Source organism: Mesorhizobium sp. CA16, from assembly GCF_020165175.1.
Lineage (GTDB): Bacteria > Pseudomonadota > Alphaproteobacteria > Rhizobiales > Rhizobiaceae > Mesorhizobium.
This window is the reverse complement of record NZ_JAIUHP010000003.1, coordinates 269337-325181: the sequence shown is the minus strand read 5'-3', so window position 1 is coordinate 325181 and position 55845 is coordinate 269337. Positions and strand designations below refer to the sequence as shown.

Genomic DNA, 55845 nt, shown 5'->3' with positions numbered 1-55845 from the left:
CCAAAGCCGGCCTCACTGTCCTCTCGACAGTTTCGGCGAAGGGTGAAATTGTCCCGGCTCTGTGGAAGAAGCGCGGCCGGATCGGCACGCGCAAGTGGAGGAGTTCTTATAGTCATGAAAAAATTGGGTATTTTGAGCGCGGCCGCTTTTGGCCTGATGATGAGCGCCCCGGTTGCCTTCGCCGACGACATCACCATTTCGGTGGTCGGCCCCATGACCGGCCAGCTCGCCACCATCGGTGACCAGTTCAAGCAGGGCGCGCAGGCCGCCGCCGACGCGATCAATGCGGCTGGCGGCGTCAACGGCTCCCAGATAAAGCTCGACATCGAGGACGACCAGTGCGATCCCAAGCAGGCGGTCTCGGTCGCCAACCGCATCGTCGCCAACGGCGTCAAATTCGTCGACGGCCATGCCTGCTCGGGCTCCAGCATTCCGGCCTCGGCCGTCTATGCCGAAGCCGGCACGCTGATGATGAGCCCCGCCTCGTCCAACCCGGTGCTGACCGACGCCGCCGCCAAGGCCGGCTGGCCGACCATCATGCGCCTCTACACGCGTGACGACGCGCAGGGCGCCTTCATCGGCCCCTGGATCGCCAAGAAATACGCCGGCAAGAACGTTGTCGTCCTGCACGACAAGAGCGCCTACGGCCAGGGCGTTGCCGACGCCGTGAAGGCGACGATGAATGCCGGCGGTCTCAAGGAAGTCGACTACGAAGGCATCAATGCCGGTGAGAAGGACTATTCGGCCCTCGTCACCAAGCTGAAGGAACTGAAGGCCGACGTCGTCTATTTCGGCGGCTATCACCCCGAGGCGGGTCTGATCCTGCGTCAGGCGGCCGAGCAGAACGTCAAGTTCCAGCTGATCATGCCGGACTCGATCGCTTCGCCGGAATTCTGGCAGGTTGCCGGCCCGGCCGGTGAAGGCACCATGTTCGTCTTCCCGTCGGACCCGCAGGCCAAGCCTGAAGCGAAGGACGCGGTCGCCAAGATCAAGGCCGGCGGCTTCACGCCCGAGGGCTTCACGCTGTTCTCCTATGCCGTGATCCAGGCTGTGGCCGAAGGCGTCAAGCGCGCCGGCACCGACGATCCGGCCAAGGTCGCGGAGGCGCTCAAGGACGGCAAACCGATCAGCACCGTGGTCGGCGACGTCATCTTCGACGAGAAGGGCGATCTGAAGAACGCCAGCTACGACATCAACCAATGGCACGACGGCAAATACGCGCCGATCAAGCCGTAATCGGTTCTGCAAGAATCAAGGAAATGGCCGGGACGAGCCCGGCCATTTCCGTTTGTGCTGCGGCATTGACGTGCAGGGGAGGCTGTCCCGCCATATCTAATTATTTTGTCTCGTTAACGAGACAACTCGAACAGCCGCTTCAGCCCTGCCCATTCTCCGCGAACCGCACCAGCACAGTGCCGTCGCTGACCTGAGCGCCCTCGGCCGCGATCTCGGCGATCACGCCGTCATGCGGGGCGGCGATCATGTGCTCCATCTTCATCGCTTCGAGGATCAGAAGCGGCTGGCCCTTGATCACGGCATCGCCCGTTGCGGCGCGCACCAGCTTGACCAGCCCCGGCATCGGCGCGCGCAGGCTGCCTGAGGCAGCTCCCGCCTCGTCGGCCTTGGCGAGCGGATCGGGGACCGTGAACGTATAGCCGACCGCGCCCTCGAAGACGGTGACATGGCCTGGCCAGCGGGCCGCATGCGGCATGGTCCTCAAATCATGCGTGTTCACCGCATCGTGCGGTGCCTCCAGCGCCACCTGGAAGCGGCCGTCCGAGCGTGCCGAAACCCGCGCCAGGATGTTCTCCTCGCCATAGCGCAAGCGGGTGCGGCGCGAGAGCGGGTGGAAATGGGCATAGCTGGAAAGCGTGGACCAGGGATCGGCGGCGGAAGCGGGCACGGCGGTATCCGCCGCCGCCAGCGCCGCGGCTGCGATCGTCTCGTCGCTCGGCGGGGGAATGGCGGTGAGCGCCGCCTGGTGCCGGCCGATCAGCCCGGTATCGAGATCGCCGGCAGCGAAATCGGCGTCGGCAGCGAGCGCCGCCAGGAAGGCGGTGTTGACGGTCGAGCCGGCCACTTCCGTCCGCGCCAGCATCTCGCGCAGCGTGCCGAGCGCCGACGCCCGATCCTTGCCGTGCGCTACCAGCTTCGCGATCATCGGATCATAGAAGGGAGAGATCGCATCCCCGGCGCGCACGCCGGTCTCGATGCGTATCGCGGCACCTTCCGGCGCCGCGTCGGGGAATTTGAGATGATGCAGCGTGCCGGTCGCCGGCAGGAACCCTCTCGCGGCGTCCTCGGCATAGAGGCGGGCCTCGAAAGCGTGGCCGGACAAAGCGATCTCATTCTGCATCTTCGGCAGCGTTTCGCCGGACGCGACGCGAAGCTGCCATTCGACGAGATCGACGCCGGTGACCATCTCGGTGACGGGATGCTCGACCTGCAGTCGGGTATTCATCTCCATGAACCAGAAGCGGTCGGCCTTGAGCCCCTGGGAGGCATCGACGATGAACTCGATCGTGCCGGCGCCCGAATAATTGATCGCCTTGGCAGCCTTCATGGCCGCCTCCGTCATTGCCTTGCGCAGCGCCGGCGTCATGCCGGGGGCGGGCGCCTCCTCGATCACCTTCTGATGGCGGCGTTGCGCCGAGCAATCGCGTTCGAAAAGATGCACGGCGTTGCCGAAATTATCGCCGAACACCTGCACTTCGATGTGACGCGGCTTGTCGACATATTTTTCCACCAGCACGCGATCGTCGCCGAACGCCGCCTTCGCCTCGCGACGCGCGCTGGAAAGCGCCTCCGAGAAATCGTCGGGGTGCTCGACGCGCCGCATGCCCTTGCCGCCGCCGCCGGCGCGCGCCTTGATCAGCACCGGGTAGCCGATCTCGCGCGCCTTGGACGCAAGCAGCACAATTTCCTGCGCTTCGCCGTGATAACCCGGCACCACCGGCACGCCGGCCTTTTCCATCAGCCGCTTGGCGGCGTCCTTCAATCCCATGGCGCGGATCGAGGCGGCGGAAGGACCGATGAAGACAAGGCCTGCCGCCGTCGCCTGATCGACGAAATCGGGGTTTTCCGACAGGAAGCCGTAGCCGGGATGGATGGCCTCGGCGCCGGTGGCGAGCGCCGCCGCCACGATCCTGTCGCCGCGCAGATAGCTTTCGCCGACGGGCGAGGGGCCGATATGCACGGCCTCGTCGGCCATCTCGACATGGAGCGCGCGGGCATCCGCGTCCGAATAGACGGCGACGGTGCGCACACCGAGCCTGCGGGCGGTTCGGATGACGCGGCAGGCGATCTCGCCGCGATTGGCGATCAGGATCTTGCCGAACATGGAACCTCCGCAGCCAGGGTGTGTCTCGGGCGACGACGGCATACCTTCGCGCCCCTCCAGCTGATCATCTGAATTTGCCTGTACTGAGCCTTTTGCTCCAAGATCAGCTCTCCCCAATGGCCGCAACGGCCTGCCGATATAACTCCGCCGTCTGCTCGTCGAAGCAGCAGAAAGTAACCGTATCCGGCAGCGCATTTTGCCTCAGGAAGGCGCTTACGGCACCAACAGCGATCTCCGTCGCCTGGTCTTTCGGATAGCCATAGATGCCGGTCGAGATCGCCGGGAAAGCGATGGTTCGACAATCATGGCCGAGCGCGATTTCGAGCGAGCGCCGGTAGCAGGAGGCGAGCAGCTCGGCTTCGCCCTGGCCGCCGCCTCGCCAGACCGGACCGACCGTGTGGATGACATAGCGCGCCGGCAGCCGATAGCCCTTGGTCAGCTTGGCGTCGCCGGTCTTGCAGCCGTGAAGCGTGCGGCACTCGGCAAGCAGCTCCGGCCCGGCCGCGCGATGGATGGCGCCGTCGACGCCGCCGCCGCCCAGCAGCGAGGAATTGGCGGCATTGACGATCGCGTCGACCGCGAGCATGGTTATGTCGCCGGTGTGGATACGGATCCTGTCGCCGAGAGCGCTCATCGTCACATCCTGAACACGCCGAATTTCGTCGCCTCTGTCTCCGCATTGAGCGCTGCCGAGAGGCTCAGCGCCAGCACGTCGCGGGTCTTGGCCGGATCGATGATACCGTCGTCCCAGAGCCTGGCCGAGGAATAGAGCGGATGACCCTCATGCTCGTATTTCATCAGGATCGGCTTCCTGAACTTCGCCTCCTCCTCGGCGCTCCATTCACCGCCCTTGCGCTCGATGCCCTCGCGCTTGACCATGGCAAGCACCGTCGCCGCCTGCTCGCCACCCATCACCGAGATGCGCGCGTTCGGCCACATCCATAGGAAGCGAGGCGAATAGGCGCGGCCGCACATGCCGTAATTGCCGGCGCCGAACGAGCCGCCGATGATCACCGTGAGCTTCGGCACCTTTGCGGTGGCGACCGCCATCACCAGCTTGGCGCCGTCCTTGGCGATGCCGCCGGCCTCGTATTTTCGCCCGACCATGAAGCCGGTGATGTTCTGCAGGAAGACCAACGGAATGCCGCGCTGGCAGCAAAGCTCGATGAAATGCGCCCCCTTCAGCGCGCTTTCGGAAAACAGCACGCCGTTGTTGCCGATGATGCCGACCAGCATGCCGTGCAGATGGGCAAAACCAGTAACCAACGTGGTGCCATAGTTTTGCTTGAACTCGTCGAACTCCGAGCCGTCAACGAGTCGGGCAATCACCTCGCGCACGTCATAAGGCTGGCGCAGGTCCGTCGGCACGATGCCGTAAAGTTCGCTCGGGTCATGACGCGGCGGCACCGGTTTCTGCAGATTGAGCTTTAGAGCCTTGTTCCGATTCAGGTTCTTGACGATGCGCCGGCAAATGGCCAAGGCGTGTTCATCGTCCATCGCATAGTGGTCGGCCACCCCGGAGAGCCTGGTGTGGACATCGGCGCCGCCGAGCTCCTCGGCGCTGACATCTTCTCCGGTGGCGGCCTTCACCAGCGGCGGGCCGCCGAGAAAAATGGTCGCCTGGTTGCGCACCATGATCGTCTCGTCCGACATCGCCGGCACATAGGCGCCGCCCGCCGTGCAGGAACCCATGACGCAGGCGATCTGCGGGATGCCGGCGGCCGACATGTTGGCTTGGTTGTAGAAGATGCGGCCGAAATGCTCGCGGTCGGGAAACACCTCGTCCTGGTTGGGCAGGTTGGCGCCGCCGCTGTCGACCAGATAGACGCAAGGCAGGTTGTTCTGCAGCGCGATCTCCTGCGCCCTGAGATGCTTCTTCACCGTCAGCGGATAATAGGTGCCGCCCTTCACAGTGGCGTCGTTGACGACGACCATGACTTCGGTGCCCTCGACGCGGCCGACGCCGGTGATGATGCCGGCCGAGGAAATGTCCTCGCCATACATCGACCATGCCGCGAACTGCCCGACCTCGAGGAAGGGCGAGCCGGTGTCGAGCAGTTGCGCCAGCCGCTCGCGCGGCAACAGCTTGCCGCGTGAGACGTGGCGTTCGCGGGCTTCGTCCGAGCCGCCGCGCTCGACGCTTGCCGCCTTCTCGGCGATGTCGGCGACCAGTGCGCGCATGCGCTCCGCATTGGCGCGAAACGTGTCGGAGGAGGGGGAAATTTGAGTTTGCAGTGTGGCCACGTTAAACCCCCTCCGCCATGATCTCGCGACCGATTAGCCAGCGGCGGATCTCGCTGGTGCCGGCGCCGATCTCGTAGAGCTTGGCGTCGCGCAGCAGCCGGCCCGTCGGATAGTCGTTAATGTAGCCGTTGCCGCCGAGCAGCTGGATAGCGTCGAGCGCCATCTGCGTCGCTTTCTCGGCGGCGAACAGCACGCAGCCGGCGGCGTCCTTGCGCGAGGTCTCGCCGCGGTCGCAGGCGGCCGCCACCGCGTACACGTAGGCCCGCGCGGCGTTCATCGTCGAGTACATGTCGGCAAGCTTGCCCTGCACCAGCTGGAACGTGCCGATCGGCTGGCCGAACTGCTTGCGCTCATGCACGTAAGGCACAGCGACGTCGAGGCAGGCCGCCATCAGCCCGATCGGGCCCCCGGACAGCACCGCGCGCTCGTAGTCGAGCCCCGACATCAGCACCTCGACGCCGCGCCCTTCCTCATGCAGCACGTTCTCGAACGGCACCTCGACATCCTCGAACACGAGCTCGCCGGTGTTGGAACCGCGCATGCCGAGCTTGTCGAGTTTTTGCGCCACCGAAAAGCCGGCCATCGTCTTCTCGACGATGAAAGCCGTGATGCCGCGCGCATGGCGTTCCGGATCGGTCTTGGCATAGACCACCATCGTCCCGGCGTCAGGACCGTTGGTGATCCACATTTTCGAGCCGTTGAGCACGTAGCGGTCGTTGCGGTTTTCGGCGCGCAACCGGAGCGACACCACGTCCGAGCCGGCGCCTGGTTCCGACATCGCCAGCGCGCCCACAGTTTCGCCCGAGCAAAGGGCAGGCAGGTACTTCTCTTTCTGCGCCGGGGTGGCCCAGCGGTTGATCTGGTTGACGCAGAGGTTCGAGTGCGCGCCGTAGGAGAGGCCGACCGAGGCGGACGCGCGCGAAATCTCCTCCATCGCGACGACATGCGCGAGATAGCCCATGCCGCTGCCGCCGAAGTCCGGATCGGCGGTGATGCCGAGCAGGCCGAGCGCGCCGAGCTCGCCCCAAAGATGCGCGGGAAATTCGTTGCAACGGTCGATCTCGGCCGCGATCGGCGCGATCCTGTCCTGGGCGAAGCGCCTCACCGTGTCGCGCAGCGCCTCGATGTCGGGATCCAGTCCGAAGTTCAGCGTATTCGTGTACATGCCGTTCCTCCCTGCGCGGGTCTTCGCGGAGATCGCGCCGTATCAGAGTGCCACGGCGTCCCTGGCGCGCGCCGAGGGACGCGCGGTGCCATGGCTGATTGTCGCGCCGACCAGGCGCATTGTCATCGAAAGATATGATGCCGTGACTTCGGCGATCGACAGCCGCTCGCCCGGCCGGAACCAGACGATGACGCCGGTCATCATCTGGATCAGCGCCATGGCAGTGAGCCCGGTGTCGTCGACCTGAAAGACACCAACCTCGGCGCCGTCGCGCAGGATCGTGCGCAGTTCCTTCTCATAGGCCGTGCGCATTTTGAGGATCTGCGTCAGCCTTTCATGCGAAAGGCTGCGCAATTCCATGTTGGAGACATGGGTGGCGTGACGCCGCCCGATGTGGAAAGCGATGTGGTTTTCGACATAGGCGGTGAGCCGGTCCACCGGATCGACGCTCGCCGGTCGCGCCGCTTCCCAAGCCTCGAGCAGGCCTTCCATATGCTCTCGCATCAAGGTGAAAAGCAGATCTTCCTTGGTCGGGAAGTAGCGATAGAGCGCTGCCGCCTGCACGCCGACCTCGGCCGCCAGCTGCCGCATCGACATCGCCTCGTAGCCGAGACGCGCGATCAGGCTGACCGCCGCCTCGCGAACGGCCGCTTCGGTTTTCTCCCCGTCGGAACCTGTGGTGCGTGCCATATTTGCCTCTGGCAGCAATAATAAAACGAACGTTCAATTAATTCAAGCCTTTCCCTTCGAGGGTACGGCTGTCCAAAGCCATATGCGATTGCCCTTCCCTTCAGGGAAGGATACCTGGCCTACACGATAATCCTGAAATCCACGGGCGCCGCTTCGGCCGCCTCCTCGACCTCGACATTCGAGACGAGCGCGCCCCGCGGCCCTTGCCACAGGCGTTCGATCATCGCCGTGACAGCACCATCGTCGCCGGCGATCAGCGCGGTGACCGAGCCGTCACGCTCGTTGCGCACCCAACCCGTCAGCCCGAGACGCATCGCTTCTACGCGCGCCCAGACGCGGTAACTCACACCTTGAACCGTACCGGAAACGCGCGCCCGAACGATTCTATGTTCGCCTTGCATTGCCTGTGCTCCGCGTTGCGCTTGGCGGAATCTGGCACAGCAAAGGGCAAAGGCAACAGGGGCTTGGGGTAGGGTGTGTTGAGATTCAGGTCAGGCCAAGCCGAAAATGGCGGCTTTCGAGAACCGGAGCGGAGCGGACATTCGGGTCCGTGAGCACCGGAAGCGCAGAAAGCCAGCATTTGCAGGCTGGCATCACCTGAATATCAACACATCCTAGTTCCCTCGCGCCGACGCCAAGGCGCCCGGCAGCTCCTCGGCGAAGATGTCGAGCTCATGGTCGAGCCCGACGCTGACCCTGATGCAGCGGTCGAGCACCGGCACCATCGGCTTGCGGATGAACACGTCGCGCGACAGGAGGCCCTGCATCACCTTCAGCGCGAAGGCGCCGTCGCGGCCGCAGTCGATGGTGACGAAATTGGTTGCAGACAGCAACGGTTTCAGGCCGTTCTGCCTGGCAATGGCTGAAATACGCTCACGGCCTGCCGCAACGCGCGCCACCACCGAGCGCAGATAGTCCTGGTCGGCAAGCGCCTCGAGGCCGGCGACCTGCGCCATGCGGCTGACGCCGTAATGGTTGCGGATCTTCTCGAAATCGCGGATCACCTCCGCCTCCGCCACGGCGTAGCCGCAGCGTATGCCGGCCAGGCCGTAAGCCTTGGAGAAAGTGCGCATGCGGATGACGTTCGGCCGTGCGACATCGATCGCCGGCAGCGCCGAGGCCGGTCCCAGCTCGCCATAGGCCTCGTCGAGCACCAGCATGGTGGTTTCCGGCAGCGCTTCGATGAAGCGGACGACATCCGGCGCCTCCCACCAGCTTCCCATCGGATTGTCGGGGTTCGAAAGATAGACCAGCGGCGCCTTTTCGCTCGCGACCTTGGCGAGAAGGCCGTCCAGGTCTTCCTTGTCATTGGCATAGGGCACCGTCACCAAGCGGCCGCCGACGCCGGCGATATGGAAATTGAAGGTGGGATAGGCGCCAAGCGAGGTGACCACCGCATCGCCGGGGCCGACATACATGCGCGCCACCAGCCCGAGCAGGCCGTCGATGCCTTCGCCGACGACCACGTTTTCGACGGCCACGCCGTGATGCGCGGCAGCCGCCACTTTCAATTCGTAATTGTCGGGATCGCAATACATCCACTGGTCGCGGGCAACGCTTTCCATGCGGGCGATGACGTGCGGCGAAGGCCCGAAGCTGCTTTCATTGGCGCCGATGCGGGCGCGGAACGGCCGCCCGCGCTCGCGCTCCTGGGCCTCCGGGCCAACGAACGGCACCGTGGTGGGAAGCGCGCCGATGATCGGCGTGAGGGAAGGGCGACGAAGCATGGCACAGGCTCGCGTGGAAATGGCGTTCTTGCTAGCGTGAGCGGGGGAAGGGTGCAAGTTGGATGGCAAGCTGAAATTGACTGGCTTGACCGGCAGCCGGCGTCAGCTCTTGCGAGGTTTGCCGCTTGCATGGGGCTGGTGGACGCAGCGGCAGGCGCTGCTGTTGGCCTCGAGTTCGATGCGGACGACGTATCGCTGGATTCTGCCTGCCGCTTTTGCTAGCGAGGCAGGATGAGCAACCGATTGCCGCCCGCTTGGGCAAAGCATCTCAAGACGCAACCCTCGGCTAAAGCGCTGCCGCCGAACGCTGCGCTGCCGAAAGCCAAGACGCAGGCCGGTCCATCGCGAGCGCATGCGGACGATATGCTGTTGCGGCGGGCGCTCGAGCTACAAAAAGCCGAGCAATTGCCGGAGGCCGAGGAACTCTGTCTCAAGGTTCTGGCAAGAACGCCAAACCATCCGCTGGCATTCTATATCCTGGGAACTCTCGGACTCGGATACGACAACGAGAAGGCCTTGCGGTATTTCGCGCGGGCGGTCGCAGAGGAGCCACGGAATCCCTACTACCACCTTAGCCTTGGCGAAAACTATCTGAAGCTCAGCGAATTTACGCCGGCAATCAGGCACATTCAGCAGGCCTTGGCGTTGAAGCCTGACCTGGTGGAAGCGCTTTGCGCCTTGGGCGTTGCCTACAACTCATTTGACAAGGGAGAAATGGCGCTGCCGCTCTTTGAGAAGGCGCTCAAGATCGACCGGGATCATCCTCTGGCCCGGTTGGGGTTGCCCCGCGCGCTCGCAAGCCTCGGCCGTATGGACGAAGCCGCGGTTCATTTGAAAGAGGCGATAGAGCGGCGGATCGCGGTACCGGCTGCCTACAGTGCATTGGTGCAGACGCGTAAATTCACGGAAGAGCCGCCGGAGCTCGCGGCAATTCTAGCGGAGCTTCGAGACCCGGCCCATGGAGCGGAAGGAGCGGCGGCACTCCATCACGCTGCAGGGAAGCTGCTTAACGACCTCCGACGCTACAGGGAGGCGATGGATCACTTCAAGAAGGGAAATCAAGCCGGGGGCCATAAATTCGATCTGGAAAACTACCGTCGCTGGGTCGATGTCATGATCGAAACCTTCACACCGGAGCTGGTTGCTTCAATGGCCGCTCATGGCAATCCCTCGGAGGTGCCTGTATTCGTTGTCGGCATGCCTCGCTCGGGTACGACGCTGACCGAGCAGATCTGTGCCAGCCATCCTGGTGTTCACGGTGCCGGCGAGCTCAGCAAGCTCAGCCGAATGGCCAATGGGATCGGTCTCAAAGGCAACTCCGACATAGACCTCGGTAAATCGATCGCGACGATTACCCCCGAACTGACCAAGACGCTAGCAGTAGAGCATCTTGCCTATCTGCGCGAGCGGGCTCCCGATTCGCTTCGAATCGTCGACAAGATGCCCCAAAATTTCGAACTGATCGGGCTGATCGGCATCCTCTTTCCGAACGCGCGCATCATTCATTGCCGGCGCGATGCCATCGACAATTGCGTCTCATGCTTTGTCCTGCAGTTCAATGAAGCGCACAGCTACAGCGCTGATCTTCGGACATTAGGACTTTACTACAGAGAGTATGACCGCCTGATGCGGCATTGGAACAAGGTTTTTCCGGGTCGCATATTCGAGAACCGTTACGAGACTTTGATTGAAAACCAAGAGGCGCAGTCGCGACGCCTCATCGATTATCTCGGGCTGCCTTGGGACGATGCCTGCCTGCGCTTTTTTGACAAGGATCGCTCGGTAAATACTTACAGCCTTTGGCAGGTTCGCCAGCCGATTTATAAGTCATCCGTCAAGCGATGGAAGAACTACGAGAGCGAGATCCAGCCGCTGATCGACGCGTTGGGAGACCTAGCTGAGGTTTGATCAGTAGCAATTCGCGTCGAGCCATAGCACTCCATCCGCTGATTACTCGGGCCCAAGCCTCCTAATAGCGCGTGCAATTCCGGCGATCGCGCCGAATGCAGCGCTTTGTGCAAACGGTGCCGGGGTGCTGGAAGGGAGAAATAAGAACCCGGCGGTTGCCCGCCGGGTTATCGATTTCGATCAGGCAATGCCTGTTAGAACGAACGCTGGAAGCGGAGCAGGCCGCCGACGCTGTTCTTCTTGTCCGCACCGGTGAAGTTGACGGTCGATGTGGGATCGGCGTTCCACTGGTCAAACTTGCCAAAGTGATCATAGTCGACTTCGGCGGTGACCGTGAAGCCAGGAACGATGTCGTAGGCGACGTTCGCCGCCACGCCGTAGTTCTTGTCCTCGTCACCCGACACCTGGAGGTTGAACGAGGTCTTCTCGTTGAACTTGTAGGTGCCGCCGGCCCAGAATGCCCAGTTGCCGCCCCAGATCTTGTAGAAGCCGCGACCACGGGCGTCGATGACATTGGTCGGGTCGCTCAGATTGTTGTCGCTGCCGTAGCCGAACATGCCGAATAGCGAGAGTTCATTGGTGACGTTGACGTCCAAGCGGACCTTGCCGGCGACTTCCTCGTAGTTGCTGTCGTAGGCCACGACGCCGGTGATGGCGCCCCAGCCCTGCGTCCACTTCAGACCGCCGACGACATGCGGAACATAGCTGTCGATGGTGCCGACAGTGCCTTCGCCTTCTTCCAGCGAGACCACGGCCGAGAAGCCGTTGCCGGCGTCGAAGTAATACTGGACGACGTTGGTGTCGAAGTCGCCATAGGGGACAAGCGTATCCTGGATGACATTGCCGGCATAGCCGATGAACGTGTCGAAGGCCGATTCGTCCTTACCGACGCGCAGACCACCGAGCTGGATCCAGGCGAAGTTCAGCGTGACGCCTTTGTTGCCCGCAGGATTGTCGGTGAAGCCGGTGATGGCGCCACCACCGGTGCGTGAAACGGAGGCGCCGCGATTGTTGTTGCCGAAGTTGAAGCGGGTCTCGGTGTAGGTCTTCAACGTGCCGAGCTCGGTCTCCTGGCCCGTCCACGTCTTCAGCGTGAAGCGGGCGTTCTTGTACCAGGTGCTGTGGATGTCGCCGTCCTGGTGATCGACGTTCTTCGCTCCGTCGAATGAACCGACGTCGCCGAGGCCGATGTCGTAACGGACATAGCCGCCGATGCGCAGGCAGGTCTCGGTGCCGGGGATGTAGAAGTAGCCCGAGCCGTACACGTCGCAGATCTTGACGTATTCAGCCGGTTCCGGCTCGGCGACGGTCACCGCGTCGGCGGCGCGGGCGCCCGAAACTGCGATCAGGGCCGCAGCTGAGCCGAGAAGAAGGCTCTTGATGTTCATTTTCTGACCTCCAGTCAGAATCGAACGGAAGAGTCGACTTCATTCGACCGCCATCAACGCCAGTGCTTTGTTATTGCTACTTTTTTGCTCTGGTGAATTCTACCAAAGGCGTTTGCTGGCGAACGCGTGGCCGGATCCGGATTTGAGATAGCGCTCCGCCTTCGCCTGGCTCGAAAAGGCCAAGTAGGTCACGATTCGCCACGGGAGAAATTTGGAAGCGTGACTGGACTTCCCAGCATTGTGCTCGGCCATCCGTCGCTTCAGGTCGGATGTCACGCCGATATAGCGCTCGCCTTCCGAAGCCTCGCTTTCCAGAAGATACACGTACCACAGAGCTCGGCCCCTTTCACTGCGGCTTCGGAGGACATCCTGCTTCGCGCCTGGGGTACTGCCAATCCTATATTTGCGCGGGATTCGTTGGATGGTGCGTAGCGCGTAGCGCATGCCGAACGAACCGGCCCTCCTACGCCAAGGCTTCGGAGGGCATCCTCTCCGCCATCCTGCTTCGCGCGAACTGTTGGGGCTGTCCTGCGAAGCGCGTAGCGCGAAGCAGGATGGCGGAGAGGATGGGATTCGAACCCACGAGAAGCTTTTGACCTCTACTCCCTTAGCAGGGGAGCGCCTTCGACCACTCGGCCACCTCTCCGTCGCGCCGCTGGATAAAGAAAAGCGCCGGCACAATCAACAAGCCGGCGCCATAATCGCCGAAAATTCGGCATGGTGCAGCTCGGCGGGCGGAGCCATGCGGCGATTCCATGGCGATTCCCTGCCCGGCGACTCGGGACTGGCGCCGCAATTTCGGCCGTCCATCGCCGGATTCGACCGGCTGCAAGGCCTTATTGGTTAATGAGAACTTTCGGAGTGAGGCCAAATCGTGTCATTTGTGCAACAACGTCCGGGGATAGAGTCCGGATAGGGCTTTCGCCGATACGATCGTGGTTGAACCCCGCCGCCGCCTGGGTAAAGGTCACGTTCGAAGGAGCGGCGCGGTGCGCATCTTTTTCGGTAAGTGGGGATGGGGCAGGGAACGCTGTCCTTCAGCAAAAAATACCCAGACCCGTTTTTTAACTTTTGACTGGAGGTCAGAAAATGAACATCAAGAGCCTTCTTCTCGGCTCAGCTGCGGCCCTGATCGCAGTTTCGGGCGCCCGCGCCGCCGACGCGGTGACCGTCGCCGAGCCGGAACCGGCTGAATACGTCAAGATCTGCGACGTCTACGGCTCGGGCTACTTCTACATCCCCGGCACCGAAACCTGCCTGCGCATCGGCGGCTACGTCCGCTACGACATCGGCGTCGGCGACGTCGGCTCGTTCGACGGCGCGCGGTCTTTCGACCATGAGGATGGCGACGACCAAGCCACATTCTACAAGAACGCCCGCTTCACGCTGAAGACCTGGACCGGCCAGGAGACCGAGCTCGGCACGTTGAAGACCTACACCGAGACCCGCTTCAACTTCGGCAACCGCAACAACTACGGCCAGGTCAGTGTTACTGGTCCTACCACTGCCCCCGTTACGACCCTGCTCGGCAACCCCGCCGCCAATAAGGCCGTCTCGCTGAACTTCGCCTGGATCCAGCTCGGTGGCCTCCGCGTCGGTAAGGACGAATCGGCCTTCAACACGTTCATCGGCTACGCCGGCAACGTCATCCAGGATACGCTCGTCCCGTACGGCGACTTCGACACCAACGTCGTCCAGTACTACTTCGACGCCGGCAACGGCTTCTCCGCCGTCCTCTCGCTTGAAGAAGGTTCGGGCGTTGTCGGCACCATCGACAGCTATGTTCCGCATGTTGTCGGCGGTCTGAAGTGGACGCAGGGCTGGGGCGCCATCAGCGGCGTCGTCGCCTATGACAGCAACTACGAAGAAGTGGCTGGCAAGGTTCGCTTGGACGTGAATGCGACCGACGCCCTGTCGCTGTTCATCATGGCTGGCTACGGCACCGACGACAATCTCACGGACGGGACCTGGGCAATTCCGGCCGGTGGCCGCGGCTTCTACAAGCAGTGGAGCGGCAACTGGGCAGTGTGGGGCGGCGGCACCTACAAGTTCAACGAGAAGACCTCGTTCAACCTCCAGGTGTCTGCTGACGATGGCAAGAACGTCGGCGTCGCTGCGAACGTCGCCTACGACATCGTTCCCGGCTTCACGGTCACCGCCGAAGTTGACTACCTCCACCTTGGCGACGACTCCGTCTCCAACTGGACCAACGCCAACAAGGAAAACAGCGTCGGCGGCATGCTCCGCTTCCAGCGCTCCTTCTAAGGGCCGGACTGCAACAACTGAAATCCGGCCCGGGCGTCAAATGCCCGGGCCGTTTTGTTTTCGCGATTGGTCGAAGCAAACGAAAGGATGGGGGTGAAACGGTAAGCTGATCGAGCCTGTGGAGCGACTTTGTGGGATCCGCCACCGGCGGATGTGGTCGGCCGCCAGACTCGAAAACTCTTGAAAGGACATCTCCGAACGGTTAGGGCTGAACGCTTAACCACAGGGGGTGTGGCTAAAAATGTCGAACGAAGCGATTCAAGAGGGGGAGCCCTCTGGTCATTTTGCGGTATTTTCTTCTCAGAACTCGAAGTTTAGGTACACCTACAACAAGATCCGGGAAGTAAAATCGTATAGGATCGGGGAACTCTTTGCAGCATACCGGGATATACTCTGGGATGATGGGCGGCATAAATACAATGTCAGCTCATTCATTGGTGAAATAGACGAGATCCTTCTGGGAGAGCGTTTCAGCACCTTTGACCAGAACACCCTGGACAATCTTATCGGTACCTTGCGCCAGCGCGGGAACAGCAACGCAACCATCAATCGCAAGATGGCTGCACTCAGCAAGCTGCTGCGCAAGGCTCATAAGATGGGAGATATCCACAGCCTGCCCGAGTTTCGCCGCCAGAAGGAGCGTGCGGGACGGATTCGTTTCCTCGAACGGGACGAAGAGGCAAGGCTGTTCGCCGCGATCAAGAGCCGCAGCGAGGATGCTTACCGGCTTTCCGTTTTCCTGGTCGACACCGGCTGCCGTCTCGGCGAGGCGCTCGGCCTGATCTGGAACGACATCCAGGAGCACCGCGTCTCATTTTGGATCACGAAATCCGGCCGCAGCCGCACCATCCCGATGACCGAACGGGTCAAGGAGGTGATCAAGCTGCCGCCGACCACCGAGGGTCGCCGGCCGAAGGGTCCGTTCAGCAAGCTCAGCCAGGCGCAGTACCGCGCCATCTGGAACGAAGCGAAAGCGGAAGTCGGTCTTGGCGCCGATGAACAGGTGGTACCGCATATCCTGCGCCACACCTGCGCTTCGCGCCTTGTCCAGGGCGGTATCGACATAAGGCGCGTGCAGATGTGGCTCGGCCACCAGACGCTGTCGATGACCATGCGTTACGCGCACCTCGCCACCAACGATCTCGATGGCTGCGTCGTCGTTCTCGAGAAGCCACGCGGCGACCAGGCGCCGAGCGCCGCGGAGAATTCCGTCTTTGCCTCCCCCTTGACCGCGCCGTCACCTGGCAAAGCCGCTCGCAAGGAGAGCGGACTGGAGCCGGCAAAGGCGCGGCGCAAGAGCTCCAAAGGCAAGTAGGCACGCGCCGCGTGCCGGAGAATCTATATTTCATCGAGAAGGCCTGAGACTGAGTTAGTCTCGGGCTTTACTTTATTTTGATTTGCGCTCTGCCCGATCGAGGAAATCCGCAGTCTCCCGCGGCAGAGTGCCGGTTTCCAGAAAGGGCGCGTGTCCCTGACCTTCGACGGTGATCGTCTCCATGCCGGGATGCCGCCTTCCCATCTCCTCGACGGTCGCAGCGGATAATAGTTTTGAATTGCCGCCGCGAATGGCAAGCAGCGGCACGGTGGCTAAAGCGTCGAACTGCGGCCACAGATCCGGCAACGGCTTGCTGAAATCGACGCCGGCCAGCGTCCCGACCAGCGCCGGATCGAAATCCGGCAGCCAGCCGGCCTCCGTCTCGCGGCAGATTGCCCGGACCATCCGCGCCCAGTCGGCGTCGGTGAGCGCCGGGAAATCGGCGCCATGCACGCGCCGCTGAGCATCCACCGCCTCGGCGAATGTCTTCGGTTTCGGCGCGCGGTCGAGATAGGAGCGGATATGGGCAAGGCCCTCGACCTCGATCACCGGGCCGATGTCGTTCAGCACGATGGCCTTCAGCACGGCCGGCTTCAATGCCCCGAGCACATGGATGATCAGGCCACCGCGCGAGGTGCCGATGAAAGCAGCCTGCTCGATGCCGAGCGCCGACAGCCCCGCAAGCACATCCCCGGCTTCGACGCCGACATTATAATGGCTGATATCGGGGTCGTGGTCGGATTGGCCGCGACCGCGATAGTCAAAGGCGAGGACTTTTCGCGGCCTTGCCGCCTTGGTTGAAAGGTAAAGCGCCAGTTCATGGAAGTCGCGGGCGTTGCGGGTGAGTCCGGGAAGGCAGACGACCGGCCAACTGCCGGCGTTCGCCTCGCCGTAGATACGAGCATGGAGCTTCAGGCCGTCTGGCGCGGCGTAGAAAAAGTCGGAAAAGCCTTCGTCGCTCGCCATCGGAACGCTGCTCCTCGTTGAGGTGACCGACAGCTACAGACGAGGGCAAGGGTCGTCAAACACTCTTCCTTCTCCCCTTGTGGGAGAAGGTGGATCGGCGCGTAGCGCCGAGACGGATGAGGGGTGTTCCAGGGAACGCCGTCGTCTCACTCCGCTGGAACACCCCTCATCCGGCCGCTTCGCGGCCACCTTCTCCCACAAGGGGAGAAGGAAGAGACGCCCCATCAGCTTCGTCCGTTCACGAGATCCCCCACGATGTCGTATTTGCCTGAAATACGCATCTTGTAGACCTCGTAATTCTCCATCACGCGCTGCACGTAACTTCTTGTTTCCGTGTAGGGAATCCGCTCGATCCAGTCGATGACGGCGTCCACGTCCTTGCCGCGCGGGTCGCCGTATTTCGCCACCCATTGGGCGGCGCGGTTCGGGCCGGCATTGTAGCCGGCGAAGGTCAGCACATAGGAGCCGCCGAAACGGTCGAGTTGCTCGCCGAGGAAGGCCGAGCCCAGCGTCGCGTTATAGCCGGCATCCGTCGTCAGCCGCGCCTGCGAGAAATTCATGCCGGCCTTTTTTGCCAACTGCTTGGCGGTGCCCGGCATCAACTGCAGCAGGCCGCGCGCGCCGGCGCTGGAAACGGCGCCGATATTGAACTCGCTTTCCTGGCGGGCGATGGCATAGGCGAGCGCCTTGCCGGATCCGGAAATGTTGGCCGAATCGGGAATGACGCCCAGCGGATGCGAAAGCGCGCCGACATCGATGCCGCGCTGGGCGGCGATCTTGCCGACCTTCAGCGCCATGAAATGGTTGCCCTGCTTTTCGGCCAGCACCGCTAGCAGCGCCAGCTCGCCCGGGCTGGTCAGCTGGCCGGCAAGGTCGCGGTAGAGCGTCTCGGCGTAGCGGTCATAGCTCGCTTCCTGCAGCCGTTTGATCGCGCTCACTGCTTCGCGGCCGTCGAAACTCTGGCGGTCGGCCGCGCTCGGCTTCGGGTAGGCGATGTTGAGGGTCCTCAAGCCCACGCGCTCGCCGGCGAGCTGGCCATAGAAGGTCGTGCCGTAGCTGGCCGCGCGGGTGAAATAATCCTTGGCGCTGCCCGGACCGCCGACTTCCGCCGCCCGGCCGAGCCAGTAATAGGCGCGCGACAGCGACACCGGGCCCTGGGCGAGCTCGGTGATGCGCGTGAAATGCCTGGCGGCGGTCGCCGGATCGTTGAGACCGCGCAACGCGTACCAGCCGGCATGGAACTCGGCTTCGGCGGCGTTCGGCGGGGTTTCGGCAGCGTGCATGGAGACAATCTTGTAGGCAGTCTTCATGTCGCCCCGGTCGACCAGCTCGCGCGAGAGCACGCGGCGTTCGACCCACCAGGCATCGGGGTCGACCAGCGAATCGCGATTCGTCGGCGCTTTCATCACGGCAGCAGCGGCTTCGGCGAATTTCTGCTGCTTTCGCAGATATTCCGCCTCGGCAAAGAAATAGCCGGCGGAGCGCAGCACTGCGGGCACTGCCTTCAACAGCTTGGCGGCGTTCTTGTCGCCCTTGTCGGCTGCCGCCCAGGCATCCGCCAGCGGCTGTGCGCCGGCGAGGCCGGCGACCCGCAGCGCCGACGACGGCCGGTCGGCATAGAACATGCGCTCCATGCGGTAGCGATGGTCGGCCGCCGGGATCAGCGTGCCGAATTCCTTGATGACGGCCGTCTCGTCCTTTGCTTCCAGTTTTTCCGTGCGCCAAAAGGGTACCAGCACCGACCGCGCCGCGGCCTGGTTGCCAAGCGCCACTTGCGAGCGGGCGAGGATGATGACGCCCTCCGGCGTCAGCGGCTGGCTGCGGCCGAAGGCCTGCACGACCACCTGCGGCGGCGGGTTTTCGCGATAGAGCGCACGCTCGCTGTTCTTGCGCAGCGCGATCGTGCCCGGCCATCCAGGCAGCATCTTGGCCGCGTCGGCAATCTCGCCGCTCGGCACCTGGTCGCCGCCGTAAAGCGCGATCGCCCAGGCGAGGATATGCCTGTCGAGCGAGGTGGCGGGCAGCGTGTCGCGCGCCTTGCGCGCGCCGACGATGTTGTTGGCGGCAAGCGCATCGAGCCCGCTCTTCAGTTGCGCTATATCGGGGGCAATCGGCGTCTGGCCCGGCGCCTGCGGCGCATCTGGCGCCGGAATCGAGGCCGTCGCGCGCGCGTCGACGCTGCCACCGATCGCCATGGTAGGCGTCAGCGCGACGATCGCGCCCAACAGCGCGAAAAGATGGGGCCGCCTCGTCGGCATTTTATGATCCTAGCACATCGCCAGCAGGCGCGGGCATTGAGAACCCGATGCGAAGCCTAGACTTAGGTCGTGAAGGGCTCGTAAACAAAAGGTTATCGAGGCCGTTCGAATGGCGCTTGCTGGTGTCCCGATTCTGAAATTCGCATGACCTTGATATCGGGCGCGGCGCGAATTTCAGAATCGCAGGACACCAGCCAACTGTCGAATCCAGTATCGTTTGGTTTTCGATGTTCGCCCCGAGCCTGATATCAACGTCTAGCGAACATCGAAAACCACGACACTGGCATTACGCCGATGCTTGCCGCTGAACCATGTCGAGACTATGGTGCGCGGCTTCGCTTTCGGGTAGAAGGCGCGCACTGACCGATCTGATGAAACACCGATGCATGTCGCCCAGAAGCGGAAACCGGTTTTGGGAAGACGACATGCATAAACCGACAAAGTTCCAAGGAGTTTGGACGACATGCTGAGAGGCTCGCTGACTGCGCTCGTGACACCGTTCGAAAAGAGCGGGCGCTTCGACGAGAAAGCCTTTCGCTCGTTTGTCGAATGGCAGATCGCCGAGGGCACCAAGGGTCTCGTTCCCGTCGGCACCACCGGCGAGTCGCCGACGCTGTCGCATGAGGAGCACCGCCATGTCGTCAAGGTCGCCATCGAGGTAGCCAAGGGCAGGGTGCCGGTGGTGGCCGGCGCGGGCTCCAACAACACCGAGGAAGCGGTCGGCCTGGTGAAGTATGCCGAACAGGCCGGCGCCGATGCCGCCCTTGTGGTCACGCCTTACTACAACAAGCCGACGCAGCGCGGCCTCTATGAGCATTTCGCGGCCGTCGCCAGGGCGACCAAGCTGCCGATCATCATCTACAACATCCCGCCGCGTTCGGTGATCGACATGACGCCGGAGACGATGGGCAGGCTGCGCCACGACTTCAAGAACATTGCCGGCGTCAAGGACGCGACCGGCAAGGTCGAGCGCGTTTCCGAGCAGCGCATGACCTGCGGCAAGGATTTCATCCAGCTTTCCGGTGAGGATGCCTCCGCGCTCGGCTTCAACGCTCATGGCGGTATCGGCTGTATTTCGGTCACCTCGAATGTCGCGCCGCGCCTTTGCTCCGAGTTCCAGGAAGCGACGCTTTCCGGCGACAGCGCCAAGGCGCTCGAGCTGCAGGACCGGCTTCTGCCGTTGCACAAGGCGATCTTCATCGAGCCTGGCGTATCCGGCGCCAAATACGCGCTGTCGAAGCTGGGCAAGGTCGAGAACGTGGTCCGTTCGCCGCTGGTGACGGTCGAGTCCTCGACCGCCGAGAAGCTCGACGCGGCGCTCAAGCACGCCGGCTTGATTAATTAGCGAGCCCGTTTGGAAACTCTACTCCTGCGGCCATCTGAAGGCGCCACCTGCGCTTCCGGTGCTCACGTACTATATGTACGCTCCGCTCCGGTTCCGCGCATGGCCCCGAAAGCATCCGCTTTCGGAAAGGACCATGCGCAAAGTCGGGCTGCAGAGCGTCCTTTGCGCGTTTAGAAAACGCGCGGCGCTCTGTTGACACCTTCACCTGACTCGCAGGAGCGAGTTTCGAAACGGACTCTGGACGTCATGAATCAAGTCAAGAAAGCCGATCCCAACAACAAGACCGTTGCGGAAAATCGCAAGGCGCGCTTTTCCTACGAGGTGCTCGACACGATCGAGACCGGCTTGGTGCTGACAGGCACCGAGGTCAAGTCGCTGCGCCAGGGCCAGGCCAACATCCAGGAAAGCTACGCCTCGGCCGAGGGCGGCGAGATCTGGCTGATCAATTCCTATCTGCCGGAATATCTGCAGGCCAACCGCTTCAATCACGAGCCGCGCCGCCGTCGTAAGTTGCTGGTCTCCAAGCGCGAGATGGCAAAGCTCTCGCAAAGCGTTGAGCGTGAAGGCATGACGCTGGTGCCGCTGAAAATCTATTTCAATGACCGCGGCCGCGCCAAGCTGCTGCTCGCGATTGCCCGAGGCAAGAAGCTGCACGACAAGCGCGAGACCGAGAAGCAGCGCGACTGGTCGCGCGAGAAGGGGCGGCTGCTGAAGGAGCGCGGCTGAGCCTCCAGGGCTGGCAGCGCCGGCCGCCTGAAAAAAGCCGCCAGCCGGTTCTCCGGTCAGGCGCGCGCGAGCTTTTGCGGCAGGGGATGGTCTTGGGGAAGCGGATTGTTTTCTGGGGCCTTGCCGTCGCGGTTGTCGCCAGTGCCGTCGTGGCGGGCGCCTTCTTCTGGTTCCGCGGCTTTTCCCCGGATCGCGAGGAATTCCCGATCCGGGGCATCGACGTCTCGCATCATCAGGGAAAGATCGACTGGCCCCGCGTCGCCGCCGACGATGTCGCCTTCGCCATCATCAAGGCGACCGAAGGCGGCACCCATGTCGATACGCAATTCTCCATCAACCTGCGCGAGGCCCGCGCGGCCGGCCTGGCGGTCGGCGCCTATCACTTCTTCACCTTCTGCCGGCCAGGCGCCGACCAGGCGAAGAACTTCATCTCGGTCGTGCCGCGCAGCGAGCCGCTTTTGCCGCCGGTGGTCGACATCGAGTTTGGCGGCAATTGCCCGCAGCGCCCGTCGCCCGAGCAGTTGAACGCCGAGCTTGCCGCTTTCCTCGGCCCGGTCGAGACGGCATTCGGCAAGCAGGCGATTTTCTATCTGACCGACGAGGCGGCAGACGCCTATTCCGGCAGCATTCTTAGCCGCCGGCGCTGGTTGCGTTCTCTGGCGACGAGACCGCGCGAGAACGACTGGATCTACTGGCAGTATCACAATATGGGCCGCGTCGACGGCATCGAAGGCGATGTCGATCTCAACGTCCTGAAGGGCGGCCGCGAGACGCTGGCGAAGTTGTTTGCGCCGACGCCTTGAATTGCCGGCCCTTGAATCGCTTGCCGTACCGCTGAAGGCTTACGATCCTCCCGGCGCCGGTGCATTAAGGCGTCTATTGGCAATCCGCCCTCCGATCGCTGACAAGCCCATCCCGGCGGCCATGATGGCAATGGCTGCGAACTGGATCGTCATCGGCGTTTCGCCGAGTACCGCCATGCCGACAGCCACGGTGGCGATGGGTATGCCGGGCAGAAACAGCGATGCCGTCTGCGGCCCCAACTGCCCGACGACATAGGTATAGAGGAACATGGCTGCCGCGCCGGCCAGAATCCCCTGGATCACGATCTGGCTGATGACTTCCGTGGCGGCCGCGGCATGGATATGGCTTGGTGCGACGAAGTAGAGAATCGGCAGCGGCAGGCAGGACAGGAGCACTACCGCGGCCGTGGCCGTAACGGGATCGGCACGCCAGCGCCTGACAAGAACGGCATAGGCCGAAAACATCAGGCCCGATCCGATGAAAAGCATATCGCCGAAGAGAACGCCGCCGGTGCCGTCGCGCCCCGGCGCGATGAACAGCGACAGGCCGGCGACAATCGCGAGGACACCGATGGTCCGTTGCCGCGAAGCGCCGTCATTGAAGACGATGCGTGACAGCAGGAACGAAAAGAAGACGATCGACGCTGGACAAAGCGCGGCCGCATGGGCGGCAGGGGCATAGGTCAGGCCCCAATTGATGATCAGCGGATAAGGCAATCCGGCCAGCGCCGCCAATGCTAGGGCCCGGCGCCAACCGAGCGCCCTCATGCTTACAAAGCCGCCGTGCCAGACGATCGGCAGAAAGACCACCCCCGCGCCGCCAAAGCGCAAGGCGGCCAGATCCGTCGCCGTCAGATGCTCCCTGAGGCTGAAGCGGGCGGCGACGAATTGGATGGCGTAGATGCCGATCATAATGAGACCCGCGATGATCGCCAGCCTGGAGTTTCCTGAGTCTCGCGCGTCCGCCATGTTCCGCCGCCGTCGTGACATCGCCATCGAAGATCATCTCCGCACAAAGCGATGAAAGCGCAGGCTATTGCCGAAAAGCCCGCGGCAAAATACGCTCTTTTCTCGAAATTCGAGCGAAACTCGCAGATTGGAGGCAGATCTAGCGTGAATGCTGAAGCAAGCGACCTCGACGGCGTCGACCGCAATCTCCTGCGATTGCTGCAAGAAGATGGGCGTCGCACCACACTTGATCTGGCGGCGCGTGTCGGCCTCTCGCCGACCGGCACCAGCCTACGGGTGAAGCGGCTGTTTCGGGAAGGCTACATCACCGCGGTCAGGGCCGTGCTCAATCCGGCAAAGATCGGACGCGGTACGCTCGTCTTCATCGAGGTGCGTCTCGATCACACGGCGCCGCATATTTTCGAGCGCTTCGCCGAGGCGGTGACCAAGGCGCCCGAGGTTCTCGAGTGCCACATGGTGGTCGGCGGCTTCGACTATCTGGTAAAGGCGCGCATCTCGGAAATGGCCGCCTATCAGGATTTCCTGACGCGGGTCATTCTCGCACTGCCGGGAGTGAAGGAGACGCACACTTATACCTCCATCGGCGACGTGAAGCCGGATGCGCTGCTGCCGGTATGAGTGGGTCTCAGACCGACAGGAAGCCGCCTGAATCTAGCTCTTCAGGAACGCCGCAATCTCCTTGAACACGCTGACGAACATCTCCTGCGTCAGCACGCCCGTATTGGTGTTGTAGCGTGAGCAGTGGTAGCTGGAAAACAGCGCGATGCCGCCGGCTTGCTGCCTCCCGCCATGGCGGAACGGAAAGGCCGCGACGCGCTCACCCAGCGCCCGCACCGTCGACTGATGCGCGATCGAACCCAGCGTCAGGATGGCGCGCAGGCTGGGAAAGCGCGCGATGGTCGGCTTGAGAAAAGTTCTGCAAGTGGCGATCTCGGCGCCCACCGGCTTGTTCTCCGGCGGCACGCAGCGCACCGCATTGGTGATGGCCGTGCCGACGAGTTGCAAGCCGTCATCGGGCCTGGCCTTGAATTCGCCGCGCGCAAAACCGTGCGCGATCAATGTGCCATAGAGCAGGTCGCCGGCATAGTCGCCGGTGAAGGGGCGCCCCGTGCGGTTGGCGCCGCGCAGGCCGGGTGCCAGCCCGACGATCAGGAGGCGGACTGAATCTTGACCCTCCGGCGGCAGGAAGGTCGGCACTGGCGCGTTGAACCAGCCGGGCTCACGCTCGCGCCAGTCGGCGATGAAATCATGCAGCCGCGGGCAAAGCGGGCAGTCACGGTTGGGTTCGGGTGAGGGCACGGCGGTCAAGGCCGCCGCCATCAATAATCTTCCTCGTCGACTTCGGCGGGTTCTGGCCGGCGCGCCGGCCGCTCGGACGGATCGCGGCCAACCTCGCTCTTGAGCGTCATCAGGTCGATGAAATGATCGGCCTGGCGGCGCAGATCGTCGGAGATCATCGGCGGCTGCGAGGCCATGGTCGAGATGATCGACACCTTGCGCCCGCGCCGCTGCAGCGCTTCGACCAGCGTGCGGAAGTCGCCGTCGCCCGAGAAGATGACATAATGGTCGACGACATCGGCGAGCTCCAGCGCATCGACGGTCAACTCGATGTCCATGTTGCCCTTGATCTTGCGGCGGCCGGTCGAGTCGGTGAATTCCTTCGCGGGCTTCGTCACCACCTTGAAGCCGTTATAGTCGAGCCAGTCGATCAGCGGCCGGATCGATGAATATTCCTGATCCTCGACCAGCGCGGTGTAATAGTAGGCGCGCAGCAGGTAGCCGCGCTTCTGGAAGCTCGACAGGAGCTTGCGGTAGTCGATGTCGAAGCCCAGCGCGCGGGACGTGGCATAGAGATTGGCGCCGTCGATGAAAAGAGCGATCTTTTCACGGGGATCGAACATTGAAAAACATTCCTTTCGAAAATTTTTGTCGTCTAAAAGCGCTTGACGAATAGGTCCGGCAAATGAACCTTTGTACCGTCACCTCCGAGATAACGCGCAATTTGTGGATATCCAAGGGCATGGCCCTGTGTTGCAAGCAATTGTGATCGCCACTATGTGGGTAGCTTCACGGCGTGGCGCGATGATGAGCCGGGCAACGGCCCGTCAAGCCGACGCTGGCGCCATAAAGCTTGTATTTCGGCCGCGCCCGCGTTATGGAGCGCGCCAGCTTTCCATCAAATCCATCGCATGAAAGGGGCAGTCCATGGCCCGCGTAACCGTTGAAGATTGCATCGACAAGGTCGACAACCGTTTTGAACTCGTGCTGCTCGCTGGCCATCGCGCCCGCCAGATCAGCCAGGGCGCGCAGATCACCGTTCCGCGCGACAATGACAAGAACCCGGTCATCGCGCTGCGCGAGATCGCCGACGAGACGCTGTCTCCCGACGACCTCAAGGAAGACCTGATCCACTCGCTGCAGAAGCATGTCGAGGTCGACGAGCCGGAAGCCGAGGGCGAGGCGATCGCCGACCAGACCGGCGCGACCGCCGTTGCCGCCGACGCCGACGACGCCGAGGAGAACGTCACTTTCGACCGCATGAGCGAGGAAGACTTGCTCGCCGGCATCGAAGGTCTGGTGCCGCCGGAAAAGAGCGACGACTACTAAGTGCTTTTGTCCGGGTTGGATCAACCATCCAGGACTTCCGTATCTTAGGTTTCGTGGCTATCTATGAGATGCGTCGCACGTCGGTGCGGCGCATCAATCATTTCAGCACCGCGAGATCCCGCCCATGATGCGTCAGTATGAGCTTGTCGAGCGCGTCCAGCGCTACAAGCCTGACGTAAACGAGGCGCTGCTCAACAAGGCCTACGTCTATGCCATGCAGAAGCATGGCCACCAGAAGCGCGCCTCGGGCGATCCCTATTTCTCGCATCCGCTCGAAGTCGCCGCCATCCTCACCGACATGCATATGGACGAGGCGACCATCGCCGTTGCCCTGTTGCATGACACGATCGAGGATACGACCGCGACCCGCGCCGAGATCGACGAGCTCTTCGGCCCCGAGATGGGCAAGCTGGTCGAGGGGCTCACCAAGCTGAAGAAGCTCGATCTGGTCTCGAAAAAGGCCGAGCAGGCGGAGAACCTGCGCAAGCTCCTGCTCGCGATCTCCGAGGACGTCCGCGTTCTGCTCGTCAAGCTCGCCGACCGCCTGCACAACATGCGCACCCTCGACCATATGCCGGAAGCCAAGCGCTTGCGCATCGCCGAGGAGACGATGGAGATCTATGCGCCGCTGGCGGGGCGCATGGGCATGCAGGGCATGCGCGAGGAGCTGGAGGAAATAGCCTTCCGCTACATCAATCCGGAGGCTTGCCGCGCCGTTACCGCAAGGCTTGCCGAGATTTTCGAGCGCAACAGGGGCGTCCTGCAGGAGATCGAGACGGCGCTGTCGGGCCTGTTCGAAAAACACGACATCAAGGCAAGCGTGAAGAGCCGGCAGAAGAAGCCGTGGTCGGTGTTCCGCAAAATGGAGGCCAAGGCGCTCTCCTTCGAGCAGCTCTCCGACATCTTCGGTTTCCGCGTCGTGGTCGATTCGGTCGACGACTGCTACCGCGCGCTTGGCGCCATCCACACCACCTGGTCGATGGTGCCCGGCCGCTTCAAGGATTACATCTCGACGCCCAAGCAGAACGACTACCGTTCGATCCACACCACCATCGTCGGCCCGTCGCGCCAGCGCGTCGAATTGCAGATCCGCACCAGGGAGATGAACAAGATCGCCGAATATGGCGTCGCCGCGCATTCGATCTACAAGGATACTGGCGGCAAGATGAACGGCGCGGGCCATGCGATCTCCAGGGAGACCAACGCCTATGCCTGGCTGCGGCGCACCATCGAGCAACTGGCCGAAGGCGACAATCCCGAGGATTTCCTCGAGAACACCAAGCTGGAGCTGTTCCAGGACCAGGTGTTCTGCTTCACGCCCAAGGGCATGCTGATCGCGCTGCCGCGCGGCGCTACTCCCATCGACTTCGCCTATGCCGTCCACACCGATGTCGGCGACACCTGCGTCGGCGCCAAGGTCAATGGCCGCATCATGCCGTTGATGACCGAGCTCAAGAACGGCGACGAGGTCGAGATCATCCGCTCCAAGGCGCAGGTGCCGCCCGCCGCCTGGGAATCGGTCGTGGTCACCGGCAAGGCGCGCGCCGCCATCCGCCGCGCCACCAAGAATGCGATCCGCAAGCAATATTCCGGCCTCGGAGCCCGCATCCTGGAGCGCGCCTTCGAGCGCGCCGGCAAGACATTCACCAAGGAGAGCCTGAAGCCGGTGCTGCACCGGCTGGCGCGCAAGGATATCGAGGACGTGCTGGCCTCGGTCGGCCGCGGCGAGCTGAGTTCCACCGATGTCATGAAAGCGGTTTTCCCCGATTATAAGGATGAGCGTGTCACCGTCGCGGCGCCCAAGCAGCGCGAGGAGGGCTGGTCGAAGATCCGCAACGCCGCCGGCATGCTGTTCCAGATGCCGGGCACCCGCGCCGCGAAGAAGGACAAGGACCAGCAGCGCGACGGCGCGGTGCCGATCCGCGGCGTGCGCGGCGACCTGCCGGTGCGTTTCGCGCCGGAGGGCGCTGTACCCGGCGATCGCATCGTCGGCATCATCCAGCCCGGCACCGGCATCACCATCTATCCAATCCAGTCGCCGGCTTTGCAGGCCTTCGACGACCAGCCCGAGCGTTGGATCGACGTGCGCTGGGACATCGACGAGCGCACCAAGGAACGTTTTCCGGCGCGCATCTCGGTCACCGCCATCAATGCGCCCGGTTCGTTGGCCGACATCGCTCAGGTCGTCGCATCCAACGATGCCAACATCCACACGCTGTCGATGATACGCACCGCACCCGATTTCACCGAGATGCTGATCGATCTCGAGGTCTGGGACCTGAAGCACCTCAACCGGCTGCTGTCGCAGCTCAAGGACAATTCGAGTGTCAGCGATGCGCGGCGTGTGAATGGATGAATAGTGAATAGTGAATAGTGAATAGTGAATAGTGAATAGTGAATAGTGAATAGTGAATAGTGAATAGAAGGTGCTCTCACTGCCATTCACCATTGACCCTTCACCACTCGCCAAGGGGGACCGAATAATGAACACCGACGAAGTGCTGGGCATTTTCCGCGAGGCCGGCGCCGTCCTCGAAGGTCATTTCATCCTGACGTCCGGTCTGCGCAGTCCGGTGTTCCTGCAGAAGGCCCGCGTGTTCATGCATGCCGACAAGACCGAGCGCCTGTGCAAGGCGCTGGCCGAGAAGATCCGCAAGGCGGTGCCGGGCGGGATCGACTACGTCGTTGGCCCGGCCATCGGCGGCCTGATCCCGGCCTATGAGACCTCGCGCCATCTCGGCGTCCCGGCGATCTGGGTCGAGCGGGAAGGGGGCGAATTCAGGTTGCGCCGCTTCGAGATTGCCAAGGGCTCGCGCGTCGTCATCGTCGAGGACATCGTCACCACCGGCCTGTCGATCCGCGAGACCATCCACTGCCTGCGCGAGCTTGGCGCCGACGTCGCGGCGGCTGCCTGCATCATCGACCGTTCGGCCGGCAAGACCGATGTCGGCGTGCCGCTGATCGCGCTTGCCGAATATGAAGTGCCGGCCTATCCCGCCGACCGCCTGCCGCCGGAACTTGCCGCGATTCCAGCCGTTAAGCCGGGAAGCCGCAACATCTGACATCGCAATGTTTGAAAACAGGCACTTGAGCGCGTCGCTTGAATCTCTTTGCCGGAGACGCGCGCCGAGGCGACAATGATCGCCGGGATCGACCATTTCGTGCTGACGGTCCGCTCGCTGGAAGCGACCTGCGATTTCTACCGGCGGGTGCTCGGCATGCGGCGGCTCGACGAACCGAACCGGCCGACCGCGCTTCTGTTCGGCTCGCAGAAGATCAACCTGCACGAAGTCGGTCGCACCTTCGAGCCGAAGGCGAAGGCGCCGACGCCGGGTTCCGGCGATTTCTGCCTCGTGGCGGCACTGCCGCTTGCCGAGGTCCAGGCCAGCCTCGAGGCCAATGGCGTGGCGATCGAAGTCGGTCCGGTCGAACGCACCGGCGCGCGCGGCAAGATGATGTCGGTCTATTTCCGCGATCCGGACGGCAATCTGGTCGAGGTCAGCGAGTATCAACCCGGCTGAGATCGAGCCGCATGGCGCAGCGCTGGCCCGTAGGCATGCCGTGCCTGGCCTCGTCGTCGAGCAGGCTTGCCAGCCGTTCGTCAATCTCGGCGTCTTCCAGGATGCGAAATCCGGCCTTCCGATAGAAGGGCGCGTTCCAGGCGACGGCGCGAAACGTGGTCAGCGTCACCGCGGCCAGTCCGCGCCGCCCGGCGTCCGCGACCACCTGTTCGAGCAGGGCGCGGCCGATGCCTTGGCCCTGCCGGTCGAGGCGCACGTCCAACTCCCATATATGCAGCGCATCGCCTTCGATCCCGGCGCTCAGGAAGCCGACCGGCCGGTCCTTCTCGTCTGCGGCAATCCAGCATGCGCCGGCGGCGATCAGCGCGCGATGCCGCTCGACGCTGATATTGTCGCCGTCGGCGAGCCACGCCAGTTCCGCAATGGCGCGGAACGCCAGCCCGGCGGACTGTTCGATCCGCGGCAGCGCCCCGGCGTCCTCGGCCCGCGCCGGTCTAATGGTGATCATCGGCTCCGCATCCGGGTTGTTTTCCTCAGTTTCGCCAGAATGACGCTGTTGTTACAGCCTGCGGCAGACCATCGCGGCGGCGTTCGTTGTTGCGCGGCCCGGTCGTCGCTATATCAAAGCTTGTTGCCTTTCTGCGCCCTCGAAGCGCAAGATGTGTTTGCGCGACCCGGTGGGTAGGGGCAGCGCGTATTGGACCGGGAACTGGAACAGAGTGCTTTTTCGACGCCGAGAGCCTGATGGCTTCCTGGAACAGGTGCGTACTTATCTTTGGCCGCGCCGCTCGTTCTCGCGTTCCGTGCAGTATTTCTCCAAACGCATCCTGCGGCTGAAGGCGACGCCGCATTCCGTCGCCGCCGGTGTCGCCGCGGGCGTTTTCGCCTCCTTCTTCCCGCTTGGCTTCCACTTCATCGTCGCCGCCGTGCTGTGCTGGATCATCGCCGGCAATCTGGTCGCGGCAGCGCTCGGCGCGGTGTTCTTCGGCAATCCGCTGACCTTCCCGCTTTTGTGGGGCGCGTCCTGGGAGATCGGCAAGCTGCTCCTGCATGAGCATCTGCCGAAGCACGGCCCGCCCGAGCATCTGGGCGAAATGATGCACAAGCTTTCCTTCGCCAAGCTCTGGCACCCCATTCTGGAGCCGATGCTGATCGGCGCGGTGCCGCTCGGCCTGGTCTTCGGGCTCCTGTTCTACGCCATCACCCGCTGGGGCATGACGGTGTTTCGCGAGCAGCGCCGGAAGCGCATGGCCGAGCGTGCCGAGAAGAAAGCGCGGCAGGGCCGACGGGAAGTGCCGGCGGAATGATCATCGGCATCGGCAGCGACCTGATCGACATCAGACGTATCGAGAAATCGCTGGAGCGGCACGGCCAGCGCTTCGTCCAGCGCATCTATACCGAGGTCGAGCAGGCCAAGTCGGAAAAGCGTGCCGCCCGCGCGGCTTCCTATGCCAAGCGCTTCGCCGCCAAGGAAGCCTGTGCCAAGGCGTTGGGTACCGGCATGGCCGAGGGCGTGTTCTGGCGCGACATGGGGGTGGTCAACCTGCCGAGCGGCGCGCCGACCATGGCGCTGACCGGCGGCGCCGCGGCCAGGCTGGAGAAAATCCTGCCGAAAGGCCACCGCGCCCTCATCCATCTCACCATCACCGACGATTTCCCGCTTGCTCAAGCCTTTGTGATCATCGAGGCAGTGCCCGCCGAACAAGCGCCACATTGATTCCATCTGACCACGAGCGGCATGACGTTGCCCAGCGCCCGCCGAGACTCTATACCAACATCGCACAATCGAGGACGACATGAGCGTGGCTGAAAAATCGCAGAAGAAATCCGGCGGGCTTGGTGAGACCTTTTCCGTCATCATCCAGGCTCTGCTGCTCGCGCTCGTCATCCGCACGCTGCTCTTCCAGCCTTTCTCCATTCCGTCCGGCTCGATGCGGCCGACGCTGCTCGAAGGCGACTATCTCTTCGTCACCAAATGGGCCTATGGCTATTCGCGTTACTCGTTGCCCTTCGGTCCCGATCTCTTCTCGGGCCGCATCTGGGGTTCCGAGCCCAAGCGCGGCGACGTGGTGGTGTTCAAGTTCCCGCCGGATCCGTCGGTCGATTACATCAAGCGCGTCGTCGGCCTGCCCGGCGACAAGATTCAGGTGAAGGACGGCCAGCTTTTCATCAATGACGTCGGCGTGCCGCGCGTGAAGACCGGCCAGATCGACAATCCCGATGTCACCGAAGAAAACCGGCCGATCGATGTCTACCGCGAAACGCTGCCGAACGGCGTCAGTTACGACACGCTCGACATCAATTCCGATTCGATCGGCGACAACACGCGCGAATTCGTCGTGCCGCCTGGGCACTATTTCATGATGGGCGACAATCGCGACAATTCCTCCGACAGCCGCTTTGCCGTCGGCTATGTGCCGGCCGAGAACCTTGTCGGCCGCGCCAACCTCATCTTCTTCTCGATCGCCGGCAAGGCGAGCCCGCTCGAGATATGGAAATGGCCGTCGTTGATGCGCGCCGGGCGCCTGTTCCATTTCGTCCACTAGAGCGATGGCGGCCAGCAAGCGTTTGACCGCCGATGCCCTTGCCGAAGCGCTTGTCGAGCGCACCGGCCATGTCTTCGCCGACCGCCAGCGCCTGCAGCGGGCGCTGACCCATGCCAGCGCCCGTTCGACCCATGCCGGCGTTGACTATGAGCGGTTCGAATTCCTTGGGGACCGTGTTCTCGGCCTCGTCGTGGCCGACATGCTGCTCGCCTCCTTTCCCGATGCCGCCGAAGGCGAGCTTTCGCTGCGCCTCAACGCGCTGGTCAATGCCGAGGCGCTGTCGGAAATCTCCGAACAGATCGGCCTGCCGGAATTGGTGCGCGCCGGTTCCGATGTGCGCAATCTCGAGGGCCGCAAGCGCACCAATCTGCGCGCCGATGCGCTGGAATCGCTGATCGCCGTGCTCTATCTCGACGGCGGGATGGACGCGGCGCGCGCGTTCATCCACCGCTACTGGCAGCCGCGCTCGCAGGCGATGGGCGCTGCCCGCCGCGATGCCAAGACCGAATTGCAGGAATGGGCGCATCAGGCCGCCGCCGGCGCCGTGCCCGCCTACCATATCGACGGCCGTGACGGACCGGACCACGACCCGGTGTTCACGGTCAGCGTAAAAGTCGGCTCTTTCGCGCCCGCCGTCGGCAGCGGCCGCTCCAAGCGCGAGGCCGAGCAGGCCGCGGCGGCTACTCTTTTGCTGCGCGAAGGCGTATGGAGCGCGGCATGACAGAAACGGAAACCACTCAAGTCCCCGCGACGCGCTCCGGTTTCGTAGCGCTGATCGGCGCGCCAAATGCCGGCAAGTCGACGCTGGTCAACCAGCTCGTCGGCGCCAAGGTGTCGATCGTCACCCACAAGGTGCAGACCACCCGCGCCATCGTGCGCGGCATTGCCACGCATGACAACGCGCAGATCGTCTTCGTCGACACGCCGGGCATCTTCAAGCCGAAGCGGCGGCTGGACACGGCGATGGTGACCACCGCCTGGGGCGGCGCCAAGGATGCCGATGTCGTAGTGCTGCTGATTGACGCCGAGCGCGGCATCAAGGGCGATGCCGATGCCATCCTCGACCGGCTGAAGGACGTCAGGCAGCCGATGCTTCTGGTTCTCAACAAGGTCGACCGCGTCAAGCCGGAAACGCTTCTCGCCCTGGCCGCGACCGCGAACGAACGCGTGCCCTTCAAGCGCACTTTCATGGTCTCCGCGCTGACCGGCTCCGGCTGCAAGGACCTGCTCGATTATCTCGCCGAGACGCTTCCGGCCGGTCCCTGGTACTATCCGGAGGACCAGATCTCCGACCTGCCGATGCGCCAGCTCGCGGCCGAGATCACGCGCGAAAAACTTTATCTGAGACTGCATCAGGAGCTTCCCTATTCCTCGCATATCGAGACCGAGAAGTGGGAAGAGAAGAAGGACGGCTCGGTGCGCATCGAGCAGGTCATCTATGTCGAGCGCGACAGCCAGAAGAAGATCGTGCTCGGCCACAAGGGCGAGACGATCCGCGCCATCGGGCAAGCCGCGCGGATGGAGATCGCTGGCATTCTGGAGCAGAAGGTGCACCTCTTCCTGTTTGTGAAGGTGCGCGAGAACTGGGGCGACGACCCCGAGCGCTACCGCGAGATGGGGCTGGAGTTTCCCCATTGATGCATGCCGCGTAGAAGGACCCGGCAACGGGCCAGCGACATTGCATAATCCAAAGATAACCATCGATACCGATCTCGTCCGCCGGCTGGTCGATGCACAGTTTCCGCAATGGCGGCATCTGCCGGTCAGCCCGGTCGAGTTCGGCGGCTGGGATAACCGCACCTTCCATCTTGGCGATGAGATGACCATCAGGCTGCCAAGCGCGGCCCCCTATTCGCTGCAGGTCGAGAAGGAGCATCGCTGGCTGCCGAAACTTGCGCCGCTCCTGCCGCTGCCCATTCCAACGCCATTGGCCATGGGCGAGCCGGCGGCGGGGTATCCCTGGCATTGGTCCGTCTATCGCTGGATCGAGGGCGAGACGGCGAGGAATGCACGCATTGCCGATCTCCCCGCGTTTGCCGTCGCGCTCGCTGATTTCCTTGTCGCTTTGAGGGGCATCGAACCGACGGACGGGCCCGCGCCCGGCCAGCACAATTTCCATCGCGGTGGATCGCTGAGTGTCTATGACGGCGAGGCGCGGCAGGCCATCGCCGCGCTCGAAGGCCGGATCGACACGCAAGCCGCGACCACCGTGTGGGACGCGGCACTCGCCGCCACCTGGCATGGCTCGCCGGTCTGGTTCCACGGCGATGTCGCCTCGGGCAATCTTCTGGTCGAGGACGGCAGCTTGAGCGCCGTCATCGATTTTGGCACCTGCGGCATCGGCGACCCATCCTGCGATCTTGCTATAAGCTGGACGTTCTTCGAAGGCGAAAGCCGCGAGGCTTTTCGCACCCGCATTGCCGTCGATGACGCCACCTGGGCGCGTGGTCGCGGCTGGGCGCTGTGGAAGGCGCTGATCACCGTCGCCGGCCACGACGCCAACCAGGCAGAGGCCGAAAGGCAGCGCCGCGTGATCGACGCGGTGCTTGCCGATCATCGGCGCTGGGTTACGGGACTACAATAGGCCTTTGCCGCTGAAATCAGCTGCAAAGGACGCCAGTGGCATCACAAGCGTCAGCGGCCGCTCCAAAAGTGGCTCGGCTCCATATCCGCGGTACCAGCTAGCGGCGCGCTCGCTCTTGGCATCGATGATCAGCAGGAGGCCGCCGCTTTCGGCCGCAACCCGCAGGCAGCGCAAGGCCGCTGCGGCGAGGAGTTGGCCACCGAGCCCTTGTCCGGTCACGGTCAGATCGGTTGCAAGGCGGGCAAGCTTGAAACCGGACACTTCATGTCGGGCGAGCCCCTTGGTCAGGGTCGCTGGCACTTGCTCGTGGGCAACGGCGGACGGAGCGATCGTATAGAAGCCAAGAATGCGGCTTGGATTTGCGCCGTCGACAGCACAAAACGTTTTCGATGCGTTTTGCTCATGGCTCTGCCTGGCGAAGCGCCGCAGAAAATCGTTCATCTGCTCGTCGCCGCAGTCGAAGGACGCACGATCATGCGATTTCGAAATCGGCTCCTCGTGCCAACCTGGCAGCGTCATATGGTGTCAGGAAGCGCTGCGATGGCAGCCCGCAACTTCGCGTTGGGCTTAGGCGGATGCTCAAGCAAATCGAGAATACGCTTGAAATCGTGCTCGGAGACCTCAATTTTCTCGACCGCCTTGATCACGGCCTCAGCCTCGGGCAGCACTTTGTCGAGGATGAAGTCGGTCATATCCTTGTTCGACAGCGCCGCCGCGCGAGCTATCATGGCCTTTTGCGCCGGCCGTATGCGGATGTTGAAACGCTCGGATTTGTCGGTAGCTATTTTGGGCATGGGTATCTTCCTTCACGTCAAATATAGCGTACGCACATCATGCGCACAACTCTTCCCTCTCTTGATTTCACCACCCAACGGGTGAAAAGCTCTACTCATGGAATGGCGCGACGAGGGAATCGTTCTCGGCACTCGCAGGCATGGCGAAACCAGCGCCATCCTCGAGGTGATGACGCGTGTCCATGGCCGCCATCTCGGTCTGGTGCGGGGCGGGCGCTCGCGCAAGCAGCAGCCGGTGCTGCAGCCCGGCAACCGCGTCGATCTTCTGTGGCGGGCGCGGCTCGACGAGCATCTCGGCATCTTCCAGGCCGAAGCGATCGAGATGAACGCTGCGCGGCTGATGGACAGCGCCGTCGCCGTCTACGGCCTGCAGACCATGGCCGCGCATCTGAGGCTGCTGCCCGAGCGCGACGCCCATGGCGGCCTTTATGAGGCGCTCGCCGTGATGATTTCGCACCTGGACGATGCCGACGCGGCGGGAGAGCTGGTGGCGCGCTTCGAGCTGCTTATCCTCGATGAACTGGGCTTCGGCCTCGATCTCAGCCAATGCGCGGCGACCGGCACCAGGCAGGATCTTGCCTATGTCTCGCCGAAATCCGGGCGCGCCGTGTCGCGCGAAGCCGGCGCGCCTTGGCACGACAAGATGCTGGCGCTGCCCGCCTTCCTGCAGCGCGGCTCCGGCCTGCGCGCCGATGCGGCAGCCCTGGAGGACGCGTTCCGGCTGAGCGGCTTCTTCTTCACCCGTCACGTCTACGAGCCACGAGGCCTCGAGCCGCCCGATGCTCGCGCCGGCTTCCTCGCCGCGCTGCGCCGGCATCATGCCTCGGTGAGGGCGATTGCGGGCGAGGCAGGATAGCGAGGCAGCCGCCTATTCGGCGCTGCGTCGCTCCAGGAAATCGTCGAGCATGGGGCGTTGGCCCTTGAGAATTTTGACGCCGGCTTCGGGCAGCGAAAACCAGCCGGCCTTGTCGACTTCAGGAAACGCTTTCATGGTCCCCGATTTCGGCGGCCACTCCATCGTGAACATATTGCTCCTGACGGCATCCGCATCGATGTCCGCGTCGACGCTCCATGCGATGATGATCTTCCCGCCCGGCTGCTTGTAGCTGCCGAGCGGCCGGAAATCGCCGTCGACGGTGACGCCGAGCTCTTCTTCGGCTTCCCGCTTGGCGGCCTCGAGCTCATCCTCGTTATCGCCGATCAGTCCTTTCGGGATGGTCCACGCGCCTTCATCCTTTCTTGCCCAGAACGGCCCGCCCGGGTGGACGAGCAGGAATTCGAACACACCGGCGGTGCGCCTGTGAATCAGCAGGCCAGCGCTTTTTTGCGGCATCCGTCACCTCGCGGCATTTGCTTCGCCCGCGCGAGAATAGCATGAGTATTCCGCGGCAGAGGTCACGTAATCTCGCCGGCAATGCCGACGCCTCGGCGGCCCGACATTGGATAAACCGGCAAGTCGCTCGCAATCGGCGACGAAACATGCTCGATCTTGTCAATGCATGTCGCCCAAAAGTGCGCAGCGGTTTTGGGAGAACGACATGCACCAAAAGCAATGACTAAAGGCGCGTCGCCTGATTCCGTTTCGGCGCGACGCGCCTTTAGCCGGCAGGACGCTGATTTGCACCAGCCGTCTCATTGCCCCATTCTTTGGCCACGACCGGTCTGGTTTTGAGGGAAACCGCCATGTTTTTCAGCCTAATCGCCATTGCCGCCGTCATAGCTCTTTTCGTCATCGTGTCACGACAGCAGAACCGCATTGCGCAGGTCGAGCGCGAGCTCGGTATCCTGCGCGGCCTTGTGCAGCCTGGAGCTTCGCTGTTGGCGCCCAACGCGGCGGACGCCGCGCAGGACGGTCTTGCCGAGAAGGCCAAGGCAGCCGCGGCGCCTGCCGCGCCGTTGGCAGATGGCGCGACCGTGGCCGAGGAGGTCGTCGAGACGCCCGAGACCGCCGAAGGCGAGGCCGTGGCCGGACCCTGGACGAAGGGCAAGGCGGCCCCGGTGCAATCCGCCGCACCGGCGCAACCCGCCACCGTAGCCGAGACGCCCGCGGCCGGATCTCCCGAGGCCCCCAAGGCGGCGCGCCAAACCGATGTCGAAACAGCGCTGGGCACTCGCTGGGCAGTCTGGGTCGGCGGCATCGCGCTTGCGCTGGGGGGCCTGTTTCTGATCCGCTACACCATCGAGGCCGGCATTTTCGGCCCTGGCGTGCGCCTCGCCATGGCCGGCATCCTCGGCCTGGTGCTGATTGCCGGCGCCGAATTCATCCGCCGCACCGGCTTCAGGGTGCCGGTGCAGGGCGCCGCTGGCGCCTACATCCCCGCGATTCTGACCGGGGCGGGAGCCTTCATCCTGTTCGGCACGGTCTACGCGGCGCACGCCATCTATGGCTTCATCGGTCCGGCGACGGCTTTCGCGCTGCTTGGCGTCATCGGCGTCGCGACCATTGGCGCTTCGCTCCTGCATGGCCTGGCGTTGGCCGGCATCGGCCTCGTCGGCGCCATGGTCACGCCGGCGCTGGTCGCCTCGGAAGCCCCCAATCCCTGGGCCTTGTTCGTCTATCTCGCGATCGTGCTTGCCGCCACGGCGGCAATCGCCCGCATCCGCGACTGGAAGGCGCTGGTGGCCGCGGCCTTTGCCGGCGCCGGCGTCTGGACCATTCTCTATATGGTCGACGCGCCGCAGGTGAACCTCGCCGCCGTCCTGTTCATCAGCCTGGCGACGCTCGCCGTGCTGGCTTTCGTCTGGCTCGGCCTTTTCTTGGTTACTGGCCGCGACGATACGGCGCGCGGCTTCGACTGGCCTTCGATCGTTCCCGGCTTCTTCATCGCCTTGAGCGCGCTCGGCCTGTCCGTCGATCCGGCCTTTGCCAGCGCCGGCGATGCCTTGCACGGGGCGATCCTGCTGGCCGCGCTGGTCGCGGCGGCGCTCTACCGGCCGCGCGCGCTTCCGCTCGTCTTTGCCGCCGGCATCGCGACCGTGATGATCTATCTGGGTATCATCCCGCCCGCCACGATCGGGGCGGATGCGCTCGATGTCGGGCTCGACGCTCAGCCTTTGGCGTCGTCCGACGTGCTGACTTTCCGCATCGGCGTCGCGCTCGGCATGATCTTCCTCGCCGCCGGTTTCTGGGCGGCACGCCGCTTCGCCGCCGCCGCTCCATTGCGCGCAGCCTGCTGGGCGGCCTGGGGCGTCATTGCGCCGCTGGTGGTGCTTCTGGCGCTGTGGCTGACCTTCGGCGATATCGACCGCGATCTCGGCTATGCGCTGCCGGCCCTGTTGCTGGCGCTCGCCTTCGCCGTCGGCGGCGAATGGATCGCGCGCGCCGAGGAGCCGCCGCTGGCCGGCGGCCCGGCCGTGTCATTCGCGCTCGGCGGCGCCGGTGTCGCAGGCCTGCTGATGCTGCACATGGCCTTCGGCTCCGGTTGGACGACCCTGCTGCTCGGCGCCGCCGCTGTCGTCCCGGTCTTGGCAACGCGCTGGCGCTCCTACCCCGTGCTGGGCTGGATCGCGGTGGGCGCGGCGGTCGCCGTGCTCGGCCGCATCGCCTTCGATCCGACCATCGTCGGCGCGGCGTCTCTCGCCAGGACGCCGGTCTTGAACTGGCTGCTGCCGGGCTATGGCGTGCCGGCGCTGGCCTTCGGTTTTGCCGCCTGGCAGCTCGCCCGCACCACCAATGGCCGGCCGCGCCTTGCCATGGAGGCGGCGTCGGCGCTGTTCGCGCTGCTCACCATTGCCATGCTGGTGCGCCATGCCATGCATGGCGGCGTCATCGACACCGGCACCGTCACTCTTGCCGAACAGGCGATCTACACGCTGATCGCGCTCGGCGCCGGCGCCATACTGGTCGCCATCGACATGCGCTCGCCGAGCTCGGTCCTGCGTTATGGCTCGATGGCCGCCGGCGTGGTTTCGGCCGGCCTGATCGCCGTCCAGCATTTCGTCGTGCTGAACCCGCTGCTGACGGACGAGTCGACCGGCACGGTTCCCGTCTTCAACCTTTTGTTTCTCGCCTATCTGCTGCCGGCGGTCGCCGCCGGGGCGCTGGCGCTCTATGTCCGCGACAAGCGTCCGCGATGGTATGCAGCGATGCTGGCACTGATCGCCGCGCTGCTTGCCTTCGCCTATGCCACGCTCTCGGTGCGTCGCCTGTTCAACGGCGAGTTCATCGCCCTGTGGAGCGGGCTCGGCCAGCTCGAGACCTATACCTACTCCGCGCTCTGGCTGGTCATCGGCGTGGCGCTGCTTGCCGCCGGCGTCCGGCTGAAATCGCAGGTATTGCGCGTCGCGTCGGCGGCGCTGATCGCGGTCGCGGTGCTGAAAGTCTTCCTCTTCGACATGTCGGAACTCGAAGGCGTGCTGCGCGCGCTGTCCTTCATCGGTCTGGGTGCCGTGCTGATCGGGATAGGGCTGTTCTATCAGCGGCTGCTGACAAGGGCGGCGAGGGAAGCGTGAAAGGCTGGAGCTCCTTGGGTCGTTGCGGCTATTTTCGAACGATCCCGCGCAGCCGGCGCTGGTCGGCTGCCTCTTTGATGAGGCCAGCAATCTTTCGAACGAATGCTGGACTGAAAGAACCGATGGGTTTCACCGTGACGAGGTCGTAAGCTTCGTCGGTCCGCACCCGGTTGTACTGGTCGAGGATCCGCCATGACGGAAAATCGAAGCCGCCCCTCCGACACTCGATCTCACTGACTGCAATATGCGTCGGGTTGCTGCGACGTAAGCGGGAACAGGAACAGCGCTGCCGGCGTAGTCGGAATTCTGACCACGATGCAGACAGGACGCGCCTTGCGGCCGGATTCTTCACCAGCGTCGGCCTGCCGCGCCCACAGATAGTAATACCTGAGCAGATCGCCCGGCTTAAACATCCGACCCATCGTCGGCTGTGATGGCTTCCAAACCCGACATCAGCTCGTTGTGGATCGCGTCAGGCGCGTTCTCGATCGTACAAGCGGCGGCATCAGACGAGCCAACGAGTTGCCAGTATTGTCTGGCTGAAAGGATGATCAGCTTCTCTTTACCGCGTTTCGTAAGAGCTACAGGCTCGATCATCGCCGTTTCGAGGATCTCGCCCGATGCGCGGTTCATGTCTGAAAAGGTGAATTGTTTCATCGGCGCCTCATGCGTAATATACCCAGTATACCTATTTTACGTACTAAATAGTGGTCCTATGCGATTTGGGCCGGGAATAAACCGCCCTCCGCCGGCGTTATTCATGCGCTTGGGTAACCGCAGCGGTTGGGCCGCTTCGCGCTGACTGCTTGCACCGCGCCGCGAAGGCGCGTTCTATCCGGATGGAAAGCGACCTCGAAACAAGCGGTCATGGACGACAAGAAGGCAGCGATCCTGAGCGAAATACCGCGGTTGCGGCGCTATGCGCGCTCGCTGCTGCGCGAGCGCGATTCCGCCGACGACCTGGTCCAGGATTGCCTGGAGCGGGCGCTCGTGCGGCTCGACAACTGGCAGACTGGAGAGAGCCCCCGGAGGTGGCTGTTTACGATCATGCATCACTTGTTCATCGACCAGATGCGCAAGGTCAACCGGCGAGGCGAGGCGGCGATACTGCCTCTCGAAGCCGGTGAGGCCCAAGCCGCGCCCGCCGATCAGGTCGAGACCATCGCCTCGCGCGAGATCATGGATGCCTTGCAGGCGATCAGCCCCGATCGCCGCGCGGCATTGGTGATGGTCGCCATCGAGGGCTTTTCCTATGCCGAGGCCGCCAACATCCTTGGCGTGCCGGCCGGCACGCTGATGTCGCGCATCGCGCGCGGCCGCGAGGAATTGCGAGGATTGCTCGACGACACATCGCGCCGCCGCTCGATAAGGATCGTCGAGAAGTGACCCGCAGCGATTTTTCCGAACGCGATATCCATATGGCCCTCGACGGCGAACTGCCGGGCGAGGAGCGCATGGCTTACGAAGCCTGGCTCGAGGCCAATCCCGAGATGAAGGCGAAGTCCGCGCGCTACATTGCCGACCGCGCTGCCATGCGCGCCGCCCTGTCCGGCGTGATGGACGAGCCGGTGCCAGCGAGGCTGCGGCAGGTCGTGCTTGGCGAGGCGCCTGCAAAAGCATCGCCCTGGCGCTCGCGCTGGTGGCTCTCGGCCGCGGCCGCCGTTGTGCTCGCTGTGGGCGGGCTCGGCGGCTATGTCGCCGGCATCGACAGCGTCAGCCGCGGCGACGACGGCGACGACCAGCTCGCCGAGCAGGCGATCGCCGCCCATGTCCTGTACGCCGCCGAGAAGCGCCATGCCGTCGAGGTCCCGGCAAGCGACAAGGACCATCTCCAGACCTGGCTGTCGAACCGAGTCGGGCTGAAGCTGGTTGCGCCCGACCTGGCGGCCGAGGGCTTCCAACTGGTCGGTGGCCGGCTGCTGCCGGCCGGCGGCCAGGGCAAGGCGGCGATGCTGCTCTACGAGGACACCAAGGGCGAGCGAATCTCGCTCTTTGTTACCGCCGAATCGTCGGCGACGTCCAAGGGCACCTATACTGCCGAGGGGGGCGGACCGGAGGCGGTCTACTGGCTGGATAAAGGCTATGCTTGCGCCGTCGTCGGCTCGTTGCCGCCGGAGCGGCTGTCGGATGTCGCAAAAACCGCTTATGGCCAGCTCGTGGCAGGCATATCGAGCTGAACCGGCTGCCTTTTTCGGCGGCCGGCAGCCCTTTGAACGGCAGTCCTGTTCAAACGCTTTGCCCTTTCCAGCCGGGGCGGAAACTGTCACAATTCAGCCCTAATCAAGGAGCGATAGCGCTTGATGAATACTGGCGGTCCGGCCGGTGTTCGCGACGCATCCACCGGGGCCGTTTTCTTTAACCCAATCGAGGTTCTCCCAAGCCCGCATGCCTGCCGAGATCCGCAAGGCCCGCGCGTCAGACGTCGATGACCTCGCTGCCATCGAGAAGGCTGTTTTTCCGGGCGACAGGCTCTCGCGCCGCTCCTTTCGCCAGTTCATCGAACGCGACACCGCCGAGATGCTGGTGGCCGAGAACGAGGGCCGCGTTGCCGGCTATGCGGTGGTACTGTTTCGCAAGGGCAGCGGAGTGGCGCGGCTCTATTCCATCGCCGTCGGCCCATTCTTCGGTCGGCTCGGTATCGGCCGCCTTCTGCTGGCGGCCGCCGAGGATGCGGCCTTCGAGCACGACCGGCTGTTGCTACGCCTCGAAGTGCGCGAGGACAACGACCGCGCCATCCGGATCTACGAGCAGGCCGGCTATCGAAAACTGGGCCGCGAGCCCGAATATTACGAGGATGGCGCCACGGCGCTGCGCTACGAAAAGACGCTGCGCGGCGACACCCCGACCGCGACCAGGGTGCCGTTCTACCAGCAGACCTGCGAGTTCACCTGCGGCCCTTGCTGCCTGATGATGGCGATGGCCAATTTCGATCCTGGCTTCGTGCCCGATCCCGTCATGGAAATCCGCCTGTGGCGCGAGGCGACCACGGTCTTCATGATGTCCGGCCCTGGCGGCTGCGAGCCTTTCGGCCTGGGGGTCGCCGGCTATGAGAGCGGACTTGCGGCCGAGATATTCGTCTCCTTTTACGGCGCGTTGTTCCTGCAGTCGGTGAGGAGCGAGGACAAGCGGCGGGTGATGGAGCTTGCCCAGGTCGATTTCCGCCGTCGCGCCGAACTCTACGGCATCCCTGTCAATTACCGTCCGTTCGGCATCGGCGACATCCGTGATGCCCTTGCCGAGGGCAAGCTGGTTGTGGTCCTGATCAGTGGCTTCCTGATGTTCGGCAAGAAGGTGCCGCATTGGGTGCTGGCCATCGGCGACGATGGCGACCATATCCTGATCCACGACCCCTGGGTCGAGGATGAAAGGCAGGAAACGATCCTCGATGCCGCGAATATTCCGGTGCCCTACGACATCTTCATGAATATGGCGCAGTTTGGCCGCGACGGTTTGCGCGCCGCCATCACTCTGGGAAAACGCTGAGACAATGACCTGGGTTATCCTGACAGGCAGGCAGAACGATCTCGATCAGGTGGCCACACCCCACAAGATCATCACCAACCGCGACTATCTCGCACATCCGGCGCTGTTCCGCGGCCAGCGGCCGAAGGTGATCAACCTGTCGAACAATTACGGCTACCAGAGCCGCGGCTACTACGCCTCGCTTCTCGCCGGCTCGCGCGGCCACAGGGTGATCCCGACCGTCGAGACCATGATCGACCTTTCGGAGCGCAAGCTCTACGAGCACGCGCTGCCGGAGCTCGAGCTTGCCTTGAACAAATGCCGCAAGGATCTCGGCGGGATTTTTCCGGCCAAGGTCGCGATCTTCTTCGGCATCGGCCCGTCGAAAGTATGGGATCGTTTCGCCAAATTGTTGTTCGACTGGTTCCGCGCGCCGGCGCTCGAGGTCCATATCAAGGACAGCGCCGAATGGGCCTCGATCCGCAAGATCGGCTTCCTGCCGCTTGCCCGCATGTCCGAGGATGAGGAAGAGTTCTTCCTGCAGTGCCTGGACACTTACACCAACCGCGAATGGCGCGACACCAAGGGCCGCACGCCGGCGCGCTATACGTTCGCGACGCTGGTCGACCCGCATGAGGAACTGCCGCCGTCGGAGATTTCCTCGCTGCGCTATTGGGCGAGAATCGCCGAGAAGATGGGCGTCGAGGTCGAGCCGATCACCAGGAAGGACCTCGCCAAACTCGCCAATTACGACGCGCTGTTCATCCGCGAGACCACGGCGATTTCCAACCACACCTACCGCTTCGCGCGCCGCGCCCAGCAGGAAGGCATGCCGGTGATCGACGATCCGCTGTCGATGATCCGCTGCACCAACAAGGTCTATCTCAACGAGCTGATGACCTACAACAAGGTGCCGGTGCCGCCGACGGTGATGATCGCCGGCACGTCCGACTTCGAGTTGGCGGCGCAGACACTGGGTTTTCCGCTGGTGCTGAAGATCCCGGATTCGTCTTTCTCGCGCGGCGTCAAGAAATGCGAGAACATGGCCGAGCTGACCAAGCTCGCGACCGAATGGCTGGACGATTCCGATCTCTTGATCGCGCAGAAATTCATCCCCACCGAATATGACTGGCGCGTCGGCGTGCTCGGCGGCCAACCGCTGTTTGCCGTGCATTATCTGATGGCGAAAAAGCACTGGCAGATCGTCAACCACAAGGCCAGCGGCAAGCCCGACCAGGGCGGCATCAAGACGTTCACGCTGAAGCAGACGCCGCCGCATGTCGTCGAGACGGCGGTGCGGGCGGCAAAATGCATCGGCGACGGGCTCTACGGCGTCGACCTCAAGGAGACCAAGGACGGGGTCTTCGTCATCGAGGTCAACGACAATCCCAACCTCGACCATGGCTGGGAGGATTCGGGCGAGAAGGACGAGCTCTGGGTGCGGCTGACGCAGTGGTTCCTGGAGCGCCTGGAAAGGCCGGATAAGTAGCGGCCGGAGGAGGGGAACTGAGGAATTGAGGAACTGAGGAACTGAAGAATCTGGCGGAACCATCTGTCCTTGCGTCATCAGCCCATCATTTCTTAATCTCCTCAGTTCCTCAGTTCCTCAGTTCCTCAGTTCCTCAGTTCCTCAGTTCCTCAGTTCCTCAGTTCCTCAGTTCCTCAGGTCCCCAGTTCCTCAATTCCCCAAGTCGCAATCACTCAAACCGAGGGAAACAAATGCTGTTCCTAGTGATCGAGGACTTTCATGGCGCGGACCGCAAGGAGATCTATCGCCGCTTTCGCGACAAGGGCCGGCTGAAGCCTGACGAGCTCGTTGTCCACCACTCCTGGATCGCGGCCGATATGAGCCGCTGCTTCCTGCTGGTGGAGGCCGATGAAGTCACGATCCTGCAGCGCTGGGCGATCGAGTGGAACGACCTCGTCGAGTTCGAGATCGTTAGCCTGGTTTGCTATTTCGCCTATATTGTGGATTGCCCAGAGGCTCTAAAAAGATGATCAGGCTGTTTCAATCGGGCAATTGCGGCCGAATTCTTTACCTCGTTCTTTTGGTCTTCTTGATCGGGTTTGATTTTGCCAAGGACCCTATCCAGCATTTTCTGGTCGGGACCAAAGAGAACATTCAAAAGCAGATCTATGCGGCTGACGGCAACAGTATGGCCCTGAGCCAAAAGTCCTTTGTCGAGGAACTGAGGACGCCGGACTATGGGATGCACGATAAGCCGAAATCCGCCGAGCAACTTGCTTCCGGCATGGTCGCCAGAGGGCTCGCTATGGAGGCAAAGAGCTCCGCCATCGGCACGGTCTATATCTCCATCCTTGTGGCGATGGGCTTTGCCACCATCGTCGCGATCATTTGGATGGTATTCGCCCGCGTGCGCGACATTGGTTGGCCGGCCGCGGTAGGGTTCGGCGTTCTTGCGCCGAAGCTTGCAATTTCAGTTCTTCCCGGCAGTCTTCCGCCGCCGGCCTTTGACATCCTGCAATACAGCTTCATCGCCGCGATAATCGTGCTTGGGTTCGTGCCGGGTGGATTTGCCCACGGACCGCGTGCCGAACCGGCTCGGCAGGCAATCATACCCGAGCCGGCGCGTCGTGCCCCTGGCCAATTCGGTCAAAGACGGCGCTGAGCTGCGGCGCCAAGCGCCGGCGATCCGACCGCGCGCACACACCGAGCGCATCTGCAGCTGCACGCATTAACCCTTCGTCCAGCCAGAAAGACTTCGATTCCGTGGACCGGTACGCGCTCCATAATTTAACGATACTTAATTATGAGTTCAGTATACAAGGCATAACCAAAACCGCATCCATTCGGCAATTTGCTGGAGGCGAATGACTTTCAGCAGAGGGGGAAAATTGACAGCTGTCGTTGGACTCCGGCCACAAAACATCGCGCGTGGTATTTCGCTGATTATCGCAGCGGCCCTTGCAATTTCCATCCAGGACGTCGTTTTCAAGCTCTTCAGCGGCGAGCTGACCCTCTGGCAAATATTTTGCTTGCGTGGCGTTTTGGTTATCCCGATGCTCTTCGCAGCCTGCTGGGTGAGCGGCGCACAGCGGGGCATCCTGGAAGCCGCCTTGGGTAAGTGGCCGCTTCTGCGGTCTATGTTTATAACGGCCAGCTTGTTGGCTTTCTATGCGGCGCTTCCATTCTTAAGCTTATCGACCGTCGGAGCAGCCAACTACATAGCTCCCATTTTTATAACGTTGCTGTCCGCATATGCGATTAGAGAACCGGTCGGACCGCTGGGATGGCTGGGGGTTTGCCTCGGATTTGCGGGTGTCGTGGTTTTGCTGCAGCCGGGAACTGACGCTTTCTCTCCATGGGCATTGCTTCCAATTATCGGGGCTGCATCCTACGCTCTGGCGCATATCACGACACGGGCGAGGTGCCAGAACGTCCCCCTTGCAGCTCTATCGCTGTCACAGAATATCGTCATGTTGCTGGCCGGGGCAGTTGTCAGCTTGTCGATGCTTTGGCTCCAACCGCAAGGCACATTTGCGGACGCCTATCCGTACATTTTTGGCGCCTGGTCAAAAGTCGGTCTGAACGATTGGCTTGTCCTGACACTGCTTGCCGGATTTGCGATTATCAACGGAATGTTGCTGGGAGGGGCCTACCAGACTGCGCCGCCTGCCGTCGTTTCAACATTCGAGTACAGCTATTTGGTATTTGTCACGGTTTGGGACATTTTGTTCTTCGGGATAGCACCCAGCGCGGCCTCTATCTCGGGCATGGTCTTAATTGTAGTAGCAGGATTGCTGGTGCTACGCCGCAAAAGCGCAGTGGGGACAGAAAGTGGTGACGTTATGGCTGGCGCCCAAAAGTCAGACATCGTGACATAACCACCAAGCCCTACAAAGTAGCCATTCTGCGTACCTCGCGGCATCAACGCCGCGGCGGCAAAGCTGCCCGTGCGCCGCCGCTTCGAAGGCTTGAAGTCCGCGCAAGGAGGGAAGGGCGGCCATGACAATCCGAAAGATAAGATTACCTTACCTATTTCGCTGAAATCCTCGTTTTTCGAGAGGTTTGTTTCTGGGTATCGTGATCTCATGAACGCAATCGACCACGACGCAGCCATCGACCATCGCTCCGTGATAGCCTCGCTGACGAATGAGGAGCGCAGCCGGCTGACCGGCAAATCGGATGGGCCGGCCCTTGTTCAGTTCGCGCTCCATCTCGGCGCGATCATCCTCCTTGGCGCGCTGATCGCGGCCAAGGTGCCTTTCTGGCCGGTCCTGATGCTGCCGCAGGGCATCCTGATCGTCTTCCTGTTCACGCTGCTGCATGAAACGGTGCACAGGACGGCGTTCGAAACGCAGTGGTTGAACGATATCGTCGCGCGCTTTTGCAGCCTGGCGCTCGCGCTGCCGGCCGACTGGTTCCGCTACTTCCATTTCGCCCATCACCGCTTCACCCAGGATCCCGAAAACGATCCGGAGCTGGCTTTCCCGAAGCCCGAGACGGTGCGGCAATACATCGTCCACGTCTCCGGCCTGCCGGTGTGGTGGGGGCATGTCAAGACGCTCTACACCAATGCGATGGGGCGCTGCCGCGACACCTACGTGCCGCCGAAGGGCTTGCCGAAGGTGAAGGCCGAGGCACGGGCGATGATCGCCTTCTATGTCGTCCTGCTGGCGCTTGCGGTCTGGTTCAGGGCGTCGGTGCTGCTCTATGTCTGGATCGTGCCGGCGCTGCTCGGCCAGCCGTTCCTCAGGCTCTATCTGCTGGCCGAGCACGGTCGCTGTCCCTTTGTCGCCAACATGCTGGAAAACACCCGCACGACGCTGACCAACTGGTTCGTGCGCAAGCTCGCCTGGAACATGCCTTATCATGCCGAGCACCACGCCTATCCCGGCGTGCCTTTCCATCAGCTGCCGGAATTTCACCGCCTGATCGAGCGGCATCTCAAGGTGGTCGAGCCAGGCTATGTCAGCTTCCATGCGAAATATGTCGGGACGCTACGCTGACGGACGGTGTCACTCAGCCTGATTGGCGCAGTTGCGCCTGTGAGCGCAGCAGCCTGCCAATGTCGGACGCCTTGGCCGGCACGCCGATCAGAAAGCCTTGCGCCTCGCCGCAACCGGCTTTGCGAAGCATATCGAGCTGCGCTTCGGTCTCGACCCCTTCGGCGGTGACGGTGATGCCGAGCTCGTCGCCGAGCCTGATCACCGTGCGCACGATCGCCGCCGTGTCGCGCTTGTCGAGATCGCGGATGAAGGAGCGGTCGATCTTGATCTTGTCGACGGGGAAGCGCCGAAGGTAGCCAAGCGAGGAATAGCCGGTGCCGAAATCGTCGAGCGCGATGCGCACGCCGAGACCGCGCAATTGGCTCAGCGTCTTCAGCACCGCGTCGCTTTCGTCCATCATCACCGTCTCGGTGATTTCGAGCTCCAGGCGGTTGGCCGGCAGGCCGGAAAAGGCAAGCGCCGAGATCACACTGCGAGCGAAGCCGCCGCTCTTGATCTGCGCGGCCGAGACATTGACGGCCATGCGCATCTCCGGCGGCCAGTTCGCCGCCACGTTGCAAGCCTTGCGCAACGCCCAATCGCCGAGCTGCACGATCAGTCCGGTTTCCTCGGCGGCCGCGATGAAGTTTTCAGGCGATACCAGGCCGCGCGACCGCGAGCGCCAGCGCATCAGAGCTTCCGCGCCGACAATTTTGCCGGAGCCGATGTCGAGGATCGGCTGGAAGTCGAGTTCGAATTCGCGCCTGGACAGCGCTGCCTCGAGATCGGCCTCGAGCGCCCGGCGCTCCCGCATCAGCGCATCCATGCCCTGCTCGAAGAAGCGGTAGACGTTGCGCCCTTCGCTCTTGCCCCGGTAGAGCGCCATGTCGGCGTTGGTGAGCAGCGTGTCGGCGTCGTGTCCGTCGCCGGGATAGAGCGCGATGCCGAGGCTCACGCCAACATGCATCTCTCGCCCCTTGTCGCGATAAGGCTTGCCGACGATCTCGACGATGCGCTTGGCGAGCTTTTCGGCGCCGGCGGCGCTCTTGATGCCCGACTGGATGATGGCGAATTCGTCGCCGCCGAAGCGCGCCACCACGTCCTTGCTGCTGCGCACGGCCTGCTGTAGCCGCTTGGCGACGCATTTCAGCAGCCAGTCGCCGGCCGGGTGGCCGAACGTGTCGTTGACGGCCTTGAAGCGGTCGAGGTCGAGCGAGAGGATTGCCAGCGGCTTTGCCTCGCCAAGCGCCTGGTCCAGTTTTTCGCGAAACATCGACCGGTTTGGCAGGTTGGTCAGCGTGTCGTGATGCGCAAGATGCGTCATGCGCTCTTCGGTGCGCCGGCGCTCGGTGACGTCGTCGAAGGTCACCACCCAGCCACCGCCGCTCATCGGCTGACGGACAACCAGAAATGTCCTGCCGTCGGCAAGATACCGGTAAGTCGAATGCATCTGCCCCGCCCGCAGGCAAGCTTCGGTCTTGGCGACTTCGCTGTCGACATCGATCTTTGTGTAGATGCCGAGCTCCAGCAGTCGTTTGAGCGCGTCCCGGTGCGTCGTGCCGAACGGGAAATCCGCCGCGGCTACGTTGTAGAGCTCCAGAAAACGCTGATTGCGCACGATCATCTTGCCGCCGGCGTCATACATCAGCAGGCCTTGCGACATGTTGGCTAAGGCAGCGTCGAAGCGGCGGTGCTGCTCCTTCAGCTCCTTTTCGGCGCGCCGTTGCACGGTCACGTCCTCGTAGATCGAGACCCAGCCGCCGGAAGCCAGCGGCCGGTGCGAGATGACGATGATGCGCCCATCCGCCAGAGCCTCCTCATAGGTCGAGGGCTTCGCGCCGTCGATATAGGGCTTGCGGACGGCATAGAGCTCCTCGGCGCTTTGCGAGGCGATGCCGATATCGACGCTGTGCTGGAGGATGTCGAAGAAGCGGATGCCGGGCTTCATCACCTTGGCGTCGAGGCGGAAAAGGTCGATGTAGTTGCGGTTGCAGATAATCATCCGCTCATCGGCGTCGAACATGCACAGGCCATGCGACATATTCTCGACAGCCGCCGCGAAGCGCTCGTTCTGCGCGCGAAGTTCTTCGGCTATTCGTCGCACCGGGCCAACACCGGCCGCTCTTCGCTTGCCGGCGAACGAACCAGTCTTGACATGTGCGCCGGGCATGAGCACGCCTTCGGATCGTGACCGAACGCAAATACTGTCCTGCTCGCCGGTTAATTTAGCGTTCTATTAAGGGGTGGAATTGACCGCGCGCGAAGACTGGCGCCTGGTTTCCAGCGTCTTGAAACGCCTGAGAAAAGCTGTTTGCGCCCAGGTCACGGATTTTGGTGTGAAGTCGAAACTATCGGCGGAGAAGCCGCGCGGCCGGCCGAAATACTCGGTCGCCTCAGCGGTCGAAAAGCCGGCCAGTAGCGTCGCCTCGTAATAGGCGGCGATCTGGTCGGCGCGCTTGATGTCGTTGCGCAAGGAGGCGGCGAGTTCCGCCGGCAGCGAGAAACGCAGATGGATCGCGCGCTGCAGGCGCAGCTCGCAATCCTTGTAGGAACCGCCCATCACCGATTTGAACGGCGAGATCATGTCGCCGATGACATATTCCGGCGCATCATGCAGCAACGCTGCGAGCCGCGCCTCGGCCGGGGCTGCAGGCGCCAGTTCACCGTAGAGAGCTTCGACCAGCAGCGAATGCTGCGCCACCGAGAAGGCATGGTCGCCTCTGGTCTGGCCGTTCCAGCGCGCGACGCGGGCGAGCCCGTGCGCGATATCGGCGATCTCGATGTCCAGCGGCGAGGGATCGAGCAGGTCGAGCCGCCGGCCGGACAGCATGCGTTGCCAGGCGCGCGGCGGCGCGCCGGCCCGGTCGGCCGCCATCAGGCCCCCTCCGCGCTGACCGCACCTTCAGGGAAGGTGTACTTCACCCAGGCGGGAATGGCGAGCCTTACCGGAATCTCGCCCGCCGTGATCGCCTCGCCGGCATCCAGCGCCACCTTGACGCGGTCGATGCGGGCAATGGCGAGACCGGTCCGGTGGCCGACAGACCCGAGCGTGCCCACCAGTCGGCCGGCCACGGTGAGCTCGGTCCCGGCGGCGGGCAGGGGGCTATCGGCCGAAGCGATCAGCACACGGCGCCGCGCGGTGCCGCGATGCTGCATGCGCGAGACCACTTCCTGGCCGATATAGCAGCCCTTTTTGAAACCGACGCCGCCCGTCTCGTCGAGCAGAACGTCATGCGGGAAGGCATCGCCAAGCTGGTAGTCGCTGCCGCTTTCGGCAATGCCGTTGCCGATGCGCATGTTCAGCCAGCCATTCGGGTCGCCGCCGTCCCGCGCCTCGCCGCCATAAGTGCGCGTAACCGTGATATCTTGAAACCGCGTGTCGGAGAGCGCTGTTGAATCAGAACGTGAGGCGGTTGAATCATCACCCCATGCGACTGTGACAAGCACCTGATCCTGCTTGGCGATCTCGGCCTTTGCCCTTAGCCGGTAAAGCATCAGCCTGCGCACGAAGTCGTCGGCGATGTCGGCCCGGCATTCCAGTTGGAAGCCATCGTCGCCGGCCCGCGAGATCAGGAAATCGAACAGGATCTTGCCCTGCGGCGAAAGCAGCGCGCCAGGTTTTGCCTGGCCCCGGCCAAGGGCGTCGAGATCGGTGGTGAGGATGTTCTGCAAAAAATGCTCGGCATCGGGGCCCGACACGGAAATGAGCGCGCGGTCTTTGATTTGGGCAAAGGGCATGAGCGTGAAATCGGCCTGTCTTGCAAAACGTCCGGTCATTACGTAAGCCGGCCACACTCCCCCCGCAAGAGATTGGACCTGCCCATGGCAACCACCTTCGACCTCATCCTGACAGGCGGCACGGTGGTCAACCATGACGGCGGGGGACGGCGCGACATCGGCGTGAAGGCCGGACGCATCGCGCGGATCGGCGATCTCGGCCAGGCTTCGGCCGGCGAAACCATTGACTGCACGGGCCTGCACATCCTGCCGGGCGTCGTCGACAGCCAGGTGCATTTTCGCGAACCGGGGCTGGAGCACAAGGAGGATCTGGAAACCGGCTCCCGCGCCGCGGTGCTGGGCGGCGTCACCGCCGTCTTCGAAATGCCCAACACCAATCCGCTGACCACCAGCGAGGCAGCACTTGCCGACAAGGTGCGCCGCGCTACCGGCCGCATGCATTGCGACTTCGCCTTCTGGGTCGGCGGGACGCGCGACAATGCTCGTGATGTCGGCGAACTGGAACGGCTGCCGGGCGCGGCCGGCATAAAAGTGTTCATGGGCTCGTCCACCGGCGATCTTCTGGTCGAGGACGATGAAGGCGTCGCCTCGATCCTGCGCAGCACCCGCCGCCGCTCCGCCTTCCACTCGGAGGACGAGTTCCGCCTGCGCGAACGGCTCGGCGAGCGCGTCGACGGCGATCCGTCGTCGCATCCCGTCTGGCGCGACGAGATCGCGGCGCTGCGTTGCACGGAGCGGCTGGTGCGCATCGCCAGGCAGACACGCGCGCGCATCCATGTGCTGCACATATCGACGGCCGAGGAGATCGTCTTCCTCGAGCAGCACAAGGATGTCGCGACCTGCGAGGCCACGCCGCATCATCTGACGCTGAGCGCCGACGACTATGCGCGGCTTGGCACGCTCATCCAGATGAACCCGCCGGTGCGGGCGCCACGCCATCGTGAAGGCGTCTGGGACGGCATTTCGCAGGGCATCGTCGATGTCCTTGGCTCCGACCACGCGCCGCACACGCTGGCCGAGAAGGCGAAGCCCTATCCGGCCTCGCCGTCCGGCATGACCGGCGTGCAGACGCTGGTGCCGATCATGCTCGACCACGTCAATGCCGGCCGGCTCAGCCTGCAGCGCTTCGTCGATCTTTCCAGCCATGGTCCGCAGCGCATTTTCGGCATGGCCAGGAAAGGCCGCATCGCCGCCGGCTACGATGCCGATTTCACGATCGTCGACATGAGGCGGCGCGAGACCATCACCAACGCGCAGGCCGGCTCCAGGGCCGGATGGACGCCCTATGATGGCAAAGAGGTCACCGGCTGGCCGGTCGGCACCATCGTGCGCGGCACGCGCGTCATGTGGGAAGGCGAGATCGCGACACCCGGCCAGGGCAGGGCGGTGGAGTTCTCCGAGGCGCTGCCGGCCTGATCCCGCCGACATTGGATTTGTTAAGCGCTCTGCATTATCTTGGGTGGGCTATGACCGCGAATATTGCGCCGATCATTCCTGCGGAGTTTCCTGAACTCCAGGCGCTCGCCTGGAACCGCGATGTCGCGCGCCCTATTCCCGCGAAAGAGGCCTTTGCGCTTTACGAACGCAACTGGCGCTTTGTCGACCAAAAGCGCCTTACGGCGCGTGAGAAGCTGCTTATCATGAAATTGGCCGACGAATTCGGTCACGGCATCCTTCTGACCACTGCCTGAGCCATCGCAACAATCCTCGGCAATAGGACGATCCGCTATGATCGTGTTTCTTCGCGCCCCCCTCTGTCCGGCAGGACAGAGGGGGGCGCTGTCCCGCCAGCCTTACCGAGTAAGGGCGAAATTCAATCCCCGGCGACGAAGAACAGCCACTGTCCCGTCGGCGTGATGCCGACGCGGTAGAAGATGTAGGCGCCGAACTGCTTCATGTCGTCATAGTCGCTGGCGGTGACCAGCTTGAACAATTCGACGCGCTGCCTGGCATCGAGCTTGTCGAGCGGCAGCGCGAAGAAATACGGCCAGACATAGAGTTCCTGCGGCGTGCCGGTGTCGACATGGACGTAGCCGGCCGAAAGCACCTCTTCCAGGATGGCGAGGATTTCCTGGCCGTCGCCGTCGCCCGAAAGGCTCTTGAGGAAGGTGACCGGGTCCCCATCGATGTCGCCCAGCGACAATTGCGTCATGGAATCGCCTTTGCCGATCAGCGGCCTCAGCTTCTCGATGTCGCCGGTCCGGCAGGCCTCGATGAGCAGCCCGTGCATGCGCTTGACTGGTTCGGGAAGCGTGTTGAGGTCGTAGACGACCGCGGGCGGCGGCGCGTCAGGGTCTGCGCGCGGGCTGGTGATGCCGCCATTGGCGGGCGGCGTCTCCGGCTCCGACTTGTCGGTGTCGTCGGCCGGCTGGCGGTCCGCGGGCTTGGTGCCGGGCGGCTCCGGCATCGGCACGGCAGCGCCGGGCGCGGCGCTGTCGCTATTGGCGGGCGGGGTGACCGGCGAAGGCACGTCCTCGCGCTGAATCTCGCTCAGCGCGTAGGAAGGCGTGCTGGTAAGGCACAGAGGCAGCGCCAGGCAGGAGGCGGCGATCAGGATGCTGAGGGCCAGCCCGCGCGGCCGACCTGACATCGAAAATCTCACCGCTTGCCTCTCCATGGTTCCCGGGTTCGGCCCGGCCGGCACATTGAATGTCCGAGCGCATGGACATGATGCCCAAACGGCGCGTCAAAAGTCACTATCAAAAAGTCGCTGTCAAAACAGGTGGCTAGTGCTTCAGCCGTTCCGGCTCGAACGCGCCGGCGATCACTTTTTCCCGCATGCGGTCGAGCAGGGCAAGCGCCGAGGTCTCGCCATTGGCACGCAACATCTCGCCGAAAGCGGTCTCCAGCGCCGCTTCGGCGATGATTTCCGGTTCGATGCCGGCCGACAGGCCCTCGGCCCACGCTTCGCTGTGGCTCTCCACGGCAGTCAGCCGCTTTTCTTCCCTGACCAAAGCGTCGATGTCGCTGACACCATGTTCCATTGCGATATCCACTTTCTACAAGCGTCGATCCGACGAGGGATCCGGCTTGGTCTGTCAGTTCGTCCGCAGTCTCAATTAAGTCTTTGTAAATACGACATTTTTACGGTCGAAATCCACATTCCGGGCGAGACTGCCCTCAATTGATGCCAAGCTTAGCCGATTAGACCGGCTTGGGGCATCGAAACCTTCAGTTTGAGTTAATTCCACAACTGCGCGCTAACGTTTCATTAATGCTGTTGCGCAAGTGCAACACATGATTGCACCAGAGCGGGACAGGACACAATAAGTCACGTCACATTGGCGCCGATTGCCCGCAACAAATCTGCGCAAAACACGCAGCGGCCGAGCCGGGGCTCAATTCCCGTAGCGGGAGGCGATGTCGCGCGACAGCGTCTCGCCTTCCTTCATGTAGCGCGCGATGGCCTCGGTCGCCGACGGTGTGCATCGCGTGTAGGTGCCGCTGAAGGAGCGGTAGCCGCGGTTGAACGAGGCGATGAAGCGGGCGCGCCGGTCAGGATCGGGATTTTCCGATTCGAGCAGCTTTTCCATCTCGACCCGCCACTTGTCACCCTTCTCGCCACACAGGTTGCGCAGGAAGTGCAGCGATCCCAGAACTTCCGCCAGCCGCATCAGCCCGGGCTCGAAAGGCGCCTCGGCGGCGGGCGCCGGGGACGGTGCGACGGTCATGCTGACGGCGAGGCACGCGGCGAGAAAAGCGGGAGCGCGGGTCATCAAAGCCTTGCGGTGAAAGGGCAGGGCTTTGTGGCGAAACATTTCGTCGCCCGCAAGGCCATTCTGGATGCTCACCGCCTTGTGCCTTGCGCTGGCCCAAGCAATTCCTCGGCGACCGAGAACACGTCGCCCGCCAGCGGCATTCCTGCCATTTCCGCCAGCGTGTAGAACGCAGCGGTCTCGGCATCGTCGCTGGCAACGGGCTCGCCGCCGGCATAGGCAGCGCCGAACACGGTCAGCAGGTAGTCGACCGCGTGGTTTTCAGCATGGCCGTCGATAAGGATGTCGCGTAGCGGCCGGTAGCCTGTTGCCTCGAGTCCGGTCTCTTCCTGCAACTCGCGCGCCGCGGCTTGCGCCAGCGTTTCG

General features: G+C 63.2%; 56 protein-coding genes and 1 tRNA gene (1 of these 57 cut by a window edge). 30 read left to right on the top strand and 27 right to left on the bottom strand.

All coding sequences use genetic code 11. The features are described from left to right. Window positions 1-114 precede the first annotated feature (114 nt). Complete coding sequence (locus tag LB525_RS07565; RefSeq protein WP_095766910.1) at window positions 115-1236, top strand: ABC transporter substrate-binding protein; 1122 nt, start codon at window positions 115-117, stop codon at window positions 1234-1236. 139 nt (window positions 1237-1375) lie between these two features. Here the strand turns inward: LB525_RS07565 and LB525_RS07560 are convergent, their stop codons facing one another. The 7 genes from LB525_RS07560 to LB525_RS07530 all read right to left on the bottom strand — a co-directional run bounded on the left by LB525_RS07560 (window position 1376) and on the right by LB525_RS07530 (window position 9166). Further along, window positions 1376-3340 (bottom strand): acetyl/propionyl/methylcrotonyl-CoA carboxylase subunit alpha, encoded by a 1965-nt coding sequence (locus LB525_RS07560; protein ID WP_224529812.1) that lies wholly within the window; start codon window positions 3338-3340, stop codon window positions 1376-1378. Window positions 3341-3443: 103 nt separating this feature from the next. Continuing rightward, complete coding sequence (locus tag LB525_RS07555) at window positions 3444-3974, bottom strand: O-acetyl-ADP-ribose deacetylase (protein WP_224529809.1); 531 nt, start codon at window positions 3972-3974, stop codon at window positions 3444-3446. 2 nt (window positions 3975-3976) lie between these two features. After that, a complete protein-coding gene (locus LB525_RS07550; RefSeq protein ID WP_224529807.1) occupies window positions 3977-5584 on the bottom strand; it encodes a carboxyl transferase domain-containing protein in 1608 nt (535 codons plus the stop codon). A gap of 1 nt (window position 5585) precedes the next feature. After that, window positions 5586-6749 carry an isovaleryl-CoA dehydrogenase gene (locus tag LB525_RS07545; RefSeq protein WP_224544151.1) on the bottom strand — a complete coding sequence of 388 codons (1164 nt, stop codon included), beginning with the start codon at window positions 6747-6749 and terminating at the stop codon, window positions 5586-5588. Between the two features lie 42 nt (window positions 6750-6791). Beyond that, window positions 6792-7439, bottom strand: coding sequence for a TetR/AcrR family transcriptional regulator (locus LB525_RS07540; RefSeq protein ID WP_224529803.1), 648 nt, complete (start codon window positions 7437-7439; stop codon window positions 6792-6794). A 119-nt stretch (window positions 7440-7558) separates the two neighbouring features. Further along, window positions 7559-7840, bottom strand: a complete 282-nt coding sequence (locus LB525_RS07535; protein WP_224544150.1) for an acylphosphatase — start codon at window positions 7838-7840, stop codon at window positions 7559-7561. Between the two features lie 213 nt (window positions 7841-8053). Next, window positions 8054-9166, bottom strand: a complete 1113-nt coding sequence (locus tag LB525_RS07530) for a pyridoxal phosphate-dependent aminotransferase (protein WP_224544149.1) — start codon at window positions 9164-9166, stop codon at window positions 8054-8056. Window positions 9167-9397: 231 nt separating this feature from the next. Between LB525_RS07530 and LB525_RS07525 the strand changes: the two genes are divergently transcribed. Next, window positions 9398-11074, top strand: coding sequence for a tetratricopeptide repeat-containing sulfotransferase family protein (locus LB525_RS07525; RefSeq protein WP_224544148.1), 1677 nt, complete (start codon window positions 9398-9400; stop codon window positions 11072-11074). A gap of 194 nt (window positions 11075-11268) precedes the next feature. Here LB525_RS07525 and LB525_RS07520 read toward each other — a convergent pair whose 3' ends face one another. From LB525_RS07520 to LB525_RS07510, 3 genes are all read right to left on the bottom strand, one after another. Next, window positions 11269-12462 (bottom strand): porin, encoded by a 1194-nt coding sequence (locus LB525_RS07520; RefSeq protein WP_224544147.1) that lies wholly within the window; start codon window positions 12460-12462, stop codon window positions 11269-11271. Between the two features lie 99 nt (window positions 12463-12561). Beyond that, window positions 12562-12786 (bottom strand): GIY-YIG nuclease family protein, encoded by a 225-nt coding sequence (locus LB525_RS07515; RefSeq protein WP_411971005.1) that lies wholly within the window; start codon window positions 12784-12786, stop codon window positions 12562-12564. 231 nt (window positions 12787-13017) lie between these two features. Then, window positions 13018-13108, bottom strand: a tRNA-Ser gene (locus tag LB525_RS07510). Window positions 13109-13551: 443 nt separating this feature from the next. On the opposite strand from LB525_RS07510, the gene LB525_RS07505 reads away from it, so the two are divergent. Together LB525_RS07505 and LB525_RS07500 are read left to right on the top strand one after the other, a co-directional pair. Then, entirely contained in the window at window positions 13552-14727 is a 1176-nt protein-coding gene (locus tag LB525_RS07505) for a porin (RefSeq protein ID WP_224544146.1), read from the top strand. Between the two features lie 241 nt (window positions 14728-14968). Further along, a complete protein-coding gene (locus tag LB525_RS07500) occupies window positions 14969-16042 on the top strand; it encodes a tyrosine-type recombinase/integrase (protein ID WP_224544145.1) in 1074 nt (357 codons plus the stop codon). A 72-nt stretch (window positions 16043-16114) separates the two neighbouring features. Here the strand turns inward: LB525_RS07500 and LB525_RS07495 are convergent, their stop codons facing one another. Together LB525_RS07495 and LB525_RS07490 are read right to left on the bottom strand one after the other, a co-directional pair. Beyond that, complete coding sequence (locus LB525_RS07495) at window positions 16115-17008, bottom strand: alpha/beta fold hydrolase (RefSeq protein ID WP_224544144.1); 894 nt, start codon at window positions 17006-17008, stop codon at window positions 16115-16117. Window positions 17009-17232: 224 nt separating this feature from the next. Then, window positions 17233-19266 (bottom strand): lytic transglycosylase domain-containing protein, encoded by a 2034-nt coding sequence (locus LB525_RS07490; RefSeq protein WP_224544143.1) that lies wholly within the window; start codon window positions 19264-19266, stop codon window positions 17233-17235. Between the two features lie 463 nt (window positions 19267-19729). Here LB525_RS07490 and dapA point away from each other — a divergent pair, with 463 nt between their 5' ends. The 3 genes from dapA to LB525_RS07475 all read left to right on the top strand — a co-directional run bounded on the left by dapA (window position 19730) and on the right by LB525_RS07475 (window position 22140). After that, a complete protein-coding gene (gene dapA, locus LB525_RS07485; RefSeq protein ID WP_224544142.1) occupies window positions 19730-20611 on the top strand; it encodes a 4-hydroxy-tetrahydrodipicolinate synthase in 882 nt (293 codons plus the stop codon). Between the two features lie 246 nt (window positions 20612-20857). Then, the gene (gene smpB / locus LB525_RS07480) at window positions 20858-21337 is read left to right on the top strand and encodes an SsrA-binding protein SmpB (RefSeq protein ID WP_095766924.1); all 480 of its coding nucleotides are present in this window, start codon (window positions 20858-20860) and stop codon (window positions 21335-21337) included. Window positions 21338-21423: 86 nt separating this feature from the next. Continuing rightward, complete coding sequence (locus LB525_RS07475) at window positions 21424-22140, top strand: GH25 family lysozyme (RefSeq protein WP_411971004.1); 717 nt, start codon at window positions 21424-21426, stop codon at window positions 22138-22140. Window positions 22141-22179: 39 nt separating this feature from the next. Here LB525_RS07475 and LB525_RS07470 read toward each other — a convergent pair whose 3' ends face one another. Further along, window positions 22180-23109: a DMT family transporter gene (locus tag LB525_RS07470; RefSeq protein WP_224544140.1), complete on the bottom strand. Its 930-nt coding sequence runs from the start codon at window positions 23107-23109 to the stop codon at window positions 22180-22182. A 144-nt stretch (window positions 23110-23253) separates the two neighbouring features. Here LB525_RS07470 and LB525_RS07465 point away from each other — a divergent pair, with 144 nt between their 5' ends. Further along, the gene (locus tag LB525_RS07465) at window positions 23254-23727 is read left to right on the top strand and encodes an Lrp/AsnC ligand binding domain-containing protein (protein ID WP_224525181.1); all 474 of its coding nucleotides are present in this window, start codon (window positions 23254-23256) and stop codon (window positions 23725-23727) included. A 33-nt stretch (window positions 23728-23760) separates the two neighbouring features. Here the strand turns inward: LB525_RS07465 and LB525_RS07460 are convergent, their stop codons facing one another. Together LB525_RS07460 and LB525_RS07455 are read right to left on the bottom strand one after the other, a co-directional pair. After that, entirely contained in the window at window positions 23761-24429 is a 669-nt protein-coding gene (locus LB525_RS07460) for a uracil-DNA glycosylase (RefSeq protein WP_224544139.1), read from the bottom strand. Further along, on the bottom strand, window positions 24429-25010 hold the full coding sequence (locus tag LB525_RS07455; protein ID WP_095766928.1) for an NYN domain-containing protein: 582 nt from the start codon (window positions 25008-25010) through the stop codon (window positions 24429-24431). Before LB525_RS07455 ends, LB525_RS07460 begins: the two co-directional genes overlap by 1 nt. Window positions 25011-25314: 304 nt before the next feature. On the opposite strand from LB525_RS07455, the gene rpoZ reads away from it, so the two are divergent. From rpoZ to LB525_RS07435, 4 genes are all read left to right on the top strand, one after another. After that, the gene (gene rpoZ / locus LB525_RS07450; protein ID WP_095766929.1) at window positions 25315-25716 is read left to right on the top strand and encodes a DNA-directed RNA polymerase subunit omega; all 402 of its coding nucleotides are present in this window, start codon (window positions 25315-25317) and stop codon (window positions 25714-25716) included. Window positions 25717-25840: 124 nt separating this feature from the next. Then, window positions 25841-28072: a RelA/SpoT family protein gene (locus LB525_RS07445; protein ID WP_224544138.1), complete on the top strand. Its 2232-nt coding sequence runs from the start codon at window positions 25841-25843 to the stop codon at window positions 28070-28072. A gap of 127 nt (window positions 28073-28199) precedes the next feature. Beyond that, window positions 28200-28778, top strand: coding sequence for an orotate phosphoribosyltransferase (gene pyrE, locus LB525_RS07440; RefSeq protein WP_224544137.1), 579 nt, complete (start codon window positions 28200-28202; stop codon window positions 28776-28778). A 75-nt stretch (window positions 28779-28853) separates the two neighbouring features. Next, entirely contained in the window at window positions 28854-29237 is a 384-nt protein-coding gene (locus LB525_RS07435) for a VOC family protein (protein ID WP_224544136.1), read from the top strand. On the opposite strand, the gene LB525_RS07430 is transcribed toward LB525_RS07435, so the two are convergent. Continuing rightward, window positions 29215-29745 (bottom strand): GNAT family N-acetyltransferase, encoded by a 531-nt coding sequence (locus LB525_RS07430; protein ID WP_140842510.1) that lies wholly within the window; start codon window positions 29743-29745, stop codon window positions 29215-29217. The two genes, LB525_RS07435 and LB525_RS07430, sit on opposite strands and share 23 nt — an antisense overlap. A 211-nt stretch (window positions 29746-29956) precedes the next feature. Here LB525_RS07430 and LB525_RS07425 point away from each other — a divergent pair, with 211 nt between their 5' ends. The 6 genes from LB525_RS07425 to LB525_RS07400 all read left to right on the top strand — a co-directional run bounded on the left by LB525_RS07425 (window position 29957) and on the right by LB525_RS07400 (window position 34367). Next, window positions 29957-30544, top strand: a complete 588-nt coding sequence (locus LB525_RS07425) for a DUF2062 domain-containing protein (RefSeq protein ID WP_095766933.1) — start codon at window positions 29957-29959, stop codon at window positions 30542-30544. After that, a complete protein-coding gene (gene acpS / locus LB525_RS07420) occupies window positions 30541-30954 on the top strand; it encodes a holo-ACP synthase (RefSeq protein ID WP_041009542.1) in 414 nt (137 codons plus the stop codon). The genes LB525_RS07425 and acpS overlap by 4 nt, the downstream gene beginning before the upstream one ends. A 79-nt stretch (window positions 30955-31033) precedes the next feature. Further along, a complete protein-coding gene (gene lepB / locus LB525_RS07415; RefSeq protein ID WP_095766934.1) occupies window positions 31034-31783 on the top strand; it encodes a signal peptidase I in 750 nt (249 codons plus the stop codon). Then, window positions 31770-32504 (top strand): ribonuclease III, encoded by a 735-nt coding sequence (rnc, locus tag LB525_RS07410; protein ID WP_411909030.1) that lies wholly within the window; start codon window positions 31770-31772, stop codon window positions 32502-32504. Before lepB ends, rnc begins: the two co-directional genes overlap by 14 nt. Further along, the gene (gene era / locus LB525_RS07405; RefSeq protein WP_224525172.1) at window positions 32489-33421 is read left to right on the top strand and encodes a GTPase Era; all 933 of its coding nucleotides are present in this window, start codon (window positions 32489-32491) and stop codon (window positions 33419-33421) included. Before rnc ends, era begins: the two co-directional genes overlap by 16 nt. Window positions 33422-33461: 40 nt before the next feature. Beyond that, on the top strand, window positions 33462-34367 hold the full coding sequence (locus LB525_RS07400) for an aminoglycoside phosphotransferase family protein (RefSeq protein ID WP_224525169.1): 906 nt from the start codon (window positions 33462-33464) through the stop codon (window positions 34365-34367). On the opposite strand, the gene LB525_RS07395 is transcribed toward LB525_RS07400, so the two are convergent. Both LB525_RS07395 and LB525_RS07390 read right to left on the bottom strand, forming a co-directional pair. Next, a complete protein-coding gene (locus LB525_RS07395; protein ID WP_224525165.1) occupies window positions 34359-34886 on the bottom strand; it encodes a GNAT family N-acetyltransferase in 528 nt (175 codons plus the stop codon). The genes LB525_RS07400 and LB525_RS07395 overlap by 9 nt on opposite strands. Then, window positions 34883-35161, bottom strand: coding sequence for a DUF1778 domain-containing protein (locus LB525_RS07390; RefSeq protein ID WP_224525163.1), 279 nt, complete (start codon window positions 35159-35161; stop codon window positions 34883-34885). The genes LB525_RS07395 and LB525_RS07390 overlap by 4 nt, the downstream gene beginning before the upstream one ends. Before the next feature lie 97 nt (window positions 35162-35258). On the opposite strand from LB525_RS07390, the gene recO reads away from it, so the two are divergent. Continuing rightward, entirely contained in the window at window positions 35259-36017 is a 759-nt protein-coding gene (gene recO / locus LB525_RS07385; protein WP_224525160.1) for a DNA repair protein RecO, read from the top strand. Window positions 36018-36029: 12 nt separating this feature from the next. Here recO and LB525_RS07380 read toward each other — a convergent pair whose 3' ends face one another. After that, window positions 36030-36494: an NUDIX domain-containing protein gene (locus tag LB525_RS07380; RefSeq protein WP_224525159.1), complete on the bottom strand. Its 465-nt coding sequence runs from the start codon at window positions 36492-36494 to the stop codon at window positions 36030-36032. Between the two features lie 350 nt (window positions 36495-36844). On the opposite strand from LB525_RS07380, the gene LB525_RS07375 reads away from it, so the two are divergent. Further along, window positions 36845-39613: a DUF2339 domain-containing protein gene (locus LB525_RS07375; RefSeq protein WP_224544135.1), complete on the top strand. Its 2769-nt coding sequence runs from the start codon at window positions 36845-36847 to the stop codon at window positions 39611-39613. Window positions 39614-40018: 405 nt separating this feature from the next. On the opposite strand, the gene LB525_RS07370 is transcribed toward LB525_RS07375, so the two are convergent. Beyond that, window positions 40019-40270, bottom strand: coding sequence for a prevent-host-death protein (locus LB525_RS07370; protein ID WP_224544134.1), 252 nt, complete (start codon window positions 40268-40270; stop codon window positions 40019-40021). 210 nt (window positions 40271-40480) lie between these two features. Between LB525_RS07370 and LB525_RS07365 the strand changes: the two genes are divergently transcribed. The 8 genes from LB525_RS07365 to LB525_RS07330 all read left to right on the top strand — a co-directional run bounded on the left by LB525_RS07365 (window position 40481) and on the right by LB525_RS07330 (window position 48046). Then, on the top strand, window positions 40481-40999 hold the full coding sequence (locus LB525_RS07365; RefSeq protein WP_224525150.1) for an RNA polymerase sigma factor: 519 nt from the start codon (window positions 40481-40483) through the stop codon (window positions 40997-40999). Next, window positions 40996-41790 carry an anti-sigma factor family protein gene (locus tag LB525_RS07360; RefSeq protein WP_224544133.1) on the top strand — a complete coding sequence of 265 codons (795 nt, stop codon included), beginning with the start codon at window positions 40996-40998 and terminating at the stop codon, window positions 41788-41790. Before LB525_RS07365 ends, LB525_RS07360 begins: the two co-directional genes overlap by 4 nt. Before the next feature lie 208 nt (window positions 41791-41998). After that, window positions 41999-43096: a GNAT family N-acetyltransferase/peptidase C39 family protein gene (locus LB525_RS07355; protein WP_224544132.1), complete on the top strand. Its 1098-nt coding sequence runs from the start codon at window positions 41999-42001 to the stop codon at window positions 43094-43096. 4 nt (window positions 43097-43100) lie between these two features. Continuing rightward, window positions 43101-44564, top strand: a complete 1464-nt coding sequence (locus LB525_RS07350) for a RimK family protein (RefSeq protein WP_224544131.1) — start codon at window positions 43101-43103, stop codon at window positions 44562-44564. Window positions 44565-44794: 230 nt separating this feature from the next. Then, window positions 44795-45073, top strand: a complete 279-nt coding sequence (locus LB525_RS07345; protein WP_224544130.1) for a DUF3303 domain-containing protein — start codon at window positions 44795-44797, stop codon at window positions 45071-45073. Next, window positions 45070-45705 (top strand): hypothetical protein, encoded by a 636-nt coding sequence (locus LB525_RS07340; RefSeq protein ID WP_224544129.1) that lies wholly within the window; start codon window positions 45070-45072, stop codon window positions 45703-45705. The genes LB525_RS07345 and LB525_RS07340 overlap by 4 nt, the downstream gene beginning before the upstream one ends. Before the next feature lie 226 nt (window positions 45706-45931). Then, the gene (locus LB525_RS07335; RefSeq protein ID WP_224544128.1) at window positions 45932-46921 is read left to right on the top strand and encodes a DMT family transporter; all 990 of its coding nucleotides are present in this window, start codon (window positions 45932-45934) and stop codon (window positions 46919-46921) included. A 234-nt stretch (window positions 46922-47155) separates the two neighbouring features. Next, window positions 47156-48046: a fatty acid desaturase family protein gene (locus LB525_RS07330; RefSeq protein WP_318012395.1), complete on the top strand. Its 891-nt coding sequence runs from the start codon at window positions 47156-47158 to the stop codon at window positions 48044-48046. A gap of 13 nt (window positions 48047-48059) precedes the next feature. On the opposite strand, the gene LB525_RS07325 is transcribed toward LB525_RS07330, so the two are convergent. From LB525_RS07325 to LB525_RS07315, 3 genes are all read right to left on the bottom strand, one after another. Continuing rightward, a complete protein-coding gene (locus LB525_RS07325; RefSeq protein WP_224544126.1) occupies window positions 48060-50129 on the bottom strand; it encodes an EAL domain-containing protein in 2070 nt (689 codons plus the stop codon). A 132-nt stretch (window positions 50130-50261) separates the two neighbouring features. Then, the gene (locus LB525_RS07320; RefSeq protein WP_140842479.1) at window positions 50262-50900 is read right to left on the bottom strand and encodes a YfbR-like 5'-deoxynucleotidase; all 639 of its coding nucleotides are present in this window, start codon (window positions 50898-50900) and stop codon (window positions 50262-50264) included. Next, window positions 50900-51763, bottom strand: a complete 864-nt coding sequence (locus LB525_RS07315) for a YgfZ/GcvT domain-containing protein (RefSeq protein ID WP_224544181.1) — start codon at window positions 51761-51763, stop codon at window positions 50900-50902. Before LB525_RS07315 ends, LB525_RS07320 begins: the two co-directional genes overlap by 1 nt. Before the next feature lie 84 nt (window positions 51764-51847). Between LB525_RS07315 and LB525_RS07310 the strand changes: the two genes are divergently transcribed. Both LB525_RS07310 and LB525_RS07305 read left to right on the top strand, forming a co-directional pair. Next, window positions 51848-53179 carry a dihydroorotase gene (locus tag LB525_RS07310; protein WP_224544125.1) on the top strand — a complete coding sequence of 444 codons (1332 nt, stop codon included), beginning with the start codon at window positions 51848-51850 and terminating at the stop codon, window positions 53177-53179. A 50-nt stretch (window positions 53180-53229) separates the two neighbouring features. Continuing rightward, complete coding sequence (locus LB525_RS07305) at window positions 53230-53454, top strand: hypothetical protein (protein WP_095766953.1); 225 nt, start codon at window positions 53230-53232, stop codon at window positions 53452-53454. Window positions 53455-53576: 122 nt separating this feature from the next. On the opposite strand, the gene LB525_RS07300 is transcribed toward LB525_RS07305, so the two are convergent. From LB525_RS07300 to LB525_RS07285, 4 genes are all read right to left on the bottom strand, one after another. Beyond that, window positions 53577-54365: a hypothetical protein gene (locus LB525_RS07300; RefSeq protein ID WP_224544124.1), complete on the bottom strand. Its 789-nt coding sequence runs from the start codon at window positions 54363-54365 to the stop codon at window positions 53577-53579. Window positions 54366-54489: 124 nt separating this feature from the next. Beyond that, window positions 54490-54747 (bottom strand): hypothetical protein, encoded by a 258-nt coding sequence (locus LB525_RS07295; RefSeq protein ID WP_040984202.1) that lies wholly within the window; start codon window positions 54745-54747, stop codon window positions 54490-54492. A 354-nt stretch (window positions 54748-55101) separates the two neighbouring features. Then, complete coding sequence (locus LB525_RS07290) at window positions 55102-55479, bottom strand: TIGR02301 family protein (protein WP_224544180.1); 378 nt, start codon at window positions 55477-55479, stop codon at window positions 55102-55104. 71 nt (window positions 55480-55550) lie between these two features. Beyond that, a protein-coding gene (locus LB525_RS07285; RefSeq protein ID WP_224544123.1) for an NUDIX hydrolase crosses the window boundary here: on the bottom strand, window positions 55551-55845 show its 3' portion. The gene runs 131 nt beyond the window's last position; 295 of the gene's 426 nt are visible here — the last part of the coding sequence; the start codon falls outside the window, past its right edge — the gene reads right to left on this strand; its stop codon occupies window positions 55551-55553.

Coding starts and splice junctions, on each gene's coding strand:
- lepB (WP_095766934.1), top strand. CDS start 31,034: ATGAGCGTGGCTGAAAAATCGCAGAAGAAATCCGGCGGGCTTGGTGAG.
- LB525_RS07375 (WP_224544135.1), top strand. CDS start 36,845: ATGTTTTTCAGCCTAATCGCCATTGCCGCCGTCATAGCTCTTTTCGTC.
- LB525_RS07345 (WP_224544130.1), top strand. CDS start 44,795: ATGCTGTTCCTAGTGATCGAGGACTTTCATGGCGCGGACCGCAAGGAG.
- LB525_RS07525 (WP_224544148.1), top strand. CDS start 9,398: ATGAGCAACCGATTGCCGCCCGCTTGGGCAAAGCATCTCAAGACGCAA.
- LB525_RS07530 (WP_224544149.1), bottom strand. CDS start 9,166: ATGCTTCGTCGCCCTTCCCTCACGCCGATCATCGGCGCGCTTCCCACC.
- era (WP_224525172.1), top strand. CDS start 32,489: ATGGAGCGCGGCATGACAGAAACGGAAACCACTCAAGTCCCCGCGACG.
- LB525_RS07355 (WP_224544132.1), top strand. CDS start 41,999: ATGCCTGCCGAGATCCGCAAGGCCCGCGCGTCAGACGTCGATGACCTC.
- LB525_RS07470 (WP_224544140.1), bottom strand. CDS start 23,109: ATGGCGGACGCGCGAGACTCAGGAAACTCCAGGCTGGCGATCATCGCG.
- LB525_RS07475 (WP_411971004.1), top strand. CDS start 21,424: ATGGTCTTGGGGAAGCGGATTGTTTTCTGGGGCCTTGCCGTCGCGGTT.
- LB525_RS07540 (WP_224529803.1), bottom strand. CDS start 7,439: ATGGCACGCACCACAGGTTCCGACGGGGAGAAAACCGAAGCGGCCGTT.
- LB525_RS07495 (WP_224544144.1), bottom strand. CDS start 17,008: ATGGCGAGCGACGAAGGCTTTTCCGACTTTTTCTACGCCGCGCCAGAC.
- pyrE (WP_224544137.1), top strand. CDS start 28,200: ATGAACACCGACGAAGTGCTGGGCATTTTCCGCGAGGCCGGCGCCGTC.
- LB525_RS07290 (WP_224544180.1), bottom strand. CDS start 55,479: ATGACCCGCGCTCCCGCTTTTCTCGCCGCGTGCCTCGCCGTCAGCATG.
- LB525_RS07295 (WP_040984202.1), bottom strand. CDS start 54,747: ATGGAACATGGTGTCAGCGACATCGACGCTTTGGTCAGGGAAGAAAAG.
- smpB (WP_095766924.1), top strand. CDS start 20,858: ATGAATCAAGTCAAGAAAGCCGATCCCAACAACAAGACCGTTGCGGAA.
- LB525_RS07455 (WP_095766928.1), bottom strand. CDS start 25,010: ATGTTCGATCCCCGTGAAAAGATCGCTCTTTTCATCGACGGCGCCAAT.
- LB525_RS07505 (WP_224544146.1), top strand. CDS start 13,552: ATGAACATCAAGAGCCTTCTTCTCGGCTCAGCTGCGGCCCTGATCGCA.
- LB525_RS07445 (WP_224544138.1), top strand. CDS start 25,841: ATGATGCGTCAGTATGAGCTTGTCGAGCGCGTCCAGCGCTACAAGCCT.
- LB525_RS07340 (WP_224544129.1), top strand. CDS start 45,070: ATGATCAGGCTGTTTCAATCGGGCAATTGCGGCCGAATTCTTTACCTC.
- LB525_RS07305 (WP_095766953.1), top strand. CDS start 53,230: ATGACCGCGAATATTGCGCCGATCATTCCTGCGGAGTTTCCTGAACTC.
- LB525_RS07380 (WP_224525159.1), bottom strand. CDS start 36,494: ATGCCGCAAAAAAGCGCTGGCCTGCTGATTCACAGGCGCACCGCCGGT.
- LB525_RS07520 (WP_224544147.1), bottom strand. CDS start 12,462: ATGAACATCAAGAGCCTTCTTCTCGGCTCAGCTGCGGCCCTGATCGCA.
- LB525_RS07560 (WP_224529812.1), bottom strand. CDS start 3,340: ATGTTCGGCAAGATCCTGATCGCCAATCGCGGCGAGATCGCCTGCCGC.
- LB525_RS07555 (WP_224529809.1), bottom strand. CDS start 3,974: ATGAGCGCTCTCGGCGACAGGATCCGTATCCACACCGGCGACATAACC.
- LB525_RS07365 (WP_224525150.1), top strand. CDS start 40,481: ATGGACGACAAGAAGGCAGCGATCCTGAGCGAAATACCGCGGTTGCGG.
- LB525_RS07310 (WP_224544125.1), top strand. CDS start 51,848: ATGGCAACCACCTTCGACCTCATCCTGACAGGCGGCACGGTGGTCAAC.
- LB525_RS07320 (WP_140842479.1), bottom strand. CDS start 50,900: ATGGCGGCCGACCGGGCCGGCGCGCCGCCGCGCGCCTGGCAACGCATG.
- LB525_RS07435 (WP_224544136.1), top strand. CDS start 28,854: ATGATCGCCGGGATCGACCATTTCGTGCTGACGGTCCGCTCGCTGGAA.
- recO (WP_224525160.1), top strand. CDS start 35,259: ATGGAATGGCGCGACGAGGGAATCGTTCTCGGCACTCGCAGGCATGGC.
- LB525_RS07370 (WP_224544134.1), bottom strand. CDS start 40,270: ATGAAACAATTCACCTTTTCAGACATGAACCGCGCATCGGGCGAGATC.
- LB525_RS07315 (WP_224544181.1), bottom strand. CDS start 51,763: ATGCCCTTTGCCCAAATCAAAGACCGCGCGCTCATTTCCGTGTCGGGC.
- acpS (WP_041009542.1), top strand. CDS start 30,541: ATGATCATCGGCATCGGCAGCGACCTGATCGACATCAGACGTATCGAG.
- LB525_RS07350 (WP_224544131.1), top strand. CDS start 43,101: ATGACCTGGGTTATCCTGACAGGCAGGCAGAACGATCTCGATCAGGTG.
- LB525_RS07545 (WP_224544151.1), bottom strand. CDS start 6,749: ATGTACACGAATACGCTGAACTTCGGACTGGATCCCGACATCGAGGCG.
- LB525_RS07535 (WP_224544150.1), bottom strand. CDS start 7,840: ATGCAAGGCGAACATAGAATCGTTCGGGCGCGCGTTTCCGGTACGGTT.
- LB525_RS07490 (WP_224544143.1), bottom strand. CDS start 19,266: ATGCCGACGAGGCGGCCCCATCTTTTCGCGCTGTTGGGCGCGATCGTC.
- LB525_RS07500 (WP_224544145.1), top strand. CDS start 14,969: ATGTCGAACGAAGCGATTCAAGAGGGGGAGCCCTCTGGTCATTTTGCG.
- LB525_RS07430 (WP_140842510.1), bottom strand. CDS start 29,745: ATGATCACCATTAGACCGGCGCGGGCCGAGGACGCCGGGGCGCTGCCG.
- rpoZ (WP_095766929.1), top strand. CDS start 25,315: ATGGCCCGCGTAACCGTTGAAGATTGCATCGACAAGGTCGACAACCGT.
- dapA (WP_224544142.1), top strand. CDS start 19,730: ATGCTGAGAGGCTCGCTGACTGCGCTCGTGACACCGTTCGAAAAGAGC.
- LB525_RS07390 (WP_224525163.1), bottom strand. CDS start 35,161: ATGCCCAAAATAGCTACCGACAAATCCGAGCGTTTCAACATCCGCATA.
- LB525_RS07460 (WP_224544139.1), bottom strand. CDS start 24,429: ATGGCGGCGGCCTTGACCGCCGTGCCCTCACCCGAACCCAACCGTGAC.
- LB525_RS07565 (WP_095766910.1), top strand. CDS start 115: ATGAAAAAATTGGGTATTTTGAGCGCGGCCGCTTTTGGCCTGATGATG.
- LB525_RS07395 (WP_224525165.1), bottom strand. CDS start 34,886: ATGACGCTGCCAGGTTGGCACGAGGAGCCGATTTCGAAATCGCATGAT.